The following is a 52,150-nucleotide window of genomic DNA, read 5'->3' as shown; positions in this document are numbered from 1 at the left end:
GACGCCGGTACGCGCATCGGTCGGCTTGCGCAGCACCTGGAACGACTGCTTATCGAGAATGCTCCGAATGTCACCGATCAGCGGGTCCGACGGGTCGATGCCGCCCTGGTCGCGGATGAACTGGAACAGTGGCACGGGTCCGGCACGCGGACGCTTCGGCGCCTTGGGCTGTGCGGTGAAGCGTGAACCGGCCTCGGGCGCCTCCTGGCCCGCCGCCGGCTTCGTCTGGTCGCCGTCGCGCAGCCAGCCTTTGAACTCGTCCATGGACATCTGGCGCACGCTGCCAATGCGGGCCCGGCCGCGACCGTCGGAGAAGCCGCGCATGTAGAGGGTTTCGGCAGCCAGCCGCGAGGGCGTGCCCAGGATCACCTTGTGCTCGTCGAACTTGCCGGTGTCGGCGTCCTTCTGGTCGATCACGAACACCGGACTGTCGGCCGGACCGTCGCCCACATAGACGTCCACGTTGTCGCCGTCGGCGCCGGTCGTCCGCTTGATATAGCCATATGCCGCCGGCATCGTGACGGACCAGGGCTTGCCGCCCTTGTCGGTGCCGCTGCGCTCGGATCCCTTGGCGTTCTCAATCGAGACGTCCAGGCCGCCATACCGGAGGTGGCCTTTTTTGTAGTTTCCGGCCGCCTTCTGCGCCTCTGTCGGCTCCGGGTCGACGTCCTGCGCCGCCTCGGTGACGGCGGCAGCCTCGGGTGTCTCGACCGCAACGCCATCGCGCGAGAAGTCGGGCGCCGATGGGTCCAATTGGGGTCCAATTGGGTCCGGGTCGGTGGGTCGGTCGAGTTCAGGTACGCGAACTCCAGGCGTATTCGAATCATCGGCTTGATTGCCGGCGCGTGCGGCGTCGGACTTGGCCAGAGCGGCCAGCATACGGAGGGCGTCGGGGTCGATGTTCGGCAGCAGACGCTTGCCCGTGGCAGCCAATTGGCCGCCATCTGGCTCCGGTTCAGCAGCAGTCGGCAACGCCTGGCTGGCATACACGGGAACCGGCGCCGCCGCTGCCTCGTCCGCAACCGGGCTCGGTCCCGCCTGCGGTGCCTTGAATATCCGCTCCTCGCCCGTGACCGGGTTTGACCAGCCGACCTGTTCCGACCGGCTGGCGTCGCCGTAGAGCGGGCGCCAATCGGGGCCGGGGGCTTCGGGGGGTGTTGTAGCCTGCGCCGCCGGCCGCATCGCGCGGCTTTCGCCGCCGACCCATTCCAAGCCTTCGACGTTCAGATCCGTCGCCTGCTCGGACGCCGTTGCGTCCATCTCGGCGGTTTCAGTCTCGCCCTTGCCGTCACCCTGCTGCGACGGTGGCGTGATATCCAGCGGGCGGCCCGCGACGGCGTCCTCAATTATCGCTCGTCCGCGGCCGATATCGGCTTTTTGTAGCGGGCTGGCCTCGTCCTCCGGCGTGATCGGGGCCATGCGCTTCGGTGGGGCCGGGGGCGTCTGGTCGGCGGCCGGGGGTGGGGTTGTGCGTGCGCCGCGCACGAACGGCTCGGTGGCGACGGCGAACGTGCCGCCCATCGCGGCGCCAAGGATGCCTGCGCGCTTCAGGTTGCTGAGGGCTTCCCCCCATGTCATCTCCTCGTTGAGCACGCCTGCGCTGTAACCGGCGTCAAGGGTTTGCGTGAACATCTCCTGCAGGCTTTCGGCGCCCATCGCCTTGAAGCTGCGGCCGGCGAACGACTTGCCCGGCTGCGACAGGATGCCGAGCGGGATTCGCTCGGGTATGGCTTCGGCCGCCGCCATGAACAGGGCGTCCGCCGTTGCCGCGTCCTCGCTGCGCCCCTTGCTGCGGCTTTCGGCGTACTGCTGGCCGAACACCTGCCCGCCCATCGTCAACGCGCCCAGGGTCGGGCTGCCGGTCGTGAGCGTAGCGACAACCGACGGCACCATCTGTGCCATCGACAGCGCAAAGTCATAGGCGTAGCCCTTGATTGTCTCAGGGTCGACGTTGGGGGCATTCGCCTGCAACTGTCCGGTCGCCTCGTCGCCCACGCGTCGCGCCCATCCAGCGATGCCGTCCGGCGATGCGTTGCTGTCACGCTGCAGTTTCCTGATGTCGTCGATCTCGGTCGATCCGTCCATGGCGAGACCGGCGGTGCCGCCCGGGCTGAACGGCGCTTCGACCGCCTTCTGCACAACGCCGGCGATCGACTGCATGAACGGCGACGACAGATTCTCGATCGTGCGACGACCAAGTTGCGCCCATGTGTCCTCGGCCTCGTCGGGGCGCGGCAGGTCTGGGCCGGCTTCTGCTACCGCTCGATCAGCGCGCCCGCGCTCGATCAACCGGTCCCGGCTTGGCTGGCCTGCGAACGCAAGGTCCGCGCGTGGGTCTCGGTAGGCCGTCTGCCCTGATGCGGAAGTGTCGTCCACCGCCTCCCCCGCCCCGGAGAAGTCGAGGGCCGTGCCGCCGCTGGAGAAGTCGAGCGCGGTATCAAGCGGCTCGCCCGCGCCGGACAGGTCCAGCGCAGTGCCGCCCGACGAGAAGTCCAGAGGTGCGGCCATCAGTTTTTCCTGTACGGCTTACCGTCGGCCGGGTTGATGTAGATCGCACCGGACGGGATGGCGGTGAATTCCTCCCGCGTGGTCGGCTTGTATGGATCCTCGCGGGTGCCGGACGTCTTGCTTTCGGTCTTGCCGGCCGGGGCCTTCGGCTTCGGGGTGGGGTCGTCGCCTCGACCAAAGATGTCGGCCATCTTTTCGGCAATCCGGCGCTCGGTTTCCGCTTGCTCCCACTCGGCGCGGGTGACGCCGTCGAACTCCTCTTTCTCGCCTTTCCACATGTTCTTGCGCCCACTGGCATCCCTGGACACCTTGCCGGCGATGTCCTTGCGGATGCCGTCCTCGATCTGCTTGCGCAGCGGCGCATCGATCTCGACGCCACGGGCCACCAGCTCGTCGGCGTAGGCTTCAGGGTCAAGTTCCTCCCCGAGTCCTCCTCTAACTTTCACGGTCGCCGCCCGCCGCGCGGCGTTGATCGCCACATTCCGCTGCGTCAGGGTCAGCTTGTCCGGATCCCTCGGCGGCTTGCCGACCGCGGGCGACCCGTCGTCCATGGTCACTGTCCGCGCGCTGCCGCCTGTCTTGGGGATCTGCACATAGGTGCCGTCAGCGAGTTGCTTGGTCTCCATATCCTGCGGCTTCACGGCGGGCCTGATCGGCTGGCCGTCGGCGCCGGTCACGCGGACCGCCTCGCCCTTTTGGTTGATGGCGACCTGGAAGCCTTCACTGTCGACACCGAATTGCGCGTAACGTCCGGCGGTCTCGTTGGCGCGGTCACGAGCGGCGCCGATCTGCTTATCGGCGATCTGCGTTTGCTGGCGGCGGTTCAGGTCGTTCTGGCCTTCGTCGAAGGTCTGGCGGTCCTGCTGCAACGTCGTCTGATGCTCGCGGCCTAGCCTGCCCTGTTCACCCTGGAAGTCACGGTTTTTGCGCGCCTCCTCGGCCGCCCGCTCGGCACGCAGGGCGTCGCGAGCAGCTTCGCGCTTGGCCTCGGCATCCACCGCCAGGCCCTTACCGGCACCGCCGAGAGCACCGGCGGCGGCATACTGGAGAAGACCCGGCATCACACGCCTCCTTTGCCACCACCCATGGACTTGAACCGCTCGACGGCCTGGGATGCGCCGGGCACGACCTCGTCGAGCCGGCCTTCCTGGTCGGCCCGCGCCATCGTCTGCATATCCTGGGCGAACTCCTGGGTGTCGAGCGAGCCTTCAGCCGTCGCGGTCTGCTGGTAGAGCGTGAGCGCCTGGTACCACGCGGCCTCGGTGTCTTCGTCGGACAGGTCGGCGATTCCGGCTTCCTTCTGAAGGTCCGCCAGATCGTTGAACACCTCCTCGCCGGCGTTCAGCATCACAGCCCCGTCGATCTTCACTCCGCTTTCGGCCGCGCTGTCGGCTACGCGCTTGGCGATCATGGCGGCCGTCGTCGCAAGGCCCTCGCGCGGGTCGCCGTTTCCCTTGAGCGATTCCAGGACCTGCGGGCGCACGCCAGCCTGACCGCCGTCGCTCGAGTAGATCAGGTTGTAGGCGTTCGAAACGAACTGATCGTAGAGGTGCTGCTCCTCGGGCGTGACGTTCGGTGTGTCACCCCCGCCGTCCGTGCCGCCCATTGGCCGGGCACCCTGGGCCGCCATAGCGCCACCCGTCGGTCCGGCACCACCCGTCGGCCCATTGCCGCTCATTTGCCCGGCTGCACGAGCCAACAGGCCGCTCGGCTTGTCGTCAGTCATCATGTCGGCCACGGCGTTCTCCTTGGCGATCCAGTCAAGCGACCCGCACGCGGTCGACCTGGTCGGTTTCGGCGTTGTAGCGGTACTCGATGCGATACCCATGGCTGGGTGCGTACTTCTCTTCCACCGTGGGGTGCGCTGCACCCGGGCGGGCACCGTTGACCACTGCGGCGCGATCGAGCAGACCGCCGCCGGAGGCGTAGTTGCCCGCCCGGCGCCGGTCGCGGTTCTCAAGGGCCTTGGCCTCGTCCTGGGCGCTCAAGCCCTGCAGCAGGCCGCCGCCGATGCCCTTGACCGTCTCTCCGACAAGGGTCTGATTGCGTTCGAGCCAACCACCCGGTCCGAGCAGGCCACCACCGCCCCTTGCCGCAGCGGGCGCGTTGCCGCCGGTCACGTAACTGGCAGCCGAGCCCGGTGCGGTGGCGGCACCTGCGGGAGGCTGCAGGTTCGCAACGCCGGTCGGGCCCGGCGCTGCCGGCGCGGCATTGCCGCCGGTGACGCCCGTGCCGCTGCCGAGCGGATCGGTGCCGATGCCGGCCGCGCCAGAGATGCCGCCGGTAACGGCGCCGGCCGCCGCCCCGTAGAGCGCACCCTGGCCGATGTCGCCGCCCGTGATCGCCGCCCCGGCGGCACCGATCGCCGCCCCGTAGCCGGCCTGCGTGACCGCGCCTGTAACCACCGCTGTCAGTCCTGGCGATAGTCCAAGGGAACTGGAAAGGGATCCAGCCACAGCCCCCCAGCCACCGGCTGCGGTGACGCCGAGGGCCGCGCCGGCGGTGAAGTAGACCGCGCCCGCCGCCAACGCGTAGGGCGCTACCTTCTTCGCGACCTTGCCGACTTTCTTGAAGACCTTGCCAACGCCCTTCGCCACGCTGCTCATCGCTCGATGCTCCTCCGATAGATCGTGCCGCAACGATCGAGGCCGAGACCGCTGTAGATCCGGCCGGCCACCTCGATGTCAGTGCCGAATGTGTCGACCAGCCCCATCTTGATCTCGACCACCTTGGGGATGCTCAGCGCCCACGCGGTGAACGCCTCGGCCAGGCCCTTGATGTCGCGAAGATCGGCACCCTCCCGGCTCACGAAATAGAGGTCGGTCGCGGTCAGGGCCGGGCCGATGTGGTAGACCGGATCGAGGTAGCCGACGATGAATGCGACGATCCGTTCGTCCCGCTCGGCCACCATCACCAAGGTGCCCTCGGCGACCACCTTGTTCTGAGCGAAGATGAGCGACGTCAGCATGCGCTTCGCCGCGGTGACGTCCATCTCGCCCAATTGCGCATACAGGCTCGCCCGGTAGCGCGCCTCCAGGATCTCGGCCATGGGCCGGACGTCCATCGGTGTGGCGATCCTGATCATGTCGGCGGCGTCCAGGGCAGCTGCACGCCATACATGCTCTCGATCAGGTTCAACTGGGTGCGCATCCACAGGTTATTGTCCTGGATGTAGCGGTCCCGGGTCTCTGCGGGGATGTCCGGGTTGTTGGCGATCGTGTTGAACTTGCTCGCGTGGATCTGCTGCAGGGTCGCGACCATGTTGCCGATCTTGTCCTTGTCGGCGGTCCTGACCTGCATATTCGCGATGGCGGTCTGGGTGTCGGCCGACAACTGCGCCTGCCAGTTCCGCGACGCGATATCACGGCCCTGCATGGTCTGCTGGCTGGCGATATCACGGCCCTGCATGTACTGCTGGCTGGCGATGTCCTGGCCTTGCATGTACTGCTGGTTCGCGAGCGAGGCGTCGGTGCTGGCGATCGGCACGGCCGCATCGAGCATGGCGGCCTGGGCGGCTTCGGCGGCGACGGACGAGTTCAGCAGTCCGCGCCGGTTGGCGAGCATCAGGCCCTGACTGGCCGTCCGGCGCATAAGCGGGCTGTCGGACGCCATGATGTCGTCGATGTTCTGGGAGGTGGTTTTCGGAGGGGCGATGGCTGCGGGCGCCCCGGCACCAGGCGCGTTGGGTGACGCGCCGGGCGTTGCCGCTCCATAGGTCGGATCGTTGGCCGCAAGCCACGAGTCGACGTCGCTCCGTACCGCGCCGTCCTGGCGCCCGTACCAGTCGGTGAACTGGCCCTCGCCCATGTTGTCGAAATCGACGTCGTAGCCCTTCGATTTGAGGTAGGCGACGAGCCGCTGGTTGAAATCGGTGCGGGTACCGAAGTCGGTAAACCCGGCACCCTGTGCGACGTTCTGCTGATGGTATTTCAGCGTATCCACGCCGGCCGCCCTCAGCGCGTCGTTGGTGAACGCCTGCGGATTGGCCGGGTCCGACGTCGGGTCGTTGGTCCCGCCCGCCATTGCAGCGGCATAGCCACCACCGCCGGGAGCGTTCCATTCCGCGCCGCGCTGGCTCTTGACGTCGTCGATGGTCGGCGCCGGCTGGCCGACCTGCGCCAGCGTCGGCAGTGCCGCCACGGCTTCCGCCTGGTCCTGGCTGTCCTGCGGATTGGCGGCCGCCCACGCATCGGCTTCCGCCTGATTGTCGAAGCCCATGGTCACGCCGCCGCGCGTGACCTGATTGAGTGATGCGAACTCCAGCAGGCCGGTCTTGGGGTTGATCGTGCCCCGCCCGCCGGCGCGCAGGAGCATCTGCACCTCACGCGGGTTCACGTGGGCGACGATCGTGTCGCCGTCGCGGCCGGCTGCCTGGACCGCCTCGGCCTGGCGGGCGAGCAGACCTTTCCCGGACGTGTGGTAGTTGTCCGACGGGCGAGCCGCCGCCGCGGTGCTGCCCGTCGGCTGCTCTGACCAGCCGTCCACGTCGTTCGTCGTCGGGTCCGCGGTGAAGCCCGGGTATTCGGCTTCGACGCCCTCGCGCATCTTACCGATGGCACCGATGCCAATGCCAAGCAGGCTCGGGGCCACGGCGCTGATGGCGACCTGCTGGCTGCGCTTGGCGATGAAGCTCTTGACCCTGTCGACAATGCTGTCGTCGGCCTCGGCGTTGGTAGCGGTCTGTGGGTCGTTCTCAGCCTGCTGGTTCTGATTCTGCTGGCCTGCCACCGTGCTGGCGTGGGCCGTGCCGTGCTCGGAGTCGTTGTCCTGTGGCGCGCCGCCGCCCATGCCGCTGTCGCCAGGACCTCCTCCGACACCGTCGCCGTTGTTGTCGCTGTCGCCCTCGCCCGACCAGTATTCCAGCAGCCCGGTTCGACGGTTGCGCGTGCCGGCTCCACCCTTGGCCTTCAGCAGGGCGGCCTTACCCGGATCCATGTGGGCCAGTTCGGTGTCGCCCTTGCGGCCGGCGGTCGCCACCCTGCGGGCAGCAGGGCCAAGCGGCGGGGCCATGCGACGCTGTGATTCTCTTGTCAACAGTCCGACCATTACTGCCCTCCCGGTCCACTGCCGCGACCGCGGCGTTCGTTGTCGATCCAGCGTTCCAGGCGGGCGCCGAGGTCCGTGATCGCCTTCTCCAGCTTCTCAAAGCCGCGATCCATGGATGCCGCCGTGGCGAAGCGGGTGGCCGCCTCGATCTTGAACTGCGTGAGGTCGTCGCGCAGGCCGCTCAGGCGGGCGTGCAGGTCGGCCGCCATCTCCTCGCGGCGGCGCTCCAGGTAGCGCACGACGGCCCACAGGCAGGTGCCGCCTGCGAACATGAGCCCGCCGACGAACACGGCGATCTGCACCATCGACGCGGTGATTGCGGCATCAGGCGGCATCGCTGGCTCCGTTGATTTCGGTCATGCGGACCAACCGGCGGCCATGCCGCTTTCAATGGTGTCCAGGGCGTCGTGGTCGGCGGCGGCGTCGATCGCGACGTAGAGCGCGTTCTGCCGCCCTTCGCAGAAGGCCACATGGCTGTCGATGACGCCCAGGGCGGCTGCGGCCAGAGCGGGCGTCAGGTCGAGCGGCACGTCCGCGCTGGTGACCACCGCCATCGACGACAGGGACGACGCCTCCATGTGCGCCTTGCCGCGTTCCAGTTTGACGACGGGATCGGTCGTCGTGGCGATCGGCGTGGTGACGCCTTCGGATATCGTCAGCGTGGTGCCCGCGTCAGCGTGGGTGCGATAGAGCGCCTTCACGGCCGCTTTCATTGCCACCTTGCGCGCCGCAACCGACAAGTTCACCACCGTCCACGACCGCGTGACCGTCGATGTCTCAGCATCCGGTGTGTAGACCGGACCGCTGTGCGTCTTGCCGGGCGAGAGCGCCGGCTTGGCGTCGTCGTAGACCCGCCACAGGCCTTTGCCGACCAGATCGGCGACGGGTGGGTGTTGCGCCGCCCCGAGGTCGGCCATCGAGGCCCAGGACAGGCCGCGATGACGGGCCGGGATCGGGATCGCCTCGCCGTCCACGGTCGGACCGGAGAGCGTTACCCAGCAGACGAGGTTCGTTGACGTTGTCATGATGCAAGCACCCAACTCTCTGCCACTTCGAACGCCGGCGGCGTTACCGGCCCCATGATCAGAACGACACCAGGCGCGCCGGCCCCGCCGTCACGCGTGCCGGAAACGCCCTCACCGCCACCGCCGCCGGCGCCATAACCTTCGCCGCCGCTACCGCCAGCGCCGGGCGCATCGCCCCCGTTGACGACATCGGAGTCGATCACCACGCCACCACCACCGCCACCACCACCGTTGGGTGATCCGGCAGCGCCACCGTCGCCCGGCGTCAATGTCCAGGCATCGGCAAAAAGCGCGATGGCTACATCAAGCGGGTGAGATCCAGAGCCCGTTCCAGCAGTCGTGCTCGATCCGTTCGAACCGCCGGCCGTAGCTGGACTGCCGTGTCCGCCCGCAGAGAACCCGCCATTGCTTGAGTTTCCGTTGGCTTGAGAGCGCCCGCCCGGCGGACCGGCGACGGACACTTTCCCCACGATGGCCGATGTGCCGCCGTCGCCCCCGTTCGCGGTTGACCCTGTGCCTGCAGCGCCACCGGACCCGACGGTGACGCTGGTGGCCTCGTCCTTGTCCATTTGGAACCAGGCGACTCTGACGAGACCACTTGGCCCGCCGGAAGCGTTGTCGTCACCGCCTCCGGCGCCACCTGTTACGACAAGGCCCAGATACCAACCGGTGGCCGAAGCCGTGAACGTGTCACTCGACGTGAACTTCTCGAACTGAGTTGGAGTGACCGTCGCGGCGCCTGCCGAAGCCCTCGCCTTGGCGCCCAGCACCCGCCCCAAAGGCCGCCCGAGCGGCCCGCCGCCGAGCATCGCCATGGTCAGTAATCCTGGTAGGAGGCGATGAAAACGACGCCGTCGGTCAGGGCGACCGAGATGCCGGCATAGAGTTCGGCGCCGGCCGAGAGGTAGAGCGGCGCGTCCTCGGTGTATCCGAAATCCACCTCCGCCGGCGCGTCGGTCGTCGACACCGTGTCGGCGGCGATCGCCACGGCCTTGATCAGGCGTTTGGTCGTGCCGCTGTCAATGGAATGATAGAGGTAGCCGACCATGGCGCCGCTCACGGTGGCGCGCGGCAGAGCCTTCAGGTGGCCGATCCGCGACCCGTTGGCGCCGGCCGTCAGCAGCAGTGCCGTATCGTCCGGGCTGTCGGTCAGCGTGGTGTTGGCGGCCGCGACCGAGACGGCGGCCGACTTCGGGGCCTGCGGCCATGCGGCTGTATCAGTGACGGGCATCGTCTGTCTCCGATCAGAGTGTGAGGGCGTAGGCGGTGGCGATCGTGACGGCGAAGTTCTTGGTCAAGGCGAACGTGACGGTCTCGTTGCCGCCGTCGTTCTGCGTGCTGCGCGTGATGCCGTCGCCGGCCAGCATCTTGGTTTCCAGATCACCCGGCGTGGTGTCGTCGACGGACACCTTCACGCCGTTGACCGCCGCAGCCGCGTCGATCGCCGATGCCGCTGCCTCCCCAGCCTTGGTCGTGGCGATCACTGCCTGCGCGGTGGAGATGCCCGCCTGTGTGGTTGCCGTTGATGCCTGGGTGCTGGCGGTGCTGGCGCTGGCCGCTGCCGCCGCTGCGCTTGCTGCCGCCGCGGTGATGTCGGCGCCGGTGTAGCCGACCGCCTGCCATACCGATCCGTCGCACCGCAACTCGACCATGGCGCCGGCGATCAGGTCACCTGCGATCAGGGCGTCACCGTTCGGCCGTTTGATAGCGGCCGGGCCGACCCCGTCGACATCCACCGTGACCGCAGCGGTGTTGGTGGCGGCGACCTTGAAGCGGACGCAGTCGCCTTCGGTGTAGGCCGTCACCGTGAAAGGCATCGTCAGGGTGATCGCGTTGGCGGTACCGCCGACCGCGGAGGCGTACTGCACCCGGCCGCGCTTCAGGACGCCCTCTTCCGGGATCAGCGCGAATCCGTCCTGGATCGCCTGAAGTTCATCGGCAATCGGCGCTGCGCGCCCAAGCGTGTTTCTCGATGGCGGGTTCGCAACCGTGTAGTAGGCCGTCATCGCGATTGTTTCCTCTTGGTGTCGAGGAGCCGCACGCCGTGCAGGGTGTGCGCCCGCTCATAGGTCGATGCCGATATGACCGTGATCGAGATGTTGCGGCCCTGGCCGTCGATCCGGGCGGATGCCTCGCCCTTCACCGGCGCGGACCAGATGAACTGGTCCCATTGCATCTCGTCCCAGAACCCGCCACCGCCGCGCACCGTGAAGGTCTGTTCCTGGGCTGGGGCCTGATCGGGGTCCGCGTAGGAATACTCGGCCGTCAGTGCCAGGACGGTTGCCGCATCGGCATCAAGCTCGACCACCGCCTTGTGGAAGCGCTTGTTGGCATCGGGCGAGCCGATGTTGTTGAAGGCCAGGCGGCAGAACGCCAGGACCTCCTCGCCATCAAACGAGGTCCCCTTGTCGAGTTGGTAGACCATGCCGTCCTCGTCGCCGAGGAGCATCACTTCCACACCGTTGGCGTCCTCGCCCGAGCAGGCGCAGGCCACGCTGATGCCGAGATCGAAGATGCCGGATTCGGGATACTGGCGGCCGAAGTAGATGGTCACGCCGGTGCCGTCGGCATAGTAGACCCGGTACTGGCCTCGGTTGCGGCAGCGCAACGTGGCGACCGGGAACACGCCGTCGTCGATCTTCTTCTTGAAGTACGGATGGATCGCCTGGCTGACCGAGCCCATGTTGAAATCGCCGAACCGCTGGGTCGCCGTCATGTCGCGCACGCCGGCGTCGTCGATGTAGAGCGGCCTGCCAATGCGTTGTGCGGTGTGGGCCATCGCCCCGGCGTCATCGGCCAGCGGATCCAGGCGGAAATCGTTGATGTCGTTGCCGCTCAGCACCGACACGCGGCTGCGCCCGAACACCACCATGATGCCGAGGACGTCAGCCAGCAGGTCGGTGATCTCCTGGCCGAAGTAGTGGGTTCCGGATCCGGTGGCGACGATATAGTCGTAGGGCTCGCCGATTGACGAGTTCTTGAGACCGCCACCCGGGAACACCAGCCAAAGGTGCTCCTTGTGGGCGGCGACCCGCGACGGCGTGTCGGTGGTCTCCCCGGTGACGATCGGCACCAGGACCGTTCCGTCCCAGTCGTGCGCCGTGCCGACCCCGTTGGCGAAGTACATGCGGAACCGGGCCGGATCGCCGTAGAAGTTATGGTTGGCGAAATCGTAACGCCCGCCGGCCGGCAGGGTGATCGCCGCCGAGTCACCGCCGATCGTGGCAAGGTTCAGCGATGCGCCGACGTCGAGGTTCTCGCTCTGGAAGGTGCCGGTCTGGCCGGACAGGATGAGACGGCCCACAGCGTCGCCTGCCGCCCAGGACCCGGACGACACGATGACGCGCTCCACGGTGGCGGTCGCCGCCGAGGTGGCGCCGGTGATGGTGTCCTGCTCGGCGATCGGCGTCGTGCCACCGGAGGTGAAGGCGACCGAACGGCCGAAGGATTGCGCTACCCAGCCCGACGTCGTCGCCTTGTGCATCACGCCGGCGGTGGCGCCGACGTTGTCGCGGAACGCATAGCGGTCGCCATTGAACAGCCATACCCCGCGCACCGGCCCGGAGCCGGGCACGGCGGCGATTTGGGTTCGGGCATAGGCGACAGCGGCGCGCAGCCAGGTGGTGTCGTCGGTGTCGTTGCTGGCGCCACGCTCGGTTGCCACCCCATCGGCGACCACGACCGTCGAGGCGCTGACCTGCAGGTTCTCGTTGTCCTGGAAGGTGCCGTTGACCTGAGTGAGCACGATCGTGCCGGTCGCGTCCGATCCGCCGTAGCTGCCGGTCACCGCGGCGACGTTGTAGAGCGCGATTCCGGTTGCTCCCGAGGTGGCGCCGGTGACGACGTCCTCGGCCATGATCTGCGTCTGGCCCTGGTCGAAGTCGATCGTCCAGTAGCTGGCGGCCGATGGTGCCGGCCGGCCGTCGGTGCGCTCGTTGCCGTAGACCCGGGCATACCCGCCGACGTCCGGTTCGTAGTTGACGCCCGCGATCATCCGGCCCGGCGGGGTGCGGATCGCCGGCGACACCAGGTCGAGCCCACCGGCCAGCGCGAACGACGTGCTGTCCCAGGGGTGCCGGCGGCTCAGCGGCAGGGTGTAGCGCGAGCGCATGTGGGCCGCCCCGATCATGCGAGCGGATCCCCATATTCGAACCGCGGCGTCGGCAGCTGGTCGCGGCGAAGGTCCGACAGCATCGTGCGGTATTCGATCTCGGCACCGGCGTAGGCCAGGGCTGCCTCGTCGAACCGGGCCAGCTTCATCATGGCCTTGTACTTGACGATGTTGTGGAACCGGGCCGGGCACAGCGGCTCGTCGGCGTTGGCAGCCAGGACCTGGGGTGTGCGCTCGTAGGGTCCGCGCAGGGTGTAGGCCGCATCCGGCTTCGGGCCGAGCCAGAGCGAGTTGTCGGGCGCTACCGCCACGACACGCGGTGCGTTCGCGGTTTGGGTGCCACGCAGGTAGACCCGGCTGTAGTCGTCCCAGTCGACGACCCGCAGCGGGTACTCATAGCCCTCGCCGTCCGACGTCTTGTAGATCGTCAGGCCGTCGTTGTAGTGGTCGGACCGCTGATCGTCATCGACCAGCCAGCGCGCGAAGTCCGAGATGCCGAGCGTGGCCGGCGTGTACTGGTCGGTGTTCGCGACGATGGTGGCCGCGGTGAAGCGCTTGCGCAGGAACCGCCAGCCGTTGTCGCTGTTCTGGATCTCGACCCAGCCGTCGCGCACCCACAAGACCACCCTCCGCAGGTCTGCCTGGTTCTGGGCGAGCACCGACGTCGGCAGGCCGGTGCCGCCGATCACGCCCGACTCCAGGGCCGTGTCCTGGCAGAGTTGCAGATAGGTGGTCATTGGGTGCGCCTCGGTGCCGTTTCGATCAGGCCGCCTGCGCGACCTTCTCGCGCGGCACCAGGATCGTGTATTCGGGCAGCCGCTTGACGATCAGCGAGTGGCGCTGAACCTCAGTCGGGATCATTGCCCCGCCGTTCTCCTCCTGGGTGTAGTCGGTACCCCTGGCCTCCATCAGAGCCATGATGAAGGGCTCGGCAACCTCGCAGTCCTGACCCCGAGGGATGAACATCTGGCGACCGTTCGGAGCGACCGGCACATCGTGCTTGCCGTCGAAATCATTGGTCTTCGGGATCAGGATCTTTCCCTTGGGCCAGTTGTTGAAGTCGACGTAGCGCAGAGGCTTGCCGTCGGTGCCGACCAGCACGCCGCCGAGTTCCTTGGCGCGGTCGCGGGCCGCCTCGTAGCCCATGACGGTCACGGTCACGTTGTCGCCGCTGACATCAATGACCGTCTCCTGGCGCGACAGGCGGGCTTCCTCTCGGTCGGCCTCCCCGTCGTCCGGCATGTTGATGTAGTCGTCGTCCTCGATGCCGAGTTCCTTGACCTTCGCCCGCAGCTTCTCCAGCGAAGTGTTCGGCTGGATGTTCGGCAGACCCTGGATCTTGCTCAGGTAGGCGACCAGTTGCTCCTGGGTCGCCTGGCCGGCGAGCACGCGATAGTCCTTGGCCATTCAGTGATACTCCTCGGTTTCGAAGGTGACGCCGGCCGCCTCGGTGAGCGCCGGCAGGAAGATCCGCGGCACGTCCTCGACCCACTTCCCGATCGGGAAATGACGGACCTTGCCGTTGGTGTTGATGGTCGGGCCGCTGGAGATGTGGAAGGCGGTCACCTTCACGCGCACCATGCCCGTGCGGCGGGCGGCGACAGCCAGCAGGCGCTCGGCCTCGACGATCATCTGATCCTTGAGCAGGGTGGTGGGGATGTCGCCGCCGTGATCAGCGGCCCAATCCGCGATCTGCGACTTTGTCATCCGTGAGAAGTCTGGGTTGTCCATTGTCTGTCCTCTCTGAGGTCCGGACCCCGAAATGCCCCGGGGTCCGGTACAGGTCTCAGGCACGCCAGCCGATCAGGACGTCCGGCCCTGCATGACGTGGATGTAGTCGACGGTCGCGGTCACCTGGTTGGCCGACCGGTTGCCGATGACGATGCACGGGGTCAGGGCAACCGAGGTGGTCACCGCGTCGGCAATGGCGGCCCCGATCGCGACCCCGTTCACGTAGCCGATCAGCGCACCGGCCGAGGTGATCTCGGCCCGCAGGGTGACCATGGTGCCGTCGGTCGGCGCGGTACCGCTGTAGGCCGGGGTGGTGTCGGCGCCGGCTTTCACGCCACCGTGGCACCACTGCTTCGTGGTGGCGTCGACGTCGTAGACGATGCCGGCCGCGTCGGTGGCGTCGCTGTCGATGTCGGCGGCATTCATGAAGATCGGCAACTCCACCGTGGTGCTGATGGTGTCGGTGAAGCCGACGAACAGCACCGCCTCGGACACGTCGTCGATCGCCAGCCGGACCTCGATGGCAAGGTTGCCCTCGCTCGCCTTGAAGTTCAGTTGGTCGAGGGTGAGGCTGGTGCAGTTGGCCGCGTGGGTGCCGTCGTCGCTGGCCGACTTCAGGGTGATCCGGCCGTTCAGCCCGTTGGCCACCGTCGTGGCGGCCTGGTTCCCGGTACCGGAACCCGCGGTCGAGGAGATCCGCCCGTCGATGCCGGCTGCCAGGAAGTCGTCGAAGAAGACCACCTTCTGGCTCGGGTCGACAGCCTTCAGTTCGGCCTGCGGGACGTTCAGGCCGTCCAGGACGTTGATCTCGGCGGCGGACGCGGTAACGCCTGCCACCGCATTGAAGTCGCCATCGACGAAGGCCGTCAGCAGACGGAGCAACGCGGTCGAACCCGTCTCGACGGCGATGACGTTCAGGTGTTCTCGCGCCTGCGCTTGGTTGAGAGCCACTGGCTCCTCCTTTCCTGAAGGGGTCAGGCGGGCCGAGGGCTACCCGGCCACGCCCTGCCCGTGGTTACTCGACGTGGCGGAAGGCCACCCAGTCGATCACCTTGGCGTTGGTGCAGATGTCGGTGCCGAGGGTGATGCCCTTGCCCGCGCTCGAGGAGCCGGCGTAGGGCGTCATGCCGTCGGCCGCGTTGAGCACCGGGCCCGCGGTGGTGATCGTGGCGATCGAGGTGCCGTCGGCCATGTTCGAGTTCCACTCGTGCGTGGTCGTGCCGTCGGTCCGGTTGAAGGTCTTCACGTAGTCGGGGATCCAACCGATGGAGAGGTTCACCGCGACACCGGCGCCGGTGAACGAACCGGTGCGGAAAGTGTTGGCCATGTGCATGGTCCTTTCACTGGGCGAAGCCCGGCGGACCTGAGCCCGCCGGGTTCACCGGGTTACGATCAGGCGAGTTCGGTCGCTGCGACCTCGAGGCGAGCCATCCAGGTGTCGTTGAGGATCACGGCCTGGTAGTACGCCTTCCAACCGACCGACCCGCGCTGGCCGAGCGGATCACCACCACGCGGCGTGTCGGGGTTCAGCACCTTCGGGCTGATCGCGCCCCGGCCCTTCAGCGGCACGTGCCCGTAGGACTCCATGCCGATGTAGACCACCGGGAACACGTCGGCCTTGGTGCCGGTCGTGGTGACCATCGCGGTACCGCTGTCGGCGTAGTTGCCGCCGGCATCGGCGAAGTAGTCGAGATCGGGCGAGGAGATGTAGCGCACGTCCTCGACCGCCCCGAGTTCCTCAGGGCACAGCGGCTGGCGACTGCCGTACTGCGCGACCGGGATGAAGCCGGCCATGTTGCGGATGTCGGATTCCACGTTGGTGTGGCAGAAGGCGACATACGCGGGCTCGACCGAGCGGGTGGCGTATTCCTCCGACGGCGAGAGCATCTTGGTGACCTTCTTCGCCTTCTGATTCTTCAGATAGCGAACCACCGCACGCTGCTTGGCCAGCGTGATCGGGGTGTTGATGTCGGTCTGGGCCGCACCGTTCGCCCGGTACACGGCCGTGCCGGCGCGGATGACGCCCCAGCAGATCGCCTCGGTGGTACGCGCCGCCTGCTCGCCGCACTGCTGCGACATATCCCGCAGGACCGGGTCCTCCGAGGTGTCATGGACGTAGTCGGAGATCTCGAAGTAGGCGCCCCACTGGCGCATCTGGACGGCGACGTCCTCGTAGGCCAGCTTCTGCGCGGTCGGGGTGACGCCCTCGACCAGCGGGACGTTGACCCGCGAGGCCGGGATGACCCGTCGGAACTTGGCGTTATCCGCCTTGTTCTTGGGCAGGGGGTGGGTCTTGCCGAACTTGGAGAGAACCAGAACGGGCTCGGCATGCGACAGCATGTCGACCATCGCGTAGACGGCCGTCCGCTGGGAGATATCGCCGTAGGTGGTCGTCTGACCGGCCATGGCACTGCCTCATGGAGTTACGCACGGGCGCGCTCCTGCTGCTTCTTGGCAACCGCCTGTCGGAACAGGGCGTCCTCGGTATCCGCGGCGCCGCCGTTACCGGCGGGGGCCGAGGCCGGGCGGCCTTCGACTGTGACGGAGGTTTCAAGCTGGGCGGCACGTCTACCCGCGTCGGGTTTCGGATTGGGTTTGCTTGGGTCAGGTGCCCCTGCGGCTGGCGCGGTGGTCGCGCGGCCGGTCTGGAACTTGAACAGATCGAGGACCTGGGCCAGTTCGGCGCCGTTCTCGGAGGTGTCCAGGATCTCTGCAAAGCGCGGGTTTGCGACCTTCCATGTCGCAAGATCCGCGCTCTGGTAGATCTCGAACCAGTCCTTGTGGCGCGTGGCGAGGACGTTGATCTGTTCGGATGCCTGACGGTCGTAGCGCTCGTGGGCGAGTTCGCCGACGGTGCTGGTGGTGTCCTGGACTGCCCGTCGGGTTTCCTCGACGAGGTCGACCACGGGGGCCAGGTCGGGATAGTCCTCCCGCAGCTTCTTCAGGGCCTCGGCCGAATCCGGTTTGGTGCCTGAGTCATTCCCCGCCGTGCCCGGTTTCGGGGCGGCGGCCTTGAGTTCGTTCAGTTCGCGCTGTGTCGTCGACAGCCGGCCGTTCGTTGTCCGAAGGGCCTGGACCGCGTCGTCGTACAGCTTCTTGGTCTCGGGCGGGACGGCTGCCCACGGGTCCGGCTTGGTGCCGGCCGCGGGGGTCGTCTCGGTCTTCGCACCACCGGCGACGGTGTCGGCGGCGGTATCGGAGGCGTCGTCCTGACCTGCAGCAGCCGCAGCAGCGTCGCCATCGTCCCGGGCCGGGTCCGAGCCCGGTGCCGTGATGGTGTCGCCGTTCCCGTCGTGACGCTCCTTCACCGCCTCGGCGAACATCGCGTCGATGTCGCCGTCAGCCTCATTGGCCGTGACGGTGTCGTTCTGCGTATCGGTGGCGGTCGTCAGGTCAGTCAAGTCCGTCTCCGTTGTTGAGGGGCCCGGCGCGTGCCCGGGTGCCCTCGGGGTCGTCAGGTCGATTCGATCGAGTATCCCTTCGAGGCGGCCGCAAGGCCTGCCTCGACCGGATCGATCTCGGCCAGGGTGATCAACTGGGTGAAGATCGCGATGCGCTCGCGCAGGCACTCGGTGGTCACGGCGTCGAGCCCGCGGACTTCCAGCTTGGTGCGCGCGCTGCTCCGCTGCTCCTCGGCCCACTCGGTGATGGCGTTCCAGGTCATCGAGTGCCGCTCGATGCGCTCGCGGTATTCAGACATCAGCGCATCTCCGTCACGCCGAGGACGCCGCCGGACGACGCCTGGATTGCGGCCACGCGCGTAGCGCCGGCGGGCAGCTTGAACATCCGCTCCATGCCGGCAGGCATGAGGATACCGGCGGTGGTCGCGGTCACCGTTTCATCGCCAAAGACGATGTGGCAGACGGTGGTGGCGACCAGGACGACGATCGTGGTGTCGCTGGCAAAGTCGGTGGCGGTGCGGGCCGTCGTGCCAGAGACCGTCACGTTCTGGTTCGGACCGGGCACGAACACCCGGTTGATGATCTCGTTGGCGCCGTCGCGGGCTTGGAATGGCATGGTCTGGCGCTCCTAGATGTTGCCGCCGGCGTGTTGGCCGGTTCGTTCGGCCACGGCCGCCTCGACGGCGGTGATCCGTTCCTTGCTCTCGATTTCCGATTGCTTGAGCCACGCCTTCGAGCGCAGTTCCTCGATCGTCATGTTCAGCTTCTCGGCGAGGGTCATCATCGCGGTCTGGTGGGCGAGTTGGGCGACCCGCTCGCGGCTGTCGGCCTCCATCTTGGCGATCTGCGCCATGGTCTCGTACTTCACGGTATCGGGGTCGGGCGGCGGCGGGTTCTTGGCGACCTCGGCGGCCTGGCGCTCCATCTCCTGGCGGATCTCGTCGTCCGTCATCAGGATGTCGTCGGCCGAGAGCATCATGGCCTGCGCCAGCTTGCGGGCGGCCTGGATGTTCTTCACGAACGGGGCCAGCTGCGGGTGGCCTGCCGCCATCGTCAGGAAGCGCATGATGTTCTGCGCCTGGATGTCGCGGACCAGCAGCACCGCACTGCCGCGGGCATCGACCTCGACGTCGCCCTTGATGTCCTCGCGCTTGTTGAACTGCATGTTCCAGTGATAGAGGCGCTCGATGTTCGGGACGGTCATGTCGTCGTCCCAGTTGCGCACAGCACCGCGGAACACGACGTTGGCCGAGTTCATCAGAAGCGACAGGCCCTCGGCGGTCTTGGTCGCCTGTGCGCCGCCCTCGCCCTGGGCGACCGGCGGCATCGAGGTCTCGGCGTCGCCGAACTCCCGGGCCAGTTGGATGATGGCGGCCAGCGCCGGCTGGTTCGACGGGATCTGCACCACCTCGATCGCCGGGCGGGTCGCCGGTGGCGCGTCGGCACGGCGGCGGAACACCTTGCGGGCGTGGATCGTCCACTTGCCGTCGACGGGGTAGACCTGCGCGTCGTCGATGATGACCGGCGGGTTGGATGAGATCGACGCATTGTCCATCATCGCGCGCCACGCGCCGTTCATGGCGGCCTGGCTGTCGCGCATCAGGTAAGGCACGCCGAAACCGAACAGGCTGCCGTCGTCCTGCTCAAAGTTGGCGATCGAGTAGATGCTGTCGGAACTGTCGAGGAGGTGGGGGCCGAACTTCAGCACCCGGCCCTGGCTGAACCACACCACCGCCCGGTAGCTTTCGAGCGGATCCGCCTCCAGGTACTCGAGCATGGTGGCCTTGCGGTCCTCGTCGGCAAGCGACAGGACGAGGCTCAGCATGTCCTCGGGCTCGATCTCGCCGTGGAACTCCCAGACGTGCCAGCGCGTGTCGAGCGCGCGGTGGTTGGTCCCGGTGATCTCGCGCAGTTGGGAGATGTACGTCGGGATGACGTCGGGCTTGCCCTCGGTCAACAACTCGGCGATCGACTCGCGCAGGAAGCCGGGCTTCTTGGCGGTCTCGCGGAGTTCCTTCGGCGTGAACAGGTGGCGCTCGTAGTCGAATGAGCGCTGGTCCGGCCGGACCGCCGACATATCGGGAAAGAAGTTCCAGATGTCGACGTTGGTGAAGCTGGGCCGCGGGTCGTCGACCTGCTGCATCGACCATCCGCCGTCCGATCCGTGGCGCCCCCAGCGGCGTTGCAGCCGGCCGGTGAGCACCGGGCCCTTGAGCACGGCGGTGCCGAGCTTGCACATCGACTTCAGGGCCTGGCGGGAGGCGATGTTGTAGCCGCACTCGCGCAACTGGTCGCGCAGCACCTCCTGCATGGCGGCGGCGCGGCGCTGGGCTTCCTCGATGGTCGAGCGCAACTCGCCGGCGCGGTTGGCCAGGGGCTCAGCCTGCTGGGCGATCCTCTCCGCGCCCTCGGCGTCTCCGCGGCGCGACAGGTTGTTGGCAATCGCCAGCTTCTTGCGCAACTCGCCGTTGACGCGCTCCCCCTCGTCCATGAGTTCCGGCACCGGGGTCGGCTTGATGCCCCAGTTGTCGTCGTCGGTCGGGAACAGCAGGTCGGACAGGCGTCGCTGCCAGGCGTGGGTGGTGGCGCGGGTTTCGTTGATGAAGACCCGCGACTTGTTGCCCTTGGCCAACTCGCTTTCGGTCAGGGGATCGTAGCGGCCGCTGTGCTGCCGCGTGTCCTCGATCATCCGGTCTTCGATCAGTTGGCGATCGGCGACCTGCTCGTTGGCCTGTATCGACAGCTTGTCGACGAGTTCCTCGATGCGGTCACGGATCTTCCGATCCGCCGCCCCAGGGTCTACCGGGCCTGCATCGATCTCGTAGGCCAGGGCCATTCCCGCGCCTCAGGTGGTGTGCCGAGGCGTGCAGGCTACATCATCTGGCCGTTAATCGAAAGGATTTCTCTATTGACGAATGTTCATCGAATAGAATTGTCCTATCAATAGCCCGCCTTGAGGTCGGCAATCCCGTCGGTAACGAGGCGACCGCTGTCGACGGTGGCGGTGGTGGCGATGCGGTTGCCGCTGCGCACCAGGTCGGCGAGGCAGGACATGAAGCGGCCATCCTCAATCGGGCGGCCCTGCTCGTCGCGTCGGTAGAGGCGGTAGGACATCGCGAAGTCGGCGCAGGTCGAAACCACCTTGAGGCGGCCGGTCGACATCCGGGCCCACACCGCGGCGATGCCGGCCTCGACGTCGTTCTCGAAAGGCTCGATCGCCCGCAGGCCGAGGGTCCGGTACAGCTGCACCACGTTGGCGCTGCGGTCGGTGGCGACCAGGGTGCCGGGGATCCAGTCGCCGCGTACCTTGACGGCGGCGGCGTGCACGCTCGGCTCGGCGTGCCGGCGGTGGTGCTCGGTGTAGACGTACATGCAGTCGATGCCACGGTCGATCGCGCACCAGAGCACCCAGCAGCGTTCGCCGTCGACGTGCATCGCGAAGGCCCGGGGCCAGAACCCGGGGATTTCCTGCGGCTTCACCGTGAAGTCGGCGAGCGGCATCTGGTAGATGTCACCTTGACCCATGGGCGGCACAAGCTCCGTGATTGCGTAGACAAGGGCGTCGAGGCGGTCGGGCGAGCCGGTGCCCTCGTATCCGGCGGCCGTCATGAGGCACATCTGGTTCTCGACCTTCTCGAAGGTCCCGACGTGGTGGACCCGGTGGGCGGGCGTGTCATAGAGAGCGGCTATCGGCTCGGCGCGCAGGTGCTTGCCGCGCTTGGCCCGCACGAGGCTGATGGGCAGGCCGGTGCGGACGCTGTCGAGGGTGTGGCGGACCATCTGGCCGCCCTGGTTGATCTCCGCGACGATCAGGTCGGCGCCCCACTTGTCGTACATCTCGATCGCGCGTGAGGCCCACTGTGCCGGCGTGCCGATGATCGAGGCGTCTTCCAGGACGTAGGCGTGGCCGTCGTTGCCGAGCCCGGCCACGATGATGCCGTTCTCGTCGGAGTCCTCCTCGGCCTCGGTCGCCGGGTCGATCGCCACCACGATGCGCATGATGACGACGGCATCGGGCTTCATGTGGCCGGGCAGCAGGGGGTGGTCGATCTGCTCTGGCGTGCGGCGGTTATCGGCGATGACCGATCGCGACCAGATCGCGCCGATGGCCTGGGGCTCGTAGTCGCCGAGCCAGATATGGCCATGGCGGATCGGGTTGTGCTGGCGATCGTAGATCTCGGCTTGGCGCAGCACGTCGGGGAGCCAGGGGTTGTCGTAGAGGTTGACCTCGATGACGACGGAGTCCGGTGGCGGGTTCGGCCCGCGCAGCAGGACGTCGATCGCGTCGGTCGCGGCCGTTGGGTTCCACGACGCCCAGATTTCAGACCCGTCCTTTCGAATCGTTGGGATCAGCAGTTCGAGCGACCGCTTGCTCGCGGTGTGCGCCTCCTCGAACCATGCGCCGTCGAAGCCTTCCAGCGACTTGATGCTTTGGGCGGTGAAGTCGTTCATGCCCTTGAAGATGATGAGACCGCCGCCCGGGGTACGGATCTCGGTCTTCAGGATGCCGAAGTCACCGGCAACGCCGAGGCTCCTGATCTTGTCCTCGAGCAGCAGCTTGACGCTCTGCTTCAGGTCCTGCTGGACCTCGCGCAGGCAGGCCCAGCGCAGGCCCTGCTGCGCCTCGGCCTTGGCGATCAGCAGTTCACCGAATGTGTGGGACTTGGCCCCGCCGCGGCCACCGTGGATGCCCTTGTAGCGGGCCGGCTTGACCAGCGGCAGCAGCTTGCGCGGGATCCGGATGCGGATCGTCCGGCCGATCGGTCCGCCACCGTCCACGGGTCGGCTACTCCTCGCCTGCGTTATCCGGGGCTGGGTTGGCCGGGTCGACCACCTCGATGATCACCCGGGTGGTGGCCTGCAGCGCGCCGCCGTCGTGCCCGACCAGCATGTGCTTCTTCACCGCCCCTTCCATGCGCAGGTAGGCTTCCAGCTTCTCCAGGGAGCCGCCCTTGTCGTGCATGACCACCTCGATGCCGTTGGCGGTCTGCTTCACGGACTTGATGGCGGCGCGGACGTGCGGGGGCAGTTCGTGGCTGGGCTTGGAGAAGACGACGCCGCGCAGCACCACGGTCTTGCCGTCCTCGGACGTGGTGACCTCGTTGCACCAGGAGACCACGTCGGTGATGTCGGCGAGGGCAATCGCCTTGTACTGGCCAAGCACGTGCTCGGCATCGAGGTCGGCCTGGGCGGTGCGGACGGCCAGGATGGCGCGGACCTTCTTCTTGACGACGTCGAGTTGGAGCCAGCGGTGGCCGGTCTGCTTCGCGGCCTTGGGATTGGCGCCGGCCTCGATCGCGGCCTCGGTCGCGTTGAAGTTGACCGCGTAGCGTGCGGCGAAGACGTCGTAGCGGTGATCCTGGGTTTCGGGGCGCATGACGGGCATCAGACCGCACCCCTCGACGCCATTGCCCGGCGAACGTCGGCCTCTTGGTCCGGGTGCACCACGTAGACATCTCGCCGATCGATGACGCACATTGGCTCGTCTGGCCTGATAGCCCGCATGCGCTCCAGCAGTCGCCGGGCGTGCAGCACATTGGCCGGTTTCGGCGGTGCGACGCCGATTGCCAGGGCAGGAGCGACGATGGCCGTGGTGGCCAGCAGGTCACGGCGGTTCATCAGGCGGGTTCCTCGCGGGTACGGTCCACCGGGCTCCTGACATCCTTCACAAACTGGCCCAGCCACGGCGCCTTGCAGTGCGGGCACGGGCGGATCATGAGGTGTTTGACCGGCTCCTGCGCCTCGGGGTCGATCCGCTCCAGGTCGTCCGATCGCGGGCAGCTGTCAGGCACGGCGTAGATATCGACGGCTACTCGGTACAGCGGGTGGCCGTTCTCGCAGGTGACGATGTGGCCGGCGCGGACCATCAGGCACGCCCTCGTACGCCGGCGGTCGTCAAGCGAGCGATCCAGTGCTCATTGAGGATCGTCGCCCTGTAGAGGACCTCCCAGTTAACGTAGGAACGTTGACCGAGGGGGTGGCCGACAACTGCAGCGCGCTCTACGGCCGCGCCAACGAGTCCCATCTTCGGCGCGATGCCGAGAGTCACCGCAGTGCCGAGGAAGCCGGCCAGCAGCGCACGGCGGTTCAGGTGGTCGCGCTGGCGCTGGTCACGATTGGCGGCGGCCAGGGTCTCGCGGGGGTCGGCGACCGATATCATGTCGATCATTGACGTTCTCGATCCGTTTCACGTGAAACGATAGGGATACTCTATCACGAGCCGGCCGCCCGCGTCGTTGCCCGGGCCGCCCAGGACGTGGCGCGGGACGATCTGCAGGGCGGTGGTGGCGTGGAGGGTCATGTCAGGCGCCCTTCATTCGATTGCAGGCGGCCACGGTGATCTGCCGCAGGTGATCCGCCTCGCCGTCCATTGCGACGAACAGCGTGGCCGGGTCGATCTGGTAGCGTCGGCACTCGTCAGCCAACTCCCGAATGAACGCCACCGGCACGCCGTGGACCTGCTCGGGCGGGTCGATGATCTTGGGTGGCTTCGTGCCAGTCAGGCGCAGCACCCATTTCGCCAAGTGCGGGGCGGCCTTCGCGGCGTCAAGTATCGCGCCGGGATCGGTGGATGCGTTCGCCTTCAGCGTCCGTTCAGCGACGCGGCGGATTCCGTGCAGGTCGTAGTCGTGCCCGGCCACGTCCCGCACTTCCTCGACCGGCTTCGCATCCGATCCAGACAGGTCGACGACATCCGCCGGCATCTCGTACGGGGCGCCCTGGCGCGACAGGTCCTCGACCGGCTCCCCGAAGCAGCGGGGTTCCTCGGTCGGTTTCGAACGGTCAACAAGGCCGTGCCTCATGCGGCATTCGGTCATCAGGCAGGCCGCGCACTCGTCGGGGAGCTTATGGGTGCCGCAGGTCCAGCAATAGACGTGACGGCGATCGTTCTGCAGCCCGGTCGCCGCACCCTCAACCTCCACGCCCATCGCGACCAGCGCCTGGCGGTGCTTGTCGGCCTGCTCGCGCATCGCCGCGACAATCGCCTGCCGCACCGGCAACGTGGCCGTGATCGACATCTGGCGATCGTTGGTCATCACTTCCGGGAACCCGGACATCGTGAATTCAATCGCGTCGGCAATCTCAATCCATCGCCGCATCTCCCGCAGATCGTCGCGGGCACGGTCGAGGTCGTCGGCTTTCATGCGGCCATTCTCCGGGTCTGAGGGTTGGTCAACCTGTGTCACGAGGGGTCACCTTGGGCTTCGATCTTGGCGATCTCGGCCTTGGCCCATCGGTCGAGCGCCTGCTCGTCGCCGAGGTTGGCCCGGCGTTCGATCTCGGGGCGGTGGGCCTTGGACATGCGCAGCAGCCTCGCGAAGGGGCGTTCGAGCACCAGGCCTTGCGGTCCGGCCGGGGTTGCAGCCGCGGCGGCGATCGTGGTCTTGCGCTGGGTGACGAGGCGGGTTGCGATCTTCTCGACGTAGCCCGGACCGGGGAGTTTCTGGCCGGTGGTGGAGCGCTTGGCGTCGTTTGCGGCGGCGCGGATCTCGTCGTCGGTTGCGCCGGCGAGGCGTAGGCGGGTCATTGCCATCGAGGCGTTCCACCACCGTTGGTCGGTGCTGGCGTCGACACCGAGGATGTTCTGGACCTCCTCGGCCATGGCCTGATCGTGGGTTTGATCTCCCCCCTGCGATTGACCTTCACCACCACCACCTGGGTCGCCGTCGTGCGCGGAGTCACGAGACTCGGTGGTGGTTATTCTTTCTTTCTGGCTTCTGGCTTCTGGCTTCTGGGTCTTAGGTCCCCTTGTAGGGGGGCTATTAGGGGCCCTATTAGGTTGAGGATTTTCGTCTTTGTTTTCAGCGGTTTGCTGCCACCGCTTTTTGACGTGTTTTCGTCCCTCTTGTGAGAGTTTTGACTCCCGCAACATGCGACGTGAGTAGATGCGACCGCTGCGATCACGGGAAAAAACGCCCCAGCGGGCTAGTTCACCCATGAGGGTTTCCACCTCGGTCTGCGGGCGGCCGACAGCTGTCGACACGCCCTCGACGTCGAGGGGATTGCCTGCGATGGTGAGGTAGCCTCGGGGGTCGCTTTTCGCGCAGATGCAGAGCATGCGCATCCACAGTCCCTGAGCAGCGAGAGAACACTGCTTCAGGCCTTCGTCCGAATCCCAGTCGGACCAGAAGAACTTGCTCCAGGGCATGTCGGAGGCCATCACACGAACCCCCTGATGCCGTTATCGATCACGCCGACGGCCAGGTTGCTGTAGAGCCGGACCGTGCTGGTGCCGCGGGAGCGGTGCTTGTCGATGATGATGTCCATCAGGTTGCGATTGGCCTCGATCTGGTCGGACCATGCCCCTTGCCGCGTGACGAAACTCGCGGACGTCTCGTTCGAGCGCTGCATGGGCTCTTCCTTGGCGAGGTAGTATTCGGCCCGGTATGCGAACATCACGACGTCGGCGTCCTGCTCGAGCGATCCTGATTCCCGAAGGTCCGCCAGGCGGGGCCGCTTGTCGTCGCGCTGCTCGACCGCGCGCGATAGCTGCGACAGGGCCAGGACCGGTATCTCCAGGTCCGTGGCGAGGGCCTTCAGTGCCATCGAGATCTGGCTGATCTCCTGGACCCGGTTCTCGACGGAGGCGCCGACACCGCGCAGCAGTTGGAGGTAGTCGATCACCAGCAGGGACAGGCCGTGCTTGCGGCGCAGGCGCACCGCGCGCCGGCGGATCTCGGGTACCGTGGTCGACCTGCAGTCGATGTGCAGCGGCCATCCGGCGATGTCCATGCGGGCGGCAACCAGCTTGTCGAAGTCGCTCTGCTCCAGGTCGCCGGCCTCCTGGCGCTCCTGGGTTATCCCCGACTCCATGGCCAGCAGGCGGGCACCGAGTTCGTCGGCCGGCATCTCGCGGGAGACGATGCCGACCGTCTTGCCTTGCCGAGCGAGGTTGCGCGCGATCCGAAGGGCGAGTGCGGTCTTACCCATCGCCGGGCGCCCGCCGAGAATATAGAACCGTCCAGGCATCAGCCCGCCGATCCTGCGGTCCAGGTCGGTTATGCCGGTCGATGCACCCGCCGCCTCCGCGCCCTCGCGCCAGATGGTCTCGGCGCGTTCCATGGCGACGTCGACGCCCGAGACGGCGGACACATACTCGCCTTTGGTGATGCCGTGGGCCTGGATCTCGTCGAGGTACTGCGTGGCGTGCGCCAGCAGCTTGTCGGCGTCCATCTCCTCGATGTCGTTGCCGCGACGAGCCTTCCACCACGTGTCGGAGGCGGTTGCGGCCATGCTCTGACCTGCGAGGATGATCTGCCGGCGGATGTAGCAGTCGCGGATCTCGCGGCCGTAGTCGGCGGCGTTGGTCAAGGTCACCACGGCCGCGGCCAGGCGCACAAGGTATGCGGCACCGCCGGTGTCCTTCAGCGCCTCGTCCTGGTCGAAGGTGCGCTTGAGCGTCACCGGGTTCGCGGTCTGGCCGCGCTCGATCGCCTTGGCGCACATCTCGAAGATCCGCCCGTTCACCGGATCCGCGAAGTGCTCCGGGCGCAGGAAGTCCGACACCGGGTCATAGGCTCTGTTGTTCACCATGATGGCGCCCAGCAAGCCCTGTTCGGCCTCCAGGTTGTGCGGCATCTCGCGGCCCGGGCCCATGGATGTGCCGTTTGAATTCGACGGCGCCCCGCCGCGGATCTGGTCGTTGCGTTCGGTCATCATCGTGACCCCGCCCCCCGCCGCGTGTCCGCCACGTCGCGGATATCGAGCCCGCGGGGCGAGGCATGCGTCGTCGTGTAGATTGCGGGCAGCCAGGACGGCGACCCGGCCAGCAGGTCCTCGTCCGGGTATTCGATCCATATGACCGCATAGACGACGACCGTGCGTCCGCTCGCGTCGATCGCAAAGATGCCGTTGCCGTGCCGGGCATCCTCATAGGTGTCATAGCCGGCAACCGTCATCTTGAGGTACCAGTGGCGCATGGCAGAGATCGCCACGCCGAGATCGTCGGTGCTGCGGAGTTCCCGTAAGACGCCTAGCGCGTCCTGTTCGAGCACGCGGTATGTCATTCGGCGGCCTCCGCGCTCGCGCAATCCAGGCCCTCGACGGTCACCACCGCGTGCATCAGGTGCGCCTCGATCCGCCGCCGCGCCATTTCGGCATAGGTCGGGCTGAGTTCGATCAGGACGGAGTTGCGGCCCAGCTGCTCGGCGACCAGCCCGGTGGTGCCGGCGCCGGCGAACGGATCCAGGACCGTGCCGCCGATCGGGCAGCCTGCTTTGATGCAGCGTTTAGGAATTTCGGGCGGGAACGTGGCGAAGTGGGCTTCCGGGAATGGACGGGTGGCGATCGTCCAGACGTTGCGCTGATTGCGCCCATTGCCACGGCCCACGCTGTCTAGGCCGGACTGATCACTACTCGCGTACTGTGCGTGCCTCGGCGGCAGGCCGCGCTTGCGGGGTGTCGCCAAGCGGCCAGTGGTGCGGTCACCGTGCTGCACGTTCGCGCCGTGCTTGTTCTTCCCGCCGAACACGCGAGTGCCGTTGTCCCAGTCGGGCACCGCTTCAGCTTCGCGCACCGCCTCGGCGTCGTAGAAGTACCGCGCGGATTTCGACAGCAGCCAGATCTTCTCATGGCTCGTGCCGGGTCGGTCCTTGATGCTTTCCGGCATCGGGTTCGGCTTGTGCCAGATGATCTCGGAGCGGACCCACCACCCGGCGTCCTGCAGGGCGATCGCCAACCGGTTGGACATCATCACGAGGTCCTTGGGCTTCAGGTAGCCGCCGGCGACGACGCGACCGCCATGGTCGTGTCTCGATTGCCGGTCGCCTGAACTGAACGCCCCCCGTTCAGTCGCGTGGCTGGGCGAGTAGAGCGGACCCTCGCCAGCGTCGCATCCCGCGACGACGCGGCCGCGGGGGTTGTGCGTGTTCTTGGCGCCGCCGCGGTATCCGCCACCTGACGCGCCGCCGGCCGGGTCATAAATCGCCCCGACCGTGCTGAACGGCTTGTCCCTGAAGCTCCGATCGTCGTTGCCGGCAGCCTTCGTCGCCGCTGCGCTGCGCCCGTTCGGTGCGGCCGCGTAGCAGTCGCCGTAGTTGATCCAGCAGGTGCCGTCCTTGCGCAGGACGCGGCGGACCTCAGCGAACACCGACACCATCGCTTCCAGGTGCTCGCCGAGGGTGCGCTCCAGGCCCAGTTGCCCGGGGACGCCATAGTCGCGCAGCCCCCAGTACGGTGGCGACGTGACACAGGTGTTGACCGACTCGTCCGGCAGCGAGCGCAGCGCCTCGAGGACATCGGCGATGATAATCCTGACCGTCACTCCGCCGCCTCCCCGCTGGACACTGTCTGCCAGCCGACCAGCGCAGCGGTGCCGCCGGACATCCGTCGCCCGTAGACCGTGGTGCGAACTTCGTGGTCGGCGAAACTGCCGCCGGACGCGGCCATGCGTGCGGCCAGGATGTCGTCAGCGTCGTCGGCCTGGTCGATCAGCGAGCGGTTCTGTGGCCAGTTCGCCAGCGTCTGGTCTTTGGTGACACCGCGGCGCAGGCCCAGGTGCTTGATCCTGGTCATGATCGCCGGGACGTTGCGCCCCATGGCGCCGGCGATGCTGGCGACCGTCCATCCGTCGGCGTACAGGGCGGCCAACCGCTCCTCGTCCTCCGGTGGCCAGTCGAGGTGCGATGGCGCGCGCTCCAGCCGACCGCGTCTGAGGGCGGGGTCTCTCATTGTGCCAGGCCCGCAATGTTGATTGTGGACCGGGCGCCCTTGCTGTCGAGGGTGACCACGCCCTCGGCGATCAGCGGCCACAGGGCCCGGCCGCACTCAGCACTCCCGATGCCCAGCGGCTTGCACAGACCCCTCACGGCCATCTCCTCGACGCCCTCGGCCCGCAATCCCGTCAGGTGCGCACGCAGGCGCTCCACGTTGTCCTGGTCAACAGGCGCGGACGGCGCGGCGCGCGGCTCGTCCACGACGACGTATGTGCGCGATTTCTGGCAGCCCTCGCGGCGCAGCCGTCCGATCTCCACCAGCCGGTTGGCCATCAGCGATACGGCGGCGGTGGTTACCTTCAGGCGCGCGCTAAGGTTGGCGTTGGCTGCCTGGTCGCCGAACTCACGCACCAGATCGAGGAACCTGGACTGCGCCGCGGTCAGCTTGCGGGAGCGCTTCGCCCGATCGCTGGCCGGGACCGTGTTGATTTTCTCGACCCGTTCGGAGGGGTGGGTGGTTTGCACGCCCCCGTCCCGCTCGGTCAGCGCCAGGGCGTGGCGCAGGGCGGCGATCTCGATCTCGCGCGTCTGGATCATCGTGCGCAGGGTGTCGGCGTGGTTCATGCCCGCACCCCTGCCAGGATGGCCGCCGCATACCGGGCGATCCGCTCGCAGGCGATGACGCCGCGGCGCTCGACCCGGGCCTCGGCACCATCGATGCCGGCACAGCGACACCGGCAGTCGAGCTCGACCCGCTCCCGAATCCCGGCCAGCGGCTCGAACGGATCCGGCAAGATCGTCAGGATCGGCAGGGCGGGTTCGGTTTCGACCCGTCGGCGCCAGCGGCGCGGGTTCAACCTGGCGCTCTTGCGCCCGACCGGCCTGGCACCCATCAGGCGGTACAGCCATGCCAGGTCCGCGACCTCGCCGTTCGGCCCGGGAGTGTGACCGCGCAGCACCAAGGTCATCGACTGACCGTCGACGACGAAGCGCAGCTTCGGGTGTTTGCCTTCGGTGTCGAGCACCACGTCGACGGCACCCAGGCGCCGGGCCTCGCGGATCAGGCGTGCGCGGTGGTTCATGACTTGATACCCACAGCGATCTCGATCGCCTCGCGTCGGCAGCGCATCCACAGCCGGTGAGCGGCCTCCCAGGACCCCTTGCCGGACGCAGCACGGCGGCGGGCCCGGCGATAGATCGCTTTCATGCTCCGAGAAACCAGCCTCCAGTGATCGCCACAGATCCAACGCTCGCCGTCCTGGATCTCGGTCTCGCCCTTCCGCCGACCGCGCGTGCGGGGGCAGTGCGGCACCTCGCAAAGGAGGCGGATGGTTCCGGAGGGATTGTGGAGCACGGCGATCATGTCGGCTCCGTCTCGATCACGGTGTGCTCGCCGCACCAGCCGTATGCCTCCGTCAGAGGCCACATCGACATCAGCCCGCGGTCGCTGCGCTGTGTCGTCGGCGGGAAACGGCGGCACTGGCCATTCGAGGCGGACGGCCTGCGGCTGGCGGACCAGTAGATGCAGTCCGAACACGCGAGTTGCTTGGTGTCGTCGCTCATGCCGCATTCCTTCGTGCCGCCTGCCGGTCGTGGAGCACGCACGACAGCGTGAAAATCCCGTCGAGTTCGTTGTCGCAGCACCTCAGGCCGAGAGCCCGACCGCGCTCCTTGCGCTTCGCCTTGTTGCTGTCCCGGCCGGTACCGACGGCCAGCATCTGCATGCGGCTGGTGTTCACCTCGGTGATCGGCACGCCGCGCATGGCGGCCACGGTCTCGCAGATCGCCAGGATGCCGAGCAGCTTGCGGATCGTGTCGGGGTTCGTGGTGCGCGTTCGCTTGCCGAACTGGTCCTTCTTCGCCGAGGCCATGTTCAGCCAGCCCTCGACCGATGCCTCGATCGCCAGGACCTGCGGCTCGAAGGTGTCAACCTTGTGGGTCAGCCAGTCCGAGAAGCGCAGATAGTAGGCGCCGCGGATGCCCTCGATCGTCCACACCCCGTGATGGTAGTGGCGCAGGGCTTCCTTGGCCGCCGCCTCGCCGCCCAGCAGGGGCGACGGTGCGGGCAGCGGCGGCGCGTGCTCGTCAGCAGCCGCCCACCCGCACGTAGTGCCGATGTCGAGAGCCAGGATATTGGCCATGACCGGTCAAGCGGTGCCGGTCTGCGTCGTGGTCGCGGCCTTGGGGCCTCGCGGACTGGCCGAGGTGTCCGGCATGTCGGAGCCGGCGGCACCCTTCACGGCCCCGGCCGCCTCAGCACCCTTCGTGCCGGCGTCGGCGCCGTCCCCCTTGGCCTTCTCGTTCCAGCCCTTGGTCCAGGACTTCCAGGCGTGCGACCCGGTCGAGTAGCGGCACGCGGTGACCGCCTCGTCGTCGTGGTAGGCCTTCGCGCCCTCGGCCATGTAGTAGCCGTGCATCCAGGCGACGAAAGCCTGCGAGCCGGCCTTGAACGGGCAGGCATCCTCGCCCTTGCCCTTGGCGAGCGCTCCAGCACCGGAGGCGCGCTGGCCGATGAAGAAGCTCGACGCGGTCGGGTCCTCCTTGGAGAGGTCCGGGTTGTCGGCCTGGGCGTCCGCTTTGGTGTCGGGCGCCGGTTCGTTCGGTGCCGCGCTGTCGTCGCGATCGTTGGCCGCGGCCGACTTGTTGTCCTTGAACGCGCGCTCGCGCTTCGGCTTCTCGGCCACCGTGACGCCGGCCTGGCCGAGCACGTCGATGAAGTCGAGGGTCTTGCCCTTGGCAAGTGCCGAGAACAGCATCCGGTGCGCCTCGCGGACCGCTTTGCCGTCATCCTCGTCCTCGAACTGCCGGCTCATCTCCTGGCGCTGGAACAGCTTGTAGAAGAGGCCGATGTCCTTCTTGGGCAGGTCGACCTTGGCGGCGAGGTTCGACCACATCTCCTTGCGCTCGTCCTTCATCGGCTGGACGTGCTCGGCGATGGCGGCGTCGATCTCGGCGTCGAGTCTCAGCAGGCGCTTGAAGTCGTCGACGATCGCGGAGTCGATATCCGCGACGTTCGAGAGGGGGGGGTGGGAGTCCTTGGCCATGTGCTCCTCGAAAGAAGGCCTGGCCGACCGAAGCTGGCCAGGCGAGTTGACGGAGGAAACGAGTGCAGGCGGCACTCGCGCACCGGACCGAGTCAGCCCGGCACCACTGAAGGCGGCTGGGATCACCCATGCCGCCGGTATGCTCAGATCGGTTGCCGGCCTTCCACCAGCGTCGCGGCACTTCGTCTCCCCGGGATTCCACCGGGCCAAGCTGCCGTCACCTTCCGTCGTTGCTCCCGTTTGCGAGGTCGGTGCCGACGGATGCGGTCACTCCTCACCGCTTAAGCCCCAGCGGCCGGACCGTTTGGGGCTGTATGCTCAGATCGGAAATCGGCCTCCGGGCCGGGCGGGGTCGGGCAGGGGCGCCCGGACCCGGAGGCGACGACCGCGGTAGGGACGCGGTCTGCGGCGCGCGGCGAGCTGCTGCGCACGCGCCGGTTCGATTAGGCGTTGTCGGCCTTCCCATCGCGCACGTACCCCACCAGGGCCGTCGCGGTTTCGATGATCTTCTTGGCCGTCGTGCCGCCGCCGCTCAGGTGCGCCGGGCACATCGACAGGGCCCGGTCCACCGCCCATTTCCGCAGGGCGACTGCGTCGTCCGGTGTTGCTGCCGTGTCAGTTTTCATGTCGCGTTCCTCTTGCGGTGCTGCTTTACCGCCACAATCTGTGGTCGCGTGTTCAACCCAGGCATTGCCTCAAACCCCAGCCAGCAGTCCGACAGCGCGACCCGTCGCGACGGCGACCAGCGTCGCCACCAGGAGCAGGCCGAGGCGGGTGCGGTCGGTCACGCGGCCTCCGATCCGAAATCAAAGAAGTCGTTAGGCGTCACCTCGCCGTCGGTCGCACGCACGACCAGAGGCATTTTCGTCCTCGATGGTCGCCGCGCACCGCGGCACCAGGCATTGACCGCATGAACCGAACTGTCGACCTGGGGGGCGAATTGCTCGGCGGTGATGCCCTTGCTGTCCAACCATGCTCTGAGCTTCATGGCGCTGACGCTGATACATTTCGTATCTGTTGTCAACACACAGATGATCCACAACGTCTCGCGCAGACTGATCGCGGTACGGGCATCCTGCCTCGTATGAAACAGCGCATCAGGGAATTCCGGGAACGTCGAGGCTGGACAAGGGAGGCCCTGGCAGAGCGCGCCGGCATGGCCGCATCAACGATTCAGAAGTACGAGCAGCGCGATGAAGGGTTGCAGGCGCTTGAGAAGATCCAGCAGCTTGCCAAGGCCCTGGAAGTCCACCCGCTCGCGCTGATTTCGGAAGAAGCCGAACGCCTCCTCAATGTTCGAGACCGCGGCTATGACGAGCGAACCATGGTCGACGCCCTGACCATGGCGCTGGAAACCGTGGAACAGAAGCGGCTGCGAATGACCCCCGAGCAGATCGCCCGCATGGCGCTGCTGTTCTACGAGACGCGGTTTGCGGAGGCGCAGTCGAGTTCGAAGGCCGGGTAGGCCCGCATGGAGCGCCTGGTGGCCCTCGGAATCGCCATGCTGCTGATGGCCATCGTCGTCGGCACACAGGACCCGCTCGACTTCGATCCGGATCCGCTTCTGCAGGGCCTCGTATGGTTCGGGTTCTCGGTTGCGTGCTTCATGGTCGCCTGGTCTCTCAGGGGCTGGCGCCGTCCGCCTGAATAGATCGCGCGGCCCGGTGCGTTTCTGATAACGCAGGCGACCTCTCGACGCAGATCCGCGACTCACCGACAAGATGTTGTCACCGCTTCATTGCGTGCCACCATCCGTGGAAGGGCAATATGCTCGACCAGACCGACTACGCGAACCTTGAGCGGCACATTGCCGCCTATGTCGGCGCCATCGAGACGTCGGGGCTTCGCCTGCGATTCGACGACGACCCCGCCGGCTTTGCCGCTACGCGGGCGCAGTTTGAAGGCTATGTGCACCCTGCCCTCGATCCGGTGCAGAGCCGGATCCCGCCCGGGTCAATGCTTTGGCTTGAGGCAACAGACGCCAGCAGGCGCCCGGTCGGGTGCACCGCGATGCGTCGCTTTGACGGCGAGCGCCTGGCGGACCTGATCTGGTCGCGGCGCATCTGGGGTGATCGCCATCCGCGGCTGCAGCCGATCCGGCCAATTTCACTGCTGTGGCCGCGAGGGATGCCAGAACCCGCCGGCCGCCTTGTCTACTCAGGCGGGCTGTACCTCGATCGAGCCTGGCGCAACAACGCACTGGGCATCCGGATGGTCCGCCTGCTGCGGGCTCTGGTGGTTCGCGATTGGCATCCAGACTGGGTTTTTGGCCTGTCACAAGACAAGATGGCCATCGCCGACTTCCCTCGGCGCTACTACGGCTACACGCGCACCGTGCCGTGCTTCAACGAAGCGACGGACTTCGGCCCCAGGCACGAGCGCGAGTGGCTGTCGATGATCTCGCTTGACGAGATCCGCGGCGAGTTGGATCAGGATCCCTACCGACCGGACGAATCAGTCCCACCCGGCGGGGAACTTCCACCTCTGAATGAGAGAAACGGAGACCATCCGGTTGCCGCAGGGCAGTAGCAGCCGGCGATAGAAGCTGCCCTCCTTGAAGCGCGCCACCTGCCAGAAAATGTCGAACGCCCTGGGTTCGCCATGGGCGAGGCATTCCTGATAGTCAGCACAGATCGTGGTTCGGTAGAGCGGAGTTCGGTTCTGGCGAAACCGAATCCCGGTCTTGTCGATCCCCGTGTAGCTCGACACTTGCGCCGCGTGCTTGATGATCATGTAATCGAGCGGGTCCGGTGCGGTCACGTCAACCACCGACGACCGGTCATCGGCGCTGATATCCTCGACGAACACGAGGTCGTCGGCGCGCCCGCGCCATCGTCTGCACAGGTCACCAAACTCCACCGATGTCCATGGATCGACAACCCTTCGCAGGATGTAGCCCTCCTCATTGCCGGTCACGCGCCAGTCGACGCTTCGCCGCGGCTGCCACATTTCATCCTCATGCCACGCGCGCTCCAGCGACCGTAGCGTGCGGTCGGTGGCCGCCCAGTCATCCGACGTAATTCCGCGCAGCGGCGATTCCGTCAGCTGCGCCGGACGAGCCAAAGCCCTCGCGCTAAGGTGCGAGGCGGCCCTGGCGAAGCGCTGAACATCTCCGCGCAGGATTACCATCTGCCCCTTGAGCATCTCTCCAATCAATGGAGTGTCGTTAACCATTTCTCCCTCCGGTTGCGTTTTCTGGAACGCAATGAGCAAAAATATAGCGCCCTACATAGAATTGACCAGAGGGTATGACGACGCATACGTTCGCTTTGTCGATTGTGCACAACGTACATGCGAAAGGCCGCCTGATGGACGATCAAGAAAAATGGCAGCGGCAGCTTCGCGAGATCGTCAACCAAACGATCCGTGAGCGTGACCAGCGAGAGCGCTGGATTGACCGGATCGTGGGTGCCGTTTCAGGAATCTCAATCCTGGAATTGATACGTTTTGTGATTTGACCTATTGACGCATCACACAAAACGTATCACTTTCATTCCCATCAGGTCGCCGTTGACCTGACGCCGCGCCGCCGACCATAGCGGCCCGGATCCACCGCCAAAGGACGCGCTTTTCGAACGGTTCGGCGGGGTTGCTCTGCTCGGGCGCCCCGCCAGTTCGCGGCGGTCCGGTGATGGGGATGATGGACAGCAAACACACGCAGGGGCCTTGGGTCATCGAAGACCCGATGGGGCCGGAGTCACTCTGGATCGTCGAGGCGGGCAAACAGACCTATGAGTGGCGCTGCATCGCGATGGTCTGTCGTGACGATGACATCGAGGTCAGCGGGCCGAAGATTTCAGCGCGGGAGCAGAACGCCAACGCCCGCCTGATCGCGTCCGCTCCTGCGATGGCGGAGGCGCTGGCAGAGGCGCCGCCGCCGCCTGTCGAAGCGACCGTCGATGAGGCCCGCGCGTGGCTGCTGGAATACGCAGTGTGGTACGGCAGGACCGCCCGCGCCGCCCTCTCCACCGCCACCGGGGAGGCGGGGTGATGGATGGCGTTGTCAGCGCGGTCATTGTGTTCGACGACGAAGGCGACTTTGCCGCCGTTCGTGCCGCCGAAGCCTATTGCCGCGAGCGCGGTTGGTCCGTCGGCAGGATGCAGGCGCGGTCGCCGCGCGGTGTCATCTGCAGGCCGAACATCGACATCCAGAAATGGCGGAATCTGCGCCCCAACGATCGCGCTGCGCTCGACGCCGTGATGGTTGGCGATCGTCAGGGGCCTGTCGAAATCCGGATCGACCTCACCAAGGAGTCCCCCGATGTCTGACCACGGAGACCGTCCGGCGTTCCCGCTGGCGTGGGCCAACACCCTCGAGGCTGGCGAAGGTTTGGGCCTCAGCGCTCGCGAGTACTTCGCGGCCAAGGCGATGCAGGGGATTTTGGCGAGTGGCCCGACCGCCGACCGAGACGCCACCATCCCGCATCTGCTGTCGACCATCGCGAACATGTCCGTTCTGGCCGCCGACGCTCTTATCGCCGCTCTCGCCCGTACCGGTACGGAGGGCTGAGGGATGGCGCGGACCGTCGAAAAGAACTGCAGGGCGTGCGGTGACAACATCACCGTCAGGCTCGCGGACCATAAGCGCGGCTGGGGAGGTTTCTGCGACAAGGCTTGCTCGGCGGCGTTCAAGACCGGCCAGCGACCGAGCGATGTGAATGCTCATCACGCGAAACACAGCCGGTGGGCCGCAGAACGGCCGGCTTGGTTCGAGCGACACCCGCCAACAAAGGCGCCGTCGGTTCACAGCCAAGTCGGCGGCCCGGTCCACGTCGGCAAGGCGCCCAAGCGCCGACAGCCAGAGCCTTTCGACGGCGAGACCGATTTCGAGACGATGCAGGAAGGCTGGGACGGCCACAAGGCGGAGTCCTGACCATGCACGCCCGCAACCCCCACGGTCTGCCGGATCGCATCGTCGAGCGTGTCGACCCGCCCGCCCTGCGCCAGATCGCCCTGCGCCGCTGCTCTCGCGTCTTGGAAGCCGAAGACATCATCCGCCGCCTCGATGCGCTGCGGCAGTCCGCCTCGACGCTGCACGACGCCGCCACGACTACCGACGCCAAGGACGCGATCGAGGGCGTGATGCAGGCCCTCGACAACGCCCTGGAGGACGCCGCGTCCGCCAAGGCTGCGCTGGAAGAGGAAATCACCCCTGAGATGGAGGCCGTACTGTAATGGACGACTTTCGTGCCGACCACGGCGAGCGGCGCACCGATGCCGCCGCCGTCACCCGCCGATACATCGAGGCCGCCAACCTTACCGGGCGCCTGCATCGGCAGTTCCTCGATCTGATCAAGGCAGAACTCGACCGGGCCGGCATCGGCACCATCAATAACGTCCAGGCGATGATCCTGTTCAGCATCGGCCACGACGAGATGGCGGTGGGAGACCTGACGGCTCGCGGTCACTACCTCGGCACCAATGTCTCCTACAACGTCAGCAGGATGGTTCAGAGCGGCCACCTGCTGCAGACCCGATCGAAACACGATCGCCGCTCTCTCCTGCTGAAACTGACCGACAAAGGCCACGAGGTCCGCGCGCTGCTGGTCTCCCTGTTCGAGAGACACGCCGCCGCCATCGAGGCCAGCACGGACCTGAGCGACCTTGTCCAGTTCAGCCAGGTCGGCGCGAAGCTCGACCGGTTCTGGCTCCTGCAGCTGGGCCAGCGATGACCCCCTCCCGCCGCCACAACCCGCTCGCACTGATCCCCGACGAGGTCCTGGCTTGGCTGGGCATCTGCGCGGTGATCGTCGGGCTCGGTGTGCCGGCGGTGCTTGACGCGATTGTGAGGAGTTGAGCGATGAGCGCGCCCCGAATCATGGCCGGCACCGACGTACGCTGGTGCATCCACTGCCGGCCCTGCGACGCCACCCGGGTGCACGACGCGATCGTGCTGAACGGCACGGTCCAGACCTATCGCACCGGTTCGCCCTACGCCCTGGTGACGGTGCGCGACCACGACGGCCGGGACTGGATCAATCGGGACGTCTACCTGCCGGTGACGGACCTGACGCCCGTTGCCCGTGTCGTCGCGCTGCGGCCGAGGGCGCTGTGATGCTCGCCGTCCGCCAGCCAGCCCGGCCCGTGCGAGACATCGAAACGGCCGATCTCAATGTCCCGGAGCCGGGCCTGTACCGCACGAAGCTGGTCAAGGACGGCCCATGGGTGCCGGTGTCGATCACCAGGATGTGCGCCTGCACCGTCAACGGCACGTCGTGGAACGTCGAGCACACGTGGCAGCCGACCTGCGACCGGTTCCCGCACGTCCTGCGCTGCGAGGTCGACGGCCGTGTCGATGACATCTGGCGCTACTGGCCGCACGTCGCACGCCAAAGGCTGTCCCAGGACGACTACGACCTGCTGGCGGAAACGATCGCCTACGAGCGAGCCCATGTGGCCGGTTCGCCCTACGACAACCCGCGCCGCCCGGTGGATCTGGCGCGATCCGCAAGCCTGATCTGAGGAGGATACGATGGCGAACGCTGCCTATACCGACGACGACGCACCTGCGCCCGCCGGCCATAACCGGCCCCCGGCCCTGACGCCGGAAGAACTCAAGGCCGACCTGGAGGAGCGCTATGGCGCGCTGTCCAAGCGCGTACTCGACCGCCGCGCCGGCGCGCTCACCGTCAAGGCGGTCGACGCCGACAACGTCGAGACCGTGCAGGACTTCATCGCGCAGCTGACCGACGACAAGCGCGAGGTCGAGGCGGCGCGCGTGAAGGAGAAGAAGCCGCACGACGACCGCGGCAACGTGGTGCAGGCGTTCTTCAAGCCGGCGATCATCGACAAGCTCGACGGCACGATCGCCGACCTGAACAAGATGAAGCTCGACTACCAGAAGAAGAAGGCGGCCGAGGAGAAGATCGAGCAACAGCGCAAGCTCGCCGAAGCTGAGGCTGAGCGCAAGCGGCTCGCCGCCCAGGAGGAGGCCGCCCGCAAGGCCGCCCAGGACGCCATGGCCGCCGGCGACCGCGAGGCCGCCAAGGAAGCCCTCGCCCAGGTCGACGCGACCAACACCGCCCGCCAGAACGTCGAGGAGGACGCCGCCCGCGTGGCACGCACGGTGTCGACCGGTGCCGTGCGCGGCGCCTACGGCTCCTCGTCCCTGACCGACTTCTGGAACTTCGAGATCGTCGACCCGCTCGCGATGAAGCCCGCCGACCTCTGGCCGTACATCGACCAGGAGGCGATCGACAAGGCCATCCGCTCGCTGATCAAGGAGAAGGCCCCGACCACCCGCGACCCCGCGCCGACGCTCGCCGGCGTGCGGATCTTCGTCGACCAACGCAGCGCCAACCGGAGGAGCTGAGACCACCATGAGCAACAATCACGCTCTCGCCACCCAAGCATCGTCGCCCGGTCTTGTTCGCAGCGATCTGTCGTTTCTCCAGGAAGCCGCCAACACGCCGGGGCTCGCAATCTGGTTTGACGATGAGATCTTCACCCTCGCCACTCGGATCGCCGAACGACTGTCAAAGGCGGACGGGTTTGTACCGCCACATCTGATCGGGAAGCCCGAGGCGTGCTTCTTTGTCGTCGAGAAGTCGCTGATCTGGCGGCTCTCACCTTCGGCGGTAGCCGCTGCCACCTTCATGACCCCCGCCAAGCGGATCGGCTACGAGGGGCGGTTGTGCCAAGCGATTCTGGAGGCATCCGGACAGATCGATGGCGGAATCCACTACGAGCACTACTGCGCAGTAAAGCTGCGCCTCAAAGACGGTGCCGACAAATGGGTGCAGTCCAACGACCCGCAGCTTGATGCCCTCCTTGAGAAAGGTGCCGTCGAGATTGAACGGAAAGGCTGGGAGGCGGTCCAAGGCAAGTTCACCATGAAGCAAGGCCGCAACGGCGGCGACTATGCCGCCCCAACCTATACACCTGAGGACGAGAAGGGGCTGGGGGTGACGGTTGTCGCCCAAGTCCGTGGCGAGGTTGAGCCGCGCCGGTTCGACTTCGCGATGCGCCAAGCACATCCGCGCAACTCGACACTCTGGGCAACCGACCCGAAAACCCAGCTTTGCTACGCGGCCGTGCGCCGGTTCGCGTCTGTCGCTCTACCGCACATCTTCATGGGCGTGCCATTCGACAACGAGGACGGCCGCGAAGATCAAATGATCGACGTGACGCCGTCGTCCGAACCCCGGCCGACCCGATCGAGCGTCCAGAACGCCAAGCGCAAACCTGCAGCGAGCGGACCCGTCATTGATGGCGGCGAAGGCGTCACCGAAGACCTCCCGGCCCACCTGCGCCGTACCAAAGACGACGGGACGAAGGAGCCGGAAGCCCAGCAGGACGACGCCCCGGCCGACACCGGAGAAGCCGACGACGACGGCCCCGAGATCGCCGAGGATCCGCGCGTCTTCGAAATCGTCGATAACCTCGGCGAGGTCCGCCAGTACGAGCACCCGAGCGAAGCGCTCGACGAGTACACCGGCCGCCTGGAGAAGATCGCGAAGCCCGGCAACGCCGACGCCGTGCGCGGCTTCATGGAGAGCAACGCCGACGTCATCGCCTCGATCATCGACGAGGGCCTGGTCGAGGATGCGGCCAGCATCATCATGCAGGTCCAGCAGCAGGCGACCGAGGCGGCACAGCCCAAGAAGACGACGCAGGCGCAGGCCCCAGCCGATGCCAACGGCGACGAGCCGCCGCCTCCGACCTCGGCCGATGACTACGGCGCATCGAACGGCACCGGCGGTGCAACGAAGGGCGTCGCCGGCGCAACGACGGATGACGACTGGCTGGTGCCCTACGACGCCGGCGCCAAGAACTCGACCCGAATGATGGGCTACATCCAGGCCCTGCAGACCAAGATGAAGGCCTGCCAGCACAGCGGCCACTTCGCCCAATTCAACCGGGCGAACCGCGCCAACATCGTGAACTGCATCGAGAAATTCAAACTGGCAGCGGTCAAGGAACTGCTGACTGACCTCGACGCGAACCTCAAGCGCACCTGACCACCCCACCGACCACCAGCCCCAGGAAGGGACCTTTGACCATGGCAATTTTGGTATTCGACACGGAGACAACCGGCCTGCCGAGCCGGGAACTCAATCACCAACTCGACCACCCGGACTATCCCTGGCCGGTCAGTTTCGCGGCCGTGCTGTACGGCAAGGACCGGGACGAGATCACGGCGGTCAACAAGATCATCCGGCCCGACGGCTGGACGGTGCCGGAAGACGCCAGCCGGATCCATGGCATCAGCCACGAGCGCGCCATGGACGAGGGCGTGCCGATCCGTGAGGTGCTCGACGAGTACGCGGCGCTGCGCGAGTCCTGCACCGTGGTCGCCGGTCACCACGTCTCGTTCGATCGGCAGATCATGCGCGCCGCCTTGATGCGCCGCCCGGGCGAGGCGGACGTGGCCACCGGCGACGCCGGCAAGGGCCGCTGGACGGTTCACTGCACCATGCGTCTATCCGAGCCCATCGTGAAGATGCCGCCGACGCAGCGGATGATTGACGTCGGCTGGGGCCACAAGTTCAAGGCGCCGAAGCTCGAGGAGTGCATCAAGCACTTCTTCGGCGAGGACATGGAGGGCGCCCACGACGCGATGAACGACGTGCGGGCCTGCGCTCGCGTGCTGTTCCACCTGGCCGACACCGGCGTGATCGACCTCCCCGCAACCGCTGCTGCCGCCTGATACGGGTCACCAGCGAGGGGGCCGGGCCTGGCTCGACCCCCGTCTGGTGATCTGTACCGGCGGTTGGCCGGGTAGGAGGTAGAGGATGGTCGACATCACGGAGCGCATGACTGCGATGCTGTCGGATCTATGCAAGGCCGCCCGGGCGGGCCGCCGATGCCCGGACGCCCAAGTCTTGCGTCTCATGGGGCACATCTCAGCGACGAACACCGTTCTGGCGCTTGCCGAAGCGGGCAAGATCAAGATCGAGGTCTACGGCCACAACTGGCGCGTGATCGAAATTCTAGAAGGCCCGGACGCGGGGTCTCGAACGGAAGAAAGCCCCCTCGGCGGAAAGCCGTGGTTGATGATTGACGACAGTGGCCGTCACCGGATGGAGGCCGCCTGACATGACATCCCCCACCCTAGAAGGCGCGCTTGCTCTGGAGGCCGCCGCTGGCCGCAGCAGGATTGCGGATGCGTACCGAGCCGGGTACGCGGCTGCGTTGGAGGCGGCTGCGGTCGAAGCATCGGGCTACGTAATCGTGAGCTTGCCCGAAACCGCCGAAGAACGCGCAGCCACCAAAACCGCCCGGTCGATCTACGACGCCATCCGCGCTCTCCCCATCCCGGAGGCCGACCATGACCGATGACGCCAACATTACGTCCCGTGCCCGTCGAATCGCCGATGAACTTTGGCTCGCTGGCTGCAAGGACGGCGCCTACCCGCGCGACATCATCGCCAAGTCAATCGTGCCAGCGGTTCTCGCCGAGCAAGCCGCCGAGATAGCACGACTCCGGGACGGTGGGGCGTCCTCAGTCAAACGGCTGCTCGACCGGGCGCAAGGTGCAGAGGAAGCCGCCGCCAAGCTGCGCGCCGACCTCGATAGCCACCGCGCCGTGGTCGAGATGCTGCGAGACGAGATCGCCGAACTCCGGGACGGTGGGTGGCGACCGATAGACGATGAGGCGAAACGCGCAGCAGAGATCCTCGCGTACAGCGAGCACGGCGGGACCGGGGTGATGCTCGTTCGCTGGATTGCCATGGTCGACTTCCTGACCGACAGCGAGATCGAGGAACTCATCCGCCAAGGCGCGAGCGCCGACATGCTGGAAACGCCCGATTGGTTCCACGCCGACTTCATCCACGGCGACCGGCTGTCACCTGACTGTTACCCGACTCATTGGATGCCGTGCCCGCCTCTCCCCATCGACACGGGAGATGACAATGGGTGACAAGCCGATCCTTTTCAGTGGCCCGGTGGTCAGAGCGTTGCTCGACGGGCGGAAGACCCAGACGCGGCGGATCTTGAAGCCGCAGCCCGAGCACAAGCAGATCCACGATTTCCGGGGCCGCCGGCTCTGGGAATGCGATCATCGGATGTGGTGCTGGAAGCATCTGGTGCTCGACAACATCTGGGACTTCCCCGATGGCGAGGACCGCAAGACGCTTGCGGCGGCACAGCGCTACGCCGTCGGCGACCGGCTCTGGGTCCGGGAGTCCTTCGCGATCGTCCCGCGCACCGCTTACCGAATGAGCGAAGGCGTGCAGCAGACCCTACGCCCGGAAAACGACCACGACGCCGCGATCTATCGCGAGGGCTGGGATCGTTCGAAGCCCGGCCCATGGCGCCCCTCGATCCACATGCCCCGCTGGGCTTCCCGCCTCACGCTGACCGTCACCGACGTTCGGGTGCAGCGGCTGCAGGACATTAGCGAGGCCGACGCTGTTGCGGAGGGCGTGTCCGGTTCTGCGGGCGGATGGTGGACCGCCGCAGAGGGCCAAGCCGGGACGACGCCTCGCGCCGCATTCGGCCTGCTCTGGAACAGCATCAACGGCCCCGATGCTTGGGATCAGAACCCGTGGGTCGCGGCCTACACCTTCACCGTCGATCACCGGAACATCGACACGGGAGAAGCGTGATGGCCGACGGCCCCGTCTTTCAGCGCTGGTCGAAAGCGCAGGACATGTACCTCAAGGACAATTGGGGCCGGGCTCCCATCGCTGAAATCGCCGCCGCCCTCGGGCGCACCGAGAAGGCAATCACTGAGCGCGCCTACAAGGTGGTGGGCACTACGCTCGACCGCGACCCGAAGGCCGGCCGCCGCAAAGGCCGGCGGCTGCCCCGCTAACACCATGACCCGCCGCACCCCGCCCCGCTCTGTCCTCGTCGGCCACCTGATGGTCGCGCTGTCAGTGCACATGACGGCGGCAGTGGATGCGGTGCGCGCCGGTGCAGATCCGGCAATCCTCGACACGCTCGCGGTGGTGGTCGAGGCGGCACGGGCAATCGCTGACGACGAGGCGCCCTGACGATGCCTGACGGCGCCGCGCCCTCGCTTCGTGAAGTCGACCCGGATGAACTCTGGGACGACGAGACCGTGGATGCGTTCGCCGTGCTGATTGCCCGAACGCTGGCCCGTCGTCATCATGACGCCGAGGAACGCGCGCGGCGGGAGGCAGGCCCATGCGAGTAGCGATCTACGCCCGGTATTCATCCGAGCACCAATCAGAGCGCTCGATCGACGATCAGGTCCGGCTCTGCCGCGAGCACGCCGACCGGCACGGCTGGCAGGTGGTCGAGGTCTACGCCGACTATGCCATCAGCGGAGCGCACCTCAAGTCCCGCCCCCAGGCCCAGGCGATGATGACGGCCGCGCGCGAGGGCGGACGATTCGACGCGGTGCTTGCCGAAGCGCTCGACAGGCTGTCCCGCGACCAGGAGGACATCGCCGGCCTGCACAAGCGGCTGCTGTTCGCCAACGTCGCCCTGGTCACGGTGTCGGAAGGCCCGATCACTGAGTTGCATGTCGGGCTCAAGGGCACCATGAACGCGCTGTTCCTGGTCGACCTCGCCAAGAAGATCCGCCGCGGGCAGTCCGGCCGGGCGCATGACGGCTTCACGCCCGGCGGCCTCGCCTACGGCTACGATGTGGTGCGCGAACTCGACGCCAAGGGTGAGCCGATCCGGGGCCTGCGGACCGTCAACCCTGAGCAGGCGGCCATCGTGCGCCGGATCTTCGCCGAATATGTCGCCGGACGGTCGGCGCTGGTGATCGCCCAGGGCCTGAACGCCGACGGCATCCCGAGCCCGACCGGCAGCATCTGGCGCAAGTCCGTCATCAACGGCAACCGGGCGCGGGGTTCCGGCATCCTCTGGAACATGGCCTATCGTGGCGTCCTGGTGCACAACCGCATCCGAATGGTGAAGGACCCCGAGACCGGCAAGCGGATCAGTCGGCCGAATCCGGTCGAGGAATGGATCACCGTAGACGTGCCGGCCTTGCGCATCATCGACGAAGCCACATGGCAGGCCGCTCAGGCGGTCAAGGAGCAGTATAGCGGCCTCGCCGGTATCAGCCGGCGCCCGCGTCCCAAGCACCTGCTGTCGGGCCTGCTGCGGTGCGGCTGCTGCGGGGCGTCCATGACGGTCTACAGCGGCGAGAAGACCCGGTGTGCTACCCGGCGCGAGGGTGGCATCTGCAGCAACGATCGCACCGTCCTGCTGTCGGTCGCCGGCGAGCGGATCATGGGCGGCCTACGCCGCAACCTGCTGTCCGCCCGGGTGCTGGCCAAGTTCATCAAAACCTATGAAGCCGAGAGGCGAACCCTGCGCTCGCAACGTGCCGCCACACACCAGCGCTCGACCACGAGGCTGCGCGAGATCCAGGCGACCATGGACAACCTCGTCGACGCGATCGGCGCCGGCATCGCGTCCGACACCATGAAGCGCCGACTGGTGGACCTGGAGCAGGAAGCGGCCATCCTGCGCCGGCAGATCGCCGAGCCCGATGACAACCGGGTGGTCTCGCTGCACCCGGCCGCCGTCGACGAATACCGTCGCGAGATCGACACCCTTCTGGATCTGCTGGCAAGCGACGACGTCGCCCAGGCGGGCGCCAGCGCCATGCTGCGCAATATCATCGACCGAATAGACGTGATGCCGTTGGAGGGTCGCGGCCAGTACGAACTGCGCGTCATGACCAAGATCGAGACCCTGATCGAACTAGCGACCGGCACCCACGGCGTTGGGTGCGGAACGGTGGTAGCGGAGGAGGGACTTGAACCCCCGACACGTGGATTATGATTCCACTGCTCTAACCAGCTGAGCTACTCCGCCACCGAGACCGGCATGGCCGGCGGACGGTCGATATACGCACGGGCCTCCGCCGTGTCAACGATCCCGCGGCAAGGCACTCAGGCCGCCACGGTTCCGGCCGGCGCCTCGATCCCGCGGATCCAGCCGCCGCCCAGGACGCGGGCGCCATCTTCGCCATAGAACACCGCCGCCTGGCCGGCCGAGACGCCGTACTGCGGCTCCTCAAGCACCACCCGGGCGCCGCCGGCCGCGTCGCCGTACACCGTCGCCGTCACCGGTGCCTGCGCCGAGCGCAGCTTGACCTGCGCACGCACGCCCGAGACCGGAACACCATCGGCTGCTCCCAGCCAGTTGACCTCGCCGACCAGCACGGTCTCGGCTGCCAGCGCCTCGCGTGGGCCGACGATCACCCGCCGGGCGTCCGGGTCCAGGCGGACCACGTACAGCGGATCGGTCGCCGCCTCGCCTTCCGCGTCACGGCGGCCACCGACACCGATGCCCCGGCGCTGGCCGACCGTGTAGTGGATCACACCGTCGTGCCGGCCAAGCACGGTGCCGTCCAGATGCACGATGTCGCCGGGGTCGGCCGCGCCGGGCCGCAGCTTCTTCACCACCTCGGCATAATTGCCGTTCGGCACGAAGCAGATGTCCTGGCTGTCCGGCTTGTCCTGCACCACGAGGCCGAGGCGACGGGCCTCGTGACGGGTCGCCTCCTTGCTCATGCTGCCGAGCGGGAAACGCAGGAAAGCCAACTGCTCCGGCGTGGTGGCGAACAGGAAGTAGCTCTGGTCCTTGCCGGGATCGACCGCTCGGTGCAGTTCCGGCCCGTGCGGGCCACGCACGCGGCGGACATAGTGGCCGGTCGCCAACGCCTCGGCGCCGAGGTCGCGGGCCGTGGCCAGCAGGTCGCGGAACTTGACCGTCTGGTTGCAGCGCACGCACGGGATCGGGGTTTCGCCGCGCAGGTAGCTGTCGGCGAAATCGTCGATCACGCTCTCGCGGAACCGGCTTTCATAGTCGAGCACGTAGTGCGGGATGCCGAGCCGCTCGGCCACCGTGCGGGCGTCGTGGATGTCGGAGCCGGCGCAGCACGCCCCCTTGCGCGCCACCGCGGCGCCATGGTCGTACAGCTGCAGGGTGATGCCGACGACGTCGTAGCCGGCCTCCTTCAGCAGTGCGGCGGTCACCGAGCTGTCGACGCCGCCGGACATGGCCACCACCACCCGGCAGGCGCTGCGCGGCCCCGGCAGGCCGAGATCGAGATCGGGAACGGTCGTGCTCATGACGGGGATATAGGGCCGGGCACCGGTATGACGCAAGCAACCACGACGTCAGTTTCGGTGCGCGGCGTCGAGGCCCATCTGCCAGAAGCCAACTTCAAGGTCAGTTGCGAGACGGAAGGTTGCCGCCAGGGAGTCGAAGCGGGCCTCGCCGCCGCGCCGCACCGCCAGCCGTTCGATCTGGGCGACCGACTTTCGCACTACTTCGCGGTAGTCCGGGCCGGAGTACATGGTGATCCAGGCGTCATAAGGGTTGCCGGCGCCGCGCCGGGTGGCCGGGTCGGCCGCCAGTCGGGCGCCGATCACGCCGTATCCGATCACACACGGAGCCAGGGCGGCATAAAGGTCGAGCAGGTCGCCGGCATGGCCGCGGTCGAGCACGAAGCGGGTGTAGGCGACGCAGGCCGGGTCCTCGGGAACGGCCGCCATCTCCGCCTCGGTCATACCAAGGCCGGCGCAATACTGAACGTGCAGTTTCATTTCGGTATCGACCAGAGCGGATACCGTTGCGGCCGCGGAACGCATGTCGTCCAGCGTGTCCGACTTGTAGACTGCCAGGGCGTAGGCCCGCGCGAAGTGGATCAGGAACAGGTAGTCCTGCTGCAGGTAGTACCGGAACGCCGCAGACGGTAGTGCGCCGTCGGCCATGCCGGCGACGAAGGGATGACGGGTGTAGGCATCCCAGGAAGCGGTGCAGGCATCGATCAATCGGGCGCTGAACGTGCCGGCGGGTACGAGGTCGGTGCTGTCGGTCATTGCGTGGTTTGTCCTGGTCCTGATGATTCAATCTGATCGGGCGGCGGGCGACAGCCGTTCCCGCATCGCCGCCCACGCGGCAATGAACCGGTCGACGTCCGCGGCCGTGGTGTTCCAGCCGAGGCTGATCCGGATGGCCTGCCCGGCGATCGGGTCGTCGCCGAGCATAGCGGCCAGCACGTGCGAGCGCTTCACCTTGCCGGAGGAACAGGCGGAACCAGCGCTGACCGCCACGCCCGCAAGGTCCAGCGCCATCACCTGGGTCTCGGCCGGCACGCCCGGCAGGCCGAGGCAGGTCGTCGTCGCGACCCGGTCGGCCGCCTGCCCGAACAGCCGGGCCTCCGGCGCCAATGCAAGGACCTCCACTTCCAGATGGTCTCGCAGGACGCGGATGCGCCCGATCTCATCGCCGCCGGTTGCCCCGGTCGCCTCGGCTGCGGCACCGAAGCCGGCGATGCCCGACAGGTTCTCGGTGCCGGAGCGATACCCCCGCTCCTGTCCGCCGCCGACGGCTAGCGCCTGTACCGCGACCCCGGGCCGGACCACGAGCGCGCCGACACCGGCTGGGCCACCGATCTTGTGCGCCGACAGCGCCATCAGGTCCGCCCCGTCCAGCGGCGCGGGATCGAGCTTGCCAGCGCCCTGGATCGCATCGACATGCACCAGCGCGCCGGCGGCGTGCGCGAGCCGGATCACCTCGGCGACCGGCTGGATCACCCCGGTCTCATTGTTTACCCACATCACCGAGACCAGGGTCGGCATCTCCCTGTCAGCCAGCAGCCGCTCCAGGTCCGCCAGGTCGACACGACCATCGGCATCGATGGCAATCCGCTTCGCACCGTCGGCGGCTGCCAATACGGCGTCATGCTCGATCGCCGAGACCAGGCACCGCCCTCGGTTGGTTCCGCGTACCGCCAGGGCATCGGCCTCGGTCCCGCCGGAGGTAAACACCACCTGCGCCGCCGGCCGTCCGACCAGGGCTGCAACCTGCGCTCTCGCCGCCTCCAACCGTCCCCGTGCGGCGCGACCGGCGCCGTGCACTGACGACGGGTTCCCCACGGCACGAGCCGTCTCGACCAGCGCGTCCAGCGCGGCCGGCCGGATCGGCGTGGTGGCGTTGTGATCGAGATAGACCGCTGCGGTCATGTCCGGGTCCCTTGCATGCCCACGTGGTACGAACCGCGCCGTCAGCCGTCAATCGCTCACCGTCGCGACGGTCGCTCTGGACTCTCTGCCGACTGTGCCAACATTCATCGGAATCGACAAAACGGCGCCCAACGCGCTATGTGCACCGCTTACGCCGAGTTCGGTCGCGAGGAAATGATGCCCGAGGTTACGATCAACGGTCCCGAAGGACGCATCGAGGGACGTTATCTACACGCTGCAGAGCCGAACGCCCCGATCGCGCTGATGCTGCACCCGCATCCACAGCACGGCGGCACGATGAACAACAAGGTCGTGTACTCAATGTACCAGACCTTCGTTGCGAGAGGGTTCTCAACGCTGCGCTTCAACTTCCGTGGCGTCGGCCGCTCGCAGGGTGTCTACACCGGTGGCGAGGGCGAGCTGTCGGATGCGGCGACCGCGCTGGACTGGCTGCAGACCTACAACCCGAACGCCAAGTACTGCTGGATCGGCGGCTTCTCGTTCGGCGCCTGGATCGGCATGCAGTTGCTGATGCGCCGCCCGGAGATCACTGGCTTCGTGTCGATCGCCCCGCCGGCCAACATGTTCGACTTCACGTTCCTGGCTCCCTGTCCGGCCTCCGGTATCATGGTCCAGGGCGACCAGGACGACATCGTCACGCCGGAGTCGGTGAAGAAGCTGGTCGACAAGTTGTCGGCCCAGCGCGGCATCACCATCACCCACACGGTGATCAAGGGTGCGAACCACTTTTTCGGCCAGCAGATCGACCAGTTGACCGACATCGTCGGCACCTATCTCGACAAGTCGATCGCCGCCCACGACAAGGCGTCTGCCTGACCGACGTCACCCTCGCTTTGGCCAGAACCGGCCACCGGTCATCGGCCTCGGAGCGTGCGTCGTTCCGGGAAAGCTGATCGGCAGGCCGAGGCGGCTGCGCACCGCCAGATAGGCGAAGGCCTGGGCTTCCAGCGCATCGCCATCCCAGCCCAGCGTGTCGGCGTCATCGACCGGCACGCCGAGGCGGGAGCGGAGCCCTGACATCAGCACCGGATTCCGACGGCCACCGCCGCACACAATCCAGCGTGCCGGTCGGACAGGCAGCCAATCAACGGCACGGACAACGGCCGCCACCGAGAACGCCGCCAGCAGTGCCGCTCCATCCGTGGCGCCCAATCCAGCCGTCGCACTGTCGGCAATCGAGGCGAACTCGTCCCGATCCAGGGATTTCGGCGGTTTCCGGCCGAAATACGCGTGTTCCATCAGCCGGTCGAGTCGGCGACGATCGACCTGCCCGCCGGCCGCCAGCACGCCGCCGGCGTCGTACGGCTGACCGGTCATCCGCCGGCACCAGTCATCGAGCGGGGCGTTGGCCGGCCCGGTGTCGAACGCCAACAGATCGTCGTCGCCGGGGCCGATCCAGGTGACATTGCCGACTCCGCCCAGGTTCAGCACGGCGACCGGTCGCTCCAGGCCGCCGGCCAGCGCCCGGTGGTAGACCGGCGCCAGCGGCGCACCCTCACCGCCGGCCGCCACATCGGCGTAGCGCAAGCCGTCGACCACATCGATGCCCAGTGCCGCCGCCAACCGGGCACCGTCGCCGATCTGGCGGGTGATGCCCCTGTCCGGCTCATGGCGAATGGTGTGACCATGGAACCCGACGATGTCGACCGACTCCGGGGCCAGTCCGGCTTCATCGAGCAGGCGCCGAACGGCGGCAGCGTGCCGATCCGTCAGTTCGCGTTCGACCCCGGTGACATCGCCGCGCTCGCCCAGGACCGAGCGCAGCTTCGCCCGAAAGTCGTCGTCATAGGGGATCGTCACCGCCGGCCCCGACTCGACGTGCAGCTGCCCGTCGGTGCGGATCACCGCCGCGTCGATGCCGTCCATGGACGTGCCGCTCATCAGGCCGATGGTGGTGGTCAGATCGGAGGATTCCATCCGTCGACCATCCCGCGCCGATGGTCGACTGGCAAGCGCCGCGTGTGGTACATCCCGTCGCCCCGCGCGGACTTGCAAGACGGACCCGAACCATGACGACGCCCCGCTCCGATTTCCTGAAGGCGATCATCGATCGCGGCTTCTTTCACCAGTGCACCGACCTGGAAGCCCTGGACGCCGAGTTCGCATCCAAGATGGTCACGGGATACATCGGGTTCGACTGCACTGCAGACAGCCTGCACATTGGCTCGCTGCTGCAGATCATGCTGCTGCGCTGGATGCAGAAGACCGGCCACAAGCCGATCGTGCTGATGGGCGGCGGCACCTCCAAGGTCGGCGATCCGTCGTTCAAGGACGAAGCGCGCAAGCTGCTGTCCGAGGAGGATATTGCCCGCAACAAGGCCGGCATCCTGCAGGTCTTCGACAAATACCTCGCCTTCGGCGACGCCGCGACCGACGCCGTCATGGTCGACAACGCCGACTGGCTGGACAAGTTGGAGTACATCCCGTTCCTGCGGAACTTCGGTGCGCACTTCTCGGTCAACCGGATGCTCAGCTTCGATTCGGTAAAGTTGCGCCTGGAGCGCGAGCAGTCGCTGAGCTTTCTTGAGTTCAACTACATGATCCTGCAGGCATACGACTTCCTGGAGCTGCGCCGCCGCTACGGGTGCGTGCTGCAGATGGGCGGCTCCGACCAGTGGGGCAACATCGTCAATGGCGTCGAACTGACCCGGCGAGTCGACCAACAGACCATTTTCGGCCTGACCTCGCCGCTGATCACC

71 protein-coding genes and 1 tRNA gene (1 of these 72 cut by a window edge) are annotated in these 52,150 nt (G+C 67.0%); 27 read left to right on the top strand and 45 right to left on the bottom strand.

Translation table 11 applies throughout. The features are described from left to right. The 26 genes from RIC54_RS24070 to RIC54_RS23940 form a co-directional block, all read right to left on the bottom strand. Window positions 1-2,508, bottom strand: the start of a protein-coding gene (locus tag RIC54_RS24070; RefSeq protein ID WP_350088020.1) for a pyrophosphatase-like OB fold-containing protein. The gene continues 5,694 nt to the left of window position 1, outside the view; 2,508 of the gene's 8,202 nt are visible here — the first part of the coding sequence; its start codon is at window positions 2,506-2,508; its stop codon lies off the left edge, out of view. Further along, window positions 2,508-3,572, bottom strand: coding sequence for a hypothetical protein (locus RIC54_RS24065; RefSeq protein ID WP_350151511.1), 1,065 nt, complete (start codon window positions 3,570-3,572; stop codon window positions 2,508-2,510). The genes RIC54_RS24070 and RIC54_RS24065 overlap by 1 nt, the downstream gene beginning before the upstream one ends. Continuing rightward, entirely contained in the window at window positions 3,569-4,246 is a 678-nt protein-coding gene (locus RIC54_RS24060) for a hypothetical protein (protein WP_350088026.1), read from the bottom strand. The genes RIC54_RS24065 and RIC54_RS24060 overlap by 4 nt, the downstream gene beginning before the upstream one ends. Before the next feature lie 22 nt (window positions 4,247-4,268). Beyond that, window positions 4,269-5,114: a hypothetical protein gene (locus RIC54_RS24055; protein WP_350088029.1), complete on the bottom strand. Its 846-nt coding sequence runs from the start codon at window positions 5,112-5,114 to the stop codon at window positions 4,269-4,271. Then, complete coding sequence (locus RIC54_RS24050; protein ID WP_350088032.1) at window positions 5,111-5,593, bottom strand: hypothetical protein; 483 nt, start codon at window positions 5,591-5,593, stop codon at window positions 5,111-5,113. Before RIC54_RS24050 ends, RIC54_RS24055 begins: the two co-directional genes overlap by 4 nt. After that, the gene (locus RIC54_RS24045; RefSeq protein ID WP_350088035.1) at window positions 5,590-7,518 is read right to left on the bottom strand and encodes a hypothetical protein; all 1,929 of its coding nucleotides are present in this window, start codon (window positions 7,516-7,518) and stop codon (window positions 5,590-5,592) included. The genes RIC54_RS24050 and RIC54_RS24045 overlap by 4 nt, the downstream gene beginning before the upstream one ends. Before the next feature lie 35 nt (window positions 7,519-7,553). Further along, window positions 7,554-7,889 (bottom strand): hypothetical protein, encoded by a 336-nt coding sequence (locus RIC54_RS24040; RefSeq protein WP_350088038.1) that lies wholly within the window; start codon window positions 7,887-7,889, stop codon window positions 7,554-7,556. A 21-nt stretch (window positions 7,890-7,910) separates the two neighbouring features. Next, window positions 7,911-8,579: a hypothetical protein gene (locus tag RIC54_RS24035; RefSeq protein ID WP_350088041.1), complete on the bottom strand. Its 669-nt coding sequence runs from the start codon at window positions 8,577-8,579 to the stop codon at window positions 7,911-7,913. Further along, on the bottom strand, window positions 8,576-9,388 hold the full coding sequence (locus RIC54_RS27085) for a glycine-rich domain-containing protein (RefSeq protein WP_502990182.1): 813 nt from the start codon (window positions 9,386-9,388) through the stop codon (window positions 8,576-8,578). The genes RIC54_RS24035 and RIC54_RS27085 overlap by 4 nt, the downstream gene beginning before the upstream one ends. Window positions 9,389-9,396: 8 nt before the next feature. Further along, entirely contained in the window at window positions 9,397-9,810 is a 414-nt protein-coding gene (locus RIC54_RS24020; RefSeq protein ID WP_350088044.1) for a hypothetical protein, read from the bottom strand. Window positions 9,811-9,823: 13 nt separating this feature from the next. After that, entirely contained in the window at window positions 9,824-10,585 is a 762-nt protein-coding gene (locus RIC54_RS24015) for a hypothetical protein (protein ID WP_350088047.1), read from the bottom strand. After that, complete coding sequence (locus RIC54_RS24010; RefSeq protein WP_350088050.1) at window positions 10,582-12,708, bottom strand: hypothetical protein; 2,127 nt, start codon at window positions 12,706-12,708, stop codon at window positions 10,582-10,584. The genes RIC54_RS24015 and RIC54_RS24010 overlap by 4 nt, the downstream gene beginning before the upstream one ends. After that, window positions 12,705-13,427: a phage adaptor protein gene (locus tag RIC54_RS24005; RefSeq protein WP_350088053.1), complete on the bottom strand. Its 723-nt coding sequence runs from the start codon at window positions 13,425-13,427 to the stop codon at window positions 12,705-12,707. Before RIC54_RS24005 ends, RIC54_RS24010 begins: the two co-directional genes overlap by 4 nt. A gap of 25 nt (window positions 13,428-13,452) precedes the next feature. Continuing rightward, window positions 13,453-14,097, bottom strand: a complete 645-nt coding sequence (locus RIC54_RS24000; RefSeq protein WP_350088056.1) for a hypothetical protein — start codon at window positions 14,095-14,097, stop codon at window positions 13,453-13,455. Continuing rightward, on the bottom strand, window positions 14,098-14,421 hold the full coding sequence (locus RIC54_RS23995; protein ID WP_350088059.1) for a hypothetical protein: 324 nt from the start codon (window positions 14,419-14,421) through the stop codon (window positions 14,098-14,100). Window positions 14,422-14,493: 72 nt separating this feature from the next. Then, the gene (locus RIC54_RS23990) at window positions 14,494-15,372 is read right to left on the bottom strand and encodes a hypothetical protein (RefSeq protein WP_350088062.1); all 879 of its coding nucleotides are present in this window, start codon (window positions 15,370-15,372) and stop codon (window positions 14,494-14,496) included. 64 nt (window positions 15,373-15,436) lie between these two features. Continuing rightward, window positions 15,437-15,748: a hypothetical protein gene (locus RIC54_RS23985; RefSeq protein WP_350088065.1), complete on the bottom strand. Its 312-nt coding sequence runs from the start codon at window positions 15,746-15,748 to the stop codon at window positions 15,437-15,439. Between the two features lie 65 nt (window positions 15,749-15,813). After that, window positions 15,814-16,827, bottom strand: a complete 1,014-nt coding sequence (locus RIC54_RS23980) for a N4-gp56 family major capsid protein (RefSeq protein WP_350088068.1) — start codon at window positions 16,825-16,827, stop codon at window positions 15,814-15,816. A 17-nt stretch (window positions 16,828-16,844) separates the two neighbouring features. Next, window positions 16,845-17,822: a hypothetical protein gene (locus tag RIC54_RS23975; RefSeq protein ID WP_350088071.1), complete on the bottom strand. Its 978-nt coding sequence runs from the start codon at window positions 17,820-17,822 to the stop codon at window positions 16,845-16,847. 53 nt (window positions 17,823-17,875) lie between these two features. Then, window positions 17,876-18,121, bottom strand: a complete 246-nt coding sequence (locus RIC54_RS23970; protein ID WP_350088074.1) for a hypothetical protein — start codon at window positions 18,119-18,121, stop codon at window positions 17,876-17,878. Continuing rightward, a complete protein-coding gene (locus tag RIC54_RS23965; protein WP_350088077.1) occupies window positions 18,121-18,438 on the bottom strand; it encodes a hypothetical protein in 318 nt (105 codons plus the stop codon). The genes RIC54_RS23970 and RIC54_RS23965 overlap by 1 nt, the downstream gene beginning before the upstream one ends. 12 nt (window positions 18,439-18,450) lie before the next feature. Beyond that, window positions 18,451-20,658, bottom strand: coding sequence for a hypothetical protein (locus RIC54_RS23960; RefSeq protein WP_350088080.1), 2,208 nt, complete (start codon window positions 20,656-20,658; stop codon window positions 18,451-18,453). A 104-nt stretch (window positions 20,659-20,762) separates the two neighbouring features. Beyond that, entirely contained in the window at window positions 20,763-22,601 is a 1,839-nt protein-coding gene (locus RIC54_RS23955) for a phage terminase large subunit (RefSeq protein WP_350088083.1), read from the bottom strand. Window positions 22,602-22,608: 7 nt separating this feature from the next. Further along, the gene (locus tag RIC54_RS23950; RefSeq protein WP_350088086.1) at window positions 22,609-23,208 is read right to left on the bottom strand and encodes a terminase small subunit; all 600 of its coding nucleotides are present in this window, start codon (window positions 23,206-23,208) and stop codon (window positions 22,609-22,611) included. After that, window positions 23,208-23,441, bottom strand: coding sequence for a hypothetical protein (locus RIC54_RS23945; RefSeq protein ID WP_350088089.1), 234 nt, complete (start codon window positions 23,439-23,441; stop codon window positions 23,208-23,210). Before RIC54_RS23945 ends, RIC54_RS23950 begins: the two co-directional genes overlap by 1 nt. Beyond that, complete coding sequence (locus RIC54_RS23940) at window positions 23,441-23,689, bottom strand: hypothetical protein (RefSeq protein WP_350088092.1); 249 nt, start codon at window positions 23,687-23,689, stop codon at window positions 23,441-23,443. Before RIC54_RS23940 ends, RIC54_RS23945 begins: the two co-directional genes overlap by 1 nt. A 110-nt stretch (window positions 23,690-23,799) precedes the next feature. On the opposite strand from RIC54_RS23940, the gene RIC54_RS23935 reads away from it, so the two are divergent. After that, on the top strand, window positions 23,800-23,994 hold the full coding sequence (locus RIC54_RS23935) for a hypothetical protein (RefSeq protein WP_350151508.1): 195 nt from the start codon (window positions 23,800-23,802) through the stop codon (window positions 23,992-23,994). Window positions 23,995-24,124: 130 nt separating this feature from the next. Here the strand turns inward: RIC54_RS23935 and RIC54_RS23930 are convergent, their stop codons facing one another. The 13 genes from RIC54_RS23930 to RIC54_RS23870 form a co-directional block, all read right to left on the bottom strand. After that, a complete protein-coding gene (locus tag RIC54_RS23930; RefSeq protein ID WP_350088098.1) occupies window positions 24,125-24,967 on the bottom strand; it encodes a hypothetical protein in 843 nt (280 codons plus the stop codon). 38 nt (window positions 24,968-25,005) lie between these two features. Further along, on the bottom strand, window positions 25,006-25,983 hold the full coding sequence (locus RIC54_RS23925; RefSeq protein WP_350088101.1) for a hypothetical protein: 978 nt from the start codon (window positions 25,981-25,983) through the stop codon (window positions 25,006-25,008). Beyond that, window positions 25,983-27,482 carry a replicative DNA helicase gene (gene dnaB / locus RIC54_RS23920; RefSeq protein WP_350151506.1) on the bottom strand — a complete coding sequence of 500 codons (1,500 nt, stop codon included), beginning with the start codon at window positions 27,480-27,482 and terminating at the stop codon, window positions 25,983-25,985. The genes RIC54_RS23925 and dnaB overlap by 1 nt, the downstream gene beginning before the upstream one ends. Next, complete coding sequence (locus tag RIC54_RS23915; protein WP_350088109.1) at window positions 27,479-27,829, bottom strand: hypothetical protein; 351 nt, start codon at window positions 27,827-27,829, stop codon at window positions 27,479-27,481. The genes dnaB and RIC54_RS23915 overlap by 4 nt, the downstream gene beginning before the upstream one ends. Next, window positions 27,826-29,085 (bottom strand): DNA-methyltransferase, encoded by a 1,260-nt coding sequence (locus RIC54_RS23910; protein ID WP_350088112.1) that lies wholly within the window; start codon window positions 29,083-29,085, stop codon window positions 27,826-27,828. Before RIC54_RS23910 ends, RIC54_RS23915 begins: the two co-directional genes overlap by 4 nt. Then, window positions 29,082-29,492 (bottom strand): hypothetical protein, encoded by a 411-nt coding sequence (locus RIC54_RS23905; protein WP_350088115.1) that lies wholly within the window; start codon window positions 29,490-29,492, stop codon window positions 29,082-29,084. Before RIC54_RS23905 ends, RIC54_RS23910 begins: the two co-directional genes overlap by 4 nt. Then, window positions 29,489-30,100: a hypothetical protein gene (locus RIC54_RS23900; protein ID WP_350088118.1), complete on the bottom strand. Its 612-nt coding sequence runs from the start codon at window positions 30,098-30,100 to the stop codon at window positions 29,489-29,491. Before RIC54_RS23900 ends, RIC54_RS23905 begins: the two co-directional genes overlap by 4 nt. Continuing rightward, entirely contained in the window at window positions 30,097-30,558 is a 462-nt protein-coding gene (locus tag RIC54_RS23895; RefSeq protein ID WP_350088121.1) for a hypothetical protein, read from the bottom strand. The genes RIC54_RS23900 and RIC54_RS23895 overlap by 4 nt, the downstream gene beginning before the upstream one ends. Next, window positions 30,555-30,839: a hypothetical protein gene (locus RIC54_RS23890; RefSeq protein ID WP_350088124.1), complete on the bottom strand. Its 285-nt coding sequence runs from the start codon at window positions 30,837-30,839 to the stop codon at window positions 30,555-30,557. The genes RIC54_RS23895 and RIC54_RS23890 overlap by 4 nt, the downstream gene beginning before the upstream one ends. Then, on the bottom strand, window positions 30,836-31,039 hold the full coding sequence (locus tag RIC54_RS23885) for a hypothetical protein (protein ID WP_350088127.1): 204 nt from the start codon (window positions 31,037-31,039) through the stop codon (window positions 30,836-30,838). Before RIC54_RS23885 ends, RIC54_RS23890 begins: the two co-directional genes overlap by 4 nt. Then, window positions 31,036-31,617, bottom strand: a complete 582-nt coding sequence (locus RIC54_RS23880; protein WP_350088129.1) for a hypothetical protein — start codon at window positions 31,615-31,617, stop codon at window positions 31,036-31,038. Before RIC54_RS23880 ends, RIC54_RS23885 begins: the two co-directional genes overlap by 4 nt. Window positions 31,618-31,623: 6 nt before the next feature. Then, window positions 31,624-32,520, bottom strand: a complete 897-nt coding sequence (locus RIC54_RS23875) for a hypothetical protein (RefSeq protein WP_350088132.1) — start codon at window positions 32,518-32,520, stop codon at window positions 31,624-31,626. A 443-nt stretch (window positions 32,521-32,963) separates the two neighbouring features. Further along, complete coding sequence (locus RIC54_RS23870) at window positions 32,964-33,146, bottom strand: hypothetical protein (RefSeq protein WP_350088135.1); 183 nt, start codon at window positions 33,144-33,146, stop codon at window positions 32,964-32,966. Between the two features lie 284 nt (window positions 33,147-33,430). Between RIC54_RS23870 and RIC54_RS23865 the strand changes: the two genes are divergently transcribed. From RIC54_RS23865 to RIC54_RS23855, 3 genes are all read left to right on the top strand, one after another. After that, a complete protein-coding gene (locus tag RIC54_RS23865) occupies window positions 33,431-33,985 on the top strand; it encodes a helix-turn-helix domain-containing protein (protein ID WP_350151504.1) in 555 nt (184 codons plus the stop codon). 18 nt (window positions 33,986-34,003) lie between these two features. Next, entirely contained in the window at window positions 34,004-34,171 is a 168-nt protein-coding gene (locus RIC54_RS23860; protein ID WP_350151502.1) for a hypothetical protein, read from the top strand. Between the two features lie 116 nt (window positions 34,172-34,287). Continuing rightward, window positions 34,288-35,049 carry a hypothetical protein gene (locus RIC54_RS23855; RefSeq protein WP_350088141.1) on the top strand — a complete coding sequence of 254 codons (762 nt, stop codon included), beginning with the start codon at window positions 34,288-34,290 and terminating at the stop codon, window positions 35,047-35,049. Here RIC54_RS23855 and RIC54_RS23850 read toward each other — a convergent pair. Continuing rightward, window positions 34,975-35,694: a hypothetical protein gene (locus RIC54_RS23850; protein WP_350088144.1), complete on the bottom strand. Its 720-nt coding sequence runs from the start codon at window positions 35,692-35,694 to the stop codon at window positions 34,975-34,977. The genes RIC54_RS23855 and RIC54_RS23850 overlap by 75 nt on opposite strands. Before the next feature lie 74 nt (window positions 35,695-35,768). On the opposite strand from RIC54_RS23850, the gene RIC54_RS23845 reads away from it, so the two are divergent. From RIC54_RS23845 to RIC54_RS23745, 21 genes are all read left to right on the top strand, one after another. Next, window positions 35,769-35,978 (top strand): hypothetical protein, encoded by a 210-nt coding sequence (locus tag RIC54_RS23845; RefSeq protein WP_350088147.1) that lies wholly within the window; start codon window positions 35,769-35,771, stop codon window positions 35,976-35,978. A 179-nt stretch (window positions 35,979-36,157) separates the two neighbouring features. Next, a complete protein-coding gene (locus tag RIC54_RS23840) occupies window positions 36,158-36,511 on the top strand; it encodes an XkdD/Y8K6 family phage-associated protein (protein WP_350088150.1) in 354 nt (117 codons plus the stop codon). Next, window positions 36,511-36,789 (top strand): hypothetical protein, encoded by a 279-nt coding sequence (locus RIC54_RS23835; protein WP_350088153.1) that lies wholly within the window; start codon window positions 36,511-36,513, stop codon window positions 36,787-36,789. Before RIC54_RS23840 ends, RIC54_RS23835 begins: the two co-directional genes overlap by 1 nt. Beyond that, window positions 36,782-37,030, top strand: a complete 249-nt coding sequence (locus RIC54_RS23830; RefSeq protein WP_350088156.1) for a hypothetical protein — start codon at window positions 36,782-36,784, stop codon at window positions 37,028-37,030. The genes RIC54_RS23835 and RIC54_RS23830 overlap by 8 nt, the downstream gene beginning before the upstream one ends. Window positions 37,031-37,033: 3 nt before the next feature. Continuing rightward, window positions 37,034-37,393, top strand: coding sequence for a hypothetical protein (locus RIC54_RS23825; protein ID WP_350088159.1), 360 nt, complete (start codon window positions 37,034-37,036; stop codon window positions 37,391-37,393). Window positions 37,394-37,395: 2 nt separating this feature from the next. Next, the gene (locus tag RIC54_RS23820; RefSeq protein ID WP_350088162.1) at window positions 37,396-37,695 is read left to right on the top strand and encodes a hypothetical protein; all 300 of its coding nucleotides are present in this window, start codon (window positions 37,396-37,398) and stop codon (window positions 37,693-37,695) included. Further along, window positions 37,695-38,192 (top strand): MarR family winged helix-turn-helix transcriptional regulator, encoded by a 498-nt coding sequence (locus tag RIC54_RS23815; RefSeq protein WP_350088165.1) that lies wholly within the window; start codon window positions 37,695-37,697, stop codon window positions 38,190-38,192. Before RIC54_RS23820 ends, RIC54_RS23815 begins: the two co-directional genes overlap by 1 nt. Beyond that, window positions 38,189-38,317, top strand: a complete 129-nt coding sequence (locus RIC54_RS23810; protein WP_350088168.1) for a hypothetical protein — start codon at window positions 38,189-38,191, stop codon at window positions 38,315-38,317. The genes RIC54_RS23815 and RIC54_RS23810 overlap by 4 nt, the downstream gene beginning before the upstream one ends. Window positions 38,318-38,320: 3 nt before the next feature. Next, window positions 38,321-38,575: a hypothetical protein gene (locus RIC54_RS23805; RefSeq protein WP_350088171.1), complete on the top strand. Its 255-nt coding sequence runs from the start codon at window positions 38,321-38,323 to the stop codon at window positions 38,573-38,575. Then, the gene (locus RIC54_RS23800) at window positions 38,575-38,982 is read left to right on the top strand and encodes a hypothetical protein (protein WP_350088174.1); all 408 of its coding nucleotides are present in this window, start codon (window positions 38,575-38,577) and stop codon (window positions 38,980-38,982) included. Before RIC54_RS23805 ends, RIC54_RS23800 begins: the two co-directional genes overlap by 1 nt. Window positions 38,983-38,992: 10 nt before the next feature. Further along, complete coding sequence (locus RIC54_RS23795) at window positions 38,993-39,832, top strand: hypothetical protein (RefSeq protein WP_350088177.1); 840 nt, start codon at window positions 38,993-38,995, stop codon at window positions 39,830-39,832. A gap of 7 nt (window positions 39,833-39,839) precedes the next feature. Next, window positions 39,840-41,480: a prolipoprotein diacylglyceryl transferase gene (locus RIC54_RS23790; protein WP_350088180.1), complete on the top strand. Its 1,641-nt coding sequence runs from the start codon at window positions 39,840-39,842 to the stop codon at window positions 41,478-41,480. A 41-nt stretch (window positions 41,481-41,521) separates the two neighbouring features. Next, complete coding sequence (locus tag RIC54_RS23785; protein WP_350088183.1) at window positions 41,522-42,169, top strand: 3'-5' exonuclease; 648 nt, start codon at window positions 41,522-41,524, stop codon at window positions 42,167-42,169. An 85-nt stretch (window positions 42,170-42,254) separates the two neighbouring features. Further along, window positions 42,255-42,557 (top strand): hypothetical protein, encoded by a 303-nt coding sequence (locus RIC54_RS23780; RefSeq protein ID WP_350088186.1) that lies wholly within the window; start codon window positions 42,255-42,257, stop codon window positions 42,555-42,557. 1 nt (window position 42,558) lies between these two features. Further along, window positions 42,559-42,801, top strand: a complete 243-nt coding sequence (locus RIC54_RS23775) for a hypothetical protein (RefSeq protein WP_350088189.1) — start codon at window positions 42,559-42,561, stop codon at window positions 42,799-42,801. After that, a complete protein-coding gene (locus RIC54_RS23770; RefSeq protein WP_350088192.1) occupies window positions 42,791-43,384 on the top strand; it encodes a hypothetical protein in 594 nt (197 codons plus the stop codon). The genes RIC54_RS23775 and RIC54_RS23770 overlap by 11 nt, the downstream gene beginning before the upstream one ends. After that, window positions 43,377-44,072: a hypothetical protein gene (locus RIC54_RS23765; RefSeq protein ID WP_350088195.1), complete on the top strand. Its 696-nt coding sequence runs from the start codon at window positions 43,377-43,379 to the stop codon at window positions 44,070-44,072. Before RIC54_RS23770 ends, RIC54_RS23765 begins: the two co-directional genes overlap by 8 nt. Further along, window positions 44,072-44,281 (top strand): hypothetical protein, encoded by a 210-nt coding sequence (locus RIC54_RS23760; protein ID WP_350088198.1) that lies wholly within the window; start codon window positions 44,072-44,074, stop codon window positions 44,279-44,281. The genes RIC54_RS23765 and RIC54_RS23760 overlap by 1 nt, the downstream gene beginning before the upstream one ends. Window positions 44,282-44,285: 4 nt before the next feature. After that, window positions 44,286-44,462, top strand: coding sequence for a hypothetical protein (locus RIC54_RS23755; protein WP_350088201.1), 177 nt, complete (start codon window positions 44,286-44,288; stop codon window positions 44,460-44,462). 2 nt (window positions 44,463-44,464) lie between these two features. Then, the gene (locus RIC54_RS23750) at window positions 44,465-44,626 is read left to right on the top strand and encodes a hypothetical protein (RefSeq protein ID WP_350088204.1); all 162 of its coding nucleotides are present in this window, start codon (window positions 44,465-44,467) and stop codon (window positions 44,624-44,626) included. Beyond that, window positions 44,617-46,236, top strand: a complete 1,620-nt coding sequence (locus RIC54_RS23745; RefSeq protein WP_350090625.1) for a recombinase family protein — start codon at window positions 44,617-44,619, stop codon at window positions 46,234-46,236. Before RIC54_RS23750 ends, RIC54_RS23745 begins: the two co-directional genes overlap by 10 nt. On the opposite strand, the gene RIC54_RS23740 is transcribed toward RIC54_RS23745, so the two are convergent. The 4 genes from RIC54_RS23740 to RIC54_RS23725 form a co-directional block, all read right to left on the bottom strand. Next, window positions 46,193-46,269 (bottom strand) — tRNA-Met (locus tag RIC54_RS23740). The two genes, RIC54_RS23745 and RIC54_RS23740, sit on opposite strands and share 44 nt — an antisense overlap. A 77-nt stretch (window positions 46,270-46,346) precedes the next feature. Next, the gene (mnmA, locus tag RIC54_RS23735; protein WP_350088207.1) at window positions 46,347-47,531 is read right to left on the bottom strand and encodes a tRNA 2-thiouridine(34) synthase MnmA; all 1,185 of its coding nucleotides are present in this window, start codon (window positions 47,529-47,531) and stop codon (window positions 46,347-46,349) included. Between the two features lie 48 nt (window positions 47,532-47,579). Then, window positions 47,580-48,284, bottom strand: coding sequence for a thiaminase II (gene tenA, locus RIC54_RS23730; RefSeq protein ID WP_350088210.1), 705 nt, complete (start codon window positions 48,282-48,284; stop codon window positions 47,580-47,582). A 27-nt stretch (window positions 48,285-48,311) separates the two neighbouring features. Next, window positions 48,312-49,430 carry a cysteine desulfurase family protein gene (locus RIC54_RS23725; RefSeq protein WP_350088213.1) on the bottom strand — a complete coding sequence of 373 codons (1,119 nt, stop codon included), beginning with the start codon at window positions 49,428-49,430 and terminating at the stop codon, window positions 48,312-48,314. Window positions 49,431-49,607: 177 nt separating this feature from the next. Between RIC54_RS23725 and RIC54_RS23720 the strand changes: the two genes are divergently transcribed. Continuing rightward, on the top strand, window positions 49,608-50,267 hold the full coding sequence (locus RIC54_RS23720) for an alpha/beta hydrolase (RefSeq protein WP_350088216.1): 660 nt from the start codon (window positions 49,608-49,610) through the stop codon (window positions 50,265-50,267). Window positions 50,268-50,273: 6 nt separating this feature from the next. Here the strand turns inward: RIC54_RS23720 and RIC54_RS23715 are convergent, their stop codons facing one another. Beyond that, complete coding sequence (locus tag RIC54_RS23715; RefSeq protein WP_350088219.1) at window positions 50,274-51,368, bottom strand: anhydro-N-acetylmuramic acid kinase; 1,095 nt, start codon at window positions 51,366-51,368, stop codon at window positions 50,274-50,276. Between the two features lie 92 nt (window positions 51,369-51,460). Here RIC54_RS23715 and tyrS point away from each other — a divergent pair. Then, window positions 51,461-52,150: tyrosine--tRNA ligase (gene tyrS, locus RIC54_RS23710; protein WP_350151499.1), on the top strand; the 690-nt coding region annotated here is incomplete at its 3' end.

Source organism: Thalassobaculum sp. (genome assembly GCF_040219215.1).
Taxonomy (GTDB): Bacteria; Pseudomonadota; Alphaproteobacteria; order Thalassobaculales; family Thalassobaculaceae; genus Thalassobaculum_A.
This window is presented reverse-complemented; position numbering and strand designations above follow the sequence as displayed.

What these genes read in the sequence shown, in the direction of transcription:
- RIC54_RS24055 (WP_350088029.1), bottom strand. Translation starts at nt 5,114, where the DNA reads ATGAGCAGCGTGGCGAAGGGCGTTGGCAAGGTCTTCAAGAAAGTCGGC.
- RIC54_RS24050 (WP_350088032.1), bottom strand. Translation starts at nt 5,593, where the DNA reads ATGATCAGGATCGCCACACCGATGGACGTCCGGCCCATGGCCGAGATC.
- RIC54_RS24045 (WP_350088035.1), bottom strand. Translation starts at nt 7,518, where the DNA reads ATGGCCCCGCCGCTTGGCCCTGCTGCCCGCAGGGTGGCGACCGCCGGC.
- RIC54_RS24040 (WP_350088038.1), bottom strand. Translation starts at nt 7,889, where the DNA reads ATGCCGCCTGATGCCGCAATCACCGCGTCGATGGTGCAGATCGCCGTG.
- RIC54_RS24035 (WP_350088041.1), bottom strand. Translation starts at nt 8,579, where the DNA reads ATGACAACGTCAACGAACCTCGTCTGCTGGGTAACGCTCTCCGGTCCG.
- RIC54_RS27085 (WP_502990182.1), bottom strand. Translation starts at nt 9,388, where the DNA reads ATGCTCGGCGGCGGGCCGCTCGGGCGGCCTTTGGGGCGGGTGCTGGGC.
- RIC54_RS24020 (WP_350088044.1), bottom strand. Translation starts at nt 9,810, where the DNA reads ATGCCCGTCACTGATACAGCCGCATGGCCGCAGGCCCCGAAGTCGGCC.
- RIC54_RS24015 (WP_350088047.1), bottom strand. Translation starts at nt 10,585, where the DNA reads ATGACGGCCTACTACACGGTTGCGAACCCGCCATCGAGAAACACGCTT.
- RIC54_RS24010 (WP_350088050.1), bottom strand. Translation starts at nt 12,708, where the DNA reads ATGATCGGGGCGGCCCACATGCGCTCGCGCTACACCCTGCCGCTGAGC.
- RIC54_RS24005 (WP_350088053.1), bottom strand. Translation starts at nt 13,427, where the DNA reads ATGACCACCTATCTGCAACTCTGCCAGGACACGGCCCTGGAGTCGGGC.
- RIC54_RS24000 (WP_350088056.1), bottom strand. Translation starts at nt 14,097, where the DNA reads ATGGCCAAGGACTATCGCGTGCTCGCCGGCCAGGCGACCCAGGAGCAA.
- RIC54_RS23995 (WP_350088059.1), bottom strand. Translation starts at nt 14,421, where the DNA reads ATGGACAACCCAGACTTCTCACGGATGACAAAGTCGCAGATCGCGGAT.
- RIC54_RS23985 (WP_350088065.1), bottom strand. Translation starts at nt 15,748, where the DNA reads ATGGCCAACACTTTCCGCACCGGTTCGTTCACCGGCGCCGGTGTCGCG.
- RIC54_RS23980 (WP_350088068.1), bottom strand. Translation starts at nt 16,827, where the DNA reads ATGGCCGGTCAGACGACCACCTACGGCGATATCTCCCAGCGGACGGCC.
- RIC54_RS23970 (WP_350088074.1), bottom strand. Translation starts at nt 18,121, where the DNA reads ATGTCTGAATACCGCGAGCGCATCGAGCGGCACTCGATGACCTGGAAC.
- RIC54_RS23965 (WP_350088077.1), bottom strand. Translation starts at nt 18,438, where the DNA reads ATGCCATTCCAAGCCCGCGACGGCGCCAACGAGATCATCAACCGGGTG.
- RIC54_RS23960 (WP_350088080.1), bottom strand. Translation starts at nt 20,658, where the DNA reads ATGGCCCTGGCCTACGAGATCGATGCAGGCCCGGTAGACCCTGGGGCG.
- RIC54_RS23950 (WP_350088086.1), bottom strand. Translation starts at nt 23,208, where the DNA reads ATGCCCGTCATGCGCCCCGAAACCCAGGATCACCGCTACGACGTCTTC.
- RIC54_RS23945 (WP_350088089.1), bottom strand. Translation starts at nt 23,441, where the DNA reads ATGAACCGCCGTGACCTGCTGGCCACCACGGCCATCGTCGCTCCTGCC.
- RIC54_RS23940 (WP_350088092.1), bottom strand. Translation starts at nt 23,689, where the DNA reads ATGGTCCGCGCCGGCCACATCGTCACCTGCGAGAACGGCCACCCGCTG.
- RIC54_RS23930 (WP_350088098.1), bottom strand. Translation starts at nt 24,967, where the DNA reads ATGAAAGCCGACGACCTCGACCGTGCCCGCGACGATCTGCGGGAGATG.
- RIC54_RS23925 (WP_350088101.1), bottom strand. Translation starts at nt 25,983, where the DNA reads ATGGCCTCCGACATGCCCTGGAGCAAGTTCTTCTGGTCCGACTGGGAT.
- dnaB (WP_350151506.1), bottom strand. Translation starts at nt 27,482, where the DNA reads ATGATGACCGAACGCAACGACCAGATCCGCGGCGGGGCGCCGTCGAAT.
- RIC54_RS23915 (WP_350088109.1), bottom strand. Translation starts at nt 27,829, where the DNA reads ATGACATACCGCGTGCTCGAACAGGACGCGCTAGGCGTCTTACGGGAA.
- RIC54_RS23905 (WP_350088115.1), bottom strand. Translation starts at nt 29,492, where the DNA reads ATGAGAGACCCCGCCCTCAGACGCGGTCGGCTGGAGCGCGCGCCATCG.
- RIC54_RS23900 (WP_350088118.1), bottom strand. Translation starts at nt 30,100, where the DNA reads ATGAACCACGCCGACACCCTGCGCACGATGATCCAGACGCGCGAGATC.
- RIC54_RS23895 (WP_350088121.1), bottom strand. Translation starts at nt 30,558, where the DNA reads ATGAACCACCGCGCACGCCTGATCCGCGAGGCCCGGCGCCTGGGTGCC.
- RIC54_RS23890 (WP_350088124.1), bottom strand. Translation starts at nt 30,839, where the DNA reads ATGATCGCCGTGCTCCACAATCCCTCCGGAACCATCCGCCTCCTTTGC.
- RIC54_RS23885 (WP_350088127.1), bottom strand. Translation starts at nt 31,039, where the DNA reads ATGAGCGACGACACCAAGCAACTCGCGTGTTCGGACTGCATCTACTGG.
- RIC54_RS23880 (WP_350088129.1), bottom strand. Translation starts at nt 31,617, where the DNA reads ATGGCCAATATCCTGGCTCTCGACATCGGCACTACGTGCGGGTGGGCG.
- RIC54_RS23875 (WP_350088132.1), bottom strand. Translation starts at nt 32,520, where the DNA reads ATGGCCAAGGACTCCCACCCCCCCCTCTCGAACGTCGCGGATATCGAC.
- RIC54_RS23870 (WP_350088135.1), bottom strand. Translation starts at nt 33,146, where the DNA reads ATGAAAACTGACACGGCAGCAACACCGGACGACGCAGTCGCCCTGCGG.
- RIC54_RS23865 (WP_350151504.1), top strand. Translation starts at nt 33,431, where the DNA reads ATGAACCGAACTGTCGACCTGGGGGGCGAATTGCTCGGCGGTGATGCC.
- RIC54_RS23855 (WP_350088141.1), top strand. Translation starts at nt 34,288, where the DNA reads ATGCTCGACCAGACCGACTACGCGAACCTTGAGCGGCACATTGCCGCC.
- RIC54_RS23850 (WP_350088144.1), bottom strand. Translation starts at nt 35,694, where the DNA reads ATGGTTAACGACACTCCATTGATTGGAGAGATGCTCAAGGGGCAGATG.
- RIC54_RS23845 (WP_350088147.1), top strand. Translation starts at nt 35,769, where the DNA reads ATGACGACGCATACGTTCGCTTTGTCGATTGTGCACAACGTACATGCG.
- RIC54_RS23840 (WP_350088150.1), top strand. Translation starts at nt 36,158, where the DNA reads ATGATGGACAGCAAACACACGCAGGGGCCTTGGGTCATCGAAGACCCG.
- RIC54_RS23835 (WP_350088153.1), top strand. Translation starts at nt 36,511, where the DNA reads ATGGATGGCGTTGTCAGCGCGGTCATTGTGTTCGACGACGAAGGCGAC.
- RIC54_RS23830 (WP_350088156.1), top strand. Translation starts at nt 36,782, where the DNA reads ATGTCTGACCACGGAGACCGTCCGGCGTTCCCGCTGGCGTGGGCCAAC.
- RIC54_RS23825 (WP_350088159.1), top strand. Translation starts at nt 37,034, where the DNA reads ATGGCGCGGACCGTCGAAAAGAACTGCAGGGCGTGCGGTGACAACATC.
- RIC54_RS23820 (WP_350088162.1), top strand. Translation starts at nt 37,396, where the DNA reads ATGCACGCCCGCAACCCCCACGGTCTGCCGGATCGCATCGTCGAGCGT.
- RIC54_RS23815 (WP_350088165.1), top strand. Translation starts at nt 37,695, where the DNA reads ATGGACGACTTTCGTGCCGACCACGGCGAGCGGCGCACCGATGCCGCC.
- RIC54_RS23810 (WP_350088168.1), top strand. Translation starts at nt 38,189, where the DNA reads ATGACCCCCTCCCGCCGCCACAACCCGCTCGCACTGATCCCCGACGAG.
- RIC54_RS23805 (WP_350088171.1), top strand. Translation starts at nt 38,321, where the DNA reads ATGAGCGCGCCCCGAATCATGGCCGGCACCGACGTACGCTGGTGCATC.
- RIC54_RS23800 (WP_350088174.1), top strand. Translation starts at nt 38,575, where the DNA reads ATGCTCGCCGTCCGCCAGCCAGCCCGGCCCGTGCGAGACATCGAAACG.
- RIC54_RS23795 (WP_350088177.1), top strand. Translation starts at nt 38,993, where the DNA reads ATGGCGAACGCTGCCTATACCGACGACGACGCACCTGCGCCCGCCGGC.
- RIC54_RS23790 (WP_350088180.1), top strand. Translation starts at nt 39,840, where the DNA reads ATGAGCAACAATCACGCTCTCGCCACCCAAGCATCGTCGCCCGGTCTT.
- RIC54_RS23785 (WP_350088183.1), top strand. Translation starts at nt 41,522, where the DNA reads ATGGCAATTTTGGTATTCGACACGGAGACAACCGGCCTGCCGAGCCGG.
- RIC54_RS23780 (WP_350088186.1), top strand. Translation starts at nt 42,255, where the DNA reads ATGGTCGACATCACGGAGCGCATGACTGCGATGCTGTCGGATCTATGC.
- RIC54_RS23775 (WP_350088189.1), top strand. Translation starts at nt 42,559, where the DNA reads ATGACATCCCCCACCCTAGAAGGCGCGCTTGCTCTGGAGGCCGCCGCT.
- RIC54_RS23770 (WP_350088192.1), top strand. Translation starts at nt 42,791, where the DNA reads ATGACCGATGACGCCAACATTACGTCCCGTGCCCGTCGAATCGCCGAT.
- RIC54_RS23765 (WP_350088195.1), top strand. Translation starts at nt 43,377, where the DNA reads ATGGGTGACAAGCCGATCCTTTTCAGTGGCCCGGTGGTCAGAGCGTTG.
- RIC54_RS23760 (WP_350088198.1), top strand. Translation starts at nt 44,072, where the DNA reads ATGGCCGACGGCCCCGTCTTTCAGCGCTGGTCGAAAGCGCAGGACATG.
- RIC54_RS23755 (WP_350088201.1), top strand. Translation starts at nt 44,286, where the DNA reads ATGACCCGCCGCACCCCGCCCCGCTCTGTCCTCGTCGGCCACCTGATG.
- RIC54_RS23750 (WP_350088204.1), top strand. Translation starts at nt 44,465, where the DNA reads ATGCCTGACGGCGCCGCGCCCTCGCTTCGTGAAGTCGACCCGGATGAA.
- RIC54_RS23745 (WP_350090625.1), top strand. Translation starts at nt 44,617, where the DNA reads ATGCGAGTAGCGATCTACGCCCGGTATTCATCCGAGCACCAATCAGAG.
- mnmA (WP_350088207.1), bottom strand. Translation starts at nt 47,531, where the DNA reads ATGAGCACGACCGTTCCCGATCTCGATCTCGGCCTGCCGGGGCCGCGC.
- tenA (WP_350088210.1), bottom strand. Translation starts at nt 48,284, where the DNA reads ATGACCGACAGCACCGACCTCGTACCCGCCGGCACGTTCAGCGCCCGA.
- RIC54_RS23725 (WP_350088213.1), bottom strand. Translation starts at nt 49,430, where the DNA reads ATGACCGCAGCGGTCTATCTCGATCACAACGCCACCACGCCGATCCGG.
- RIC54_RS23720 (WP_350088216.1), top strand. Translation starts at nt 49,608, where the DNA reads ATGCCCGAGGTTACGATCAACGGTCCCGAAGGACGCATCGAGGGACGT.
- RIC54_RS23715 (WP_350088219.1), bottom strand. Translation starts at nt 51,368, where the DNA reads ATGGAATCCTCCGATCTGACCACCACCATCGGCCTGATGAGCGGCACG.